The sequence below is a fragment of the Pseudomonas flexibilis genome (assembly GCF_000802425.1).
In the GTDB taxonomy this organism is placed as follows: Bacteria; Pseudomonadota; Gammaproteobacteria; order Pseudomonadales; family Pseudomonadaceae; genus Serpens; species Serpens flexibilis.
Map to the genome: position 1 here is coordinate 170,916 of NZ_JRUD01000014.1, position 57,671 is coordinate 228,586.

Genomic DNA, 57,671 nt, shown 5'->3' on the forward strand with positions numbered 1-57,671 from the left:
ATCCAGCGCCAGGCGGCTTCCACCTCGTCGCGCCGCATGAACAGCGTCGAGTCGCCCTCGATCACGTCCAGCAGCAGCCGCTCGTAGGCATCCCAGCGCCGACGCTGGCGGAAGGCATCAGCCAGGTTGAGGTCCAGCTCCACCGGCTCCAGGCTCATGCCCTTGCCCGGCTGCTTGGCCATCAGTTGCAGGCTGATGCGCTCCTCCGGCTGCAGGCGGATGATCAGCCGGTTGGCCTCGCTGCCATTGAACAGGCGGTGCGGCACCGGCTTGAACTGGATGACGATCTCCGAGGTCTTGCGCGCCATGCGCTTGCCGGTGCGCAGGTAGAACGGCACACCGGCCCAGCGCCAGTTGTCGATCTCCGCCTGCACGGCGACGAAGGTTTCGGTGTCGCTGTCGTTGTCGACGTTCTTCTCGAAGTAGTAGGCCGGCACGTCATGCCCGCCGATGCGCCCGGCCACGTACTGGCCACGCACCGTCTTGTCCTGCACATCCAGGCCGGTGATCGGCTTGAGGGCCTCGAGCACCTTGACCTTCTCGCTGCGCACCGAATCGGCGTCGAAACGCACCGGTGCCTCCATGGCCACCAGGCACAAGAGCTGCAGCAGGTGGTTCTGCAGCATGTCGCGCATCGCGCCAGCGTTGTCGTAGTAGGCGCCGCGGTTTTCCACGCCGAGGGTCTCGCACACGCTGATCTGCACGTGGTCGATGTGCCCGGAACGCCACACCGGCTCGAACAGGGCGTTGGCGAAGCGCAGCGCCATGAGGTTCTGCACCGTTTCCTTGCCCAGGTAGTGGTCGATGCGGAAGATCTGCGGCTCATCGAACGCCTGGCCAATGCCGGCGTTGATCGCCTGGGCCGAGGCCAGCGAGCGGCCGATGGGCTTTTCCAGCACGATGCGGGTGTGCTCGCCGGTCAGCCGGGCCGTGGCCAGCGAGGCGGCGATGTCCTGGAACAGGTCCGGCGCGGTGGCCATGTAATAGATGCGCCCGCGCCGGCAAGCGCCCTGCTCCAGGTAGCGGGCCAGGCGGCCGTAGTCGGCGCTCTGGCTGGCGTCCATGGCCAGGTAGTCCAGGCGCGCGGCGAAGCCCTGCCAGGCCTCGTTGTCGAAGGTGGCGCGCGGGATGTGTGCGCGGCAGTGGCGCTCGGCCAGGGCCTGATAGGCGGCCCGCTGCAATGGCGTGCGCGCCAGCGCCAGGATGCGCATGTCCGCGGGCAGGCGGCCATCGCGATGCAGGTGATACAGGGCCGGCAGCAACTTGTGCAACGCCAGGTCGCCTGTGCCGCCGAAAACCAGCATGTCGCAGGGAAGTGTCACCGGTCACGCTCCAGAGTTGGCCTCGTGCTGGCGGTGTCATGTAGTATCACTACAAAACCCACTACAGCCCCGGCCGCCGATCATACCCGAGTCCTGCCCTTGAATCTGTTGCAACACATCGCCCAGTCCCGCCACCTGCTCCGCAAGTCGGAGCTCAAGGTCGCCGACCATCTCCTGCTCGATCCCGCGGCAGTCATCCACAGCTCCATGGCGGATCTGGCGCACAGCGTTGGAGTCAGTGAGCCCACCATCGTGCGCTTCTGCCGCGCCATCGGCTGCACCGGTTTCCAGGATCTCAAGCTCAAGCTGGCGCAGAGCCTGGCCGCAGGCGCCAGCTTCGGCCAGTTCGCCATTCGCGAGGATGATTCGGTCACCGACTTCAGCCTGAAGATCTTCGACACCACCCTGCACACGCTGATGGAGGTGCGCGAGCGGCTGAACGTGCAGTCGCTCGAGAAGGCCATCGCCGCCATCGCCAAGGCGCAGCGCGTGGAGTTCTACGGCTTCGGCGCCTCCGGCGCGGTGGCCACCGACGCGCAGCACAAGTTCTTCCGCCTGCTGCTCACCGCCGCCGCCTATTCCGACCCGCACATGCAGGCCATGTCGGCGGTGACCCTCAAGCCGGGCGACGTAGCCATCTGCATCTCGCAGTCAGGCCGCTCCAAGGACCTGCTGACCACTGCGCACCTGGTACGCGAAACCGGCGCCACGCTGATCACCCTCTGCCCGGGGCAGACGCCACTGGCCGAGCTGTCGGACGTGAACCTGGCCATCGACGTGCAGGAAGACACCGAGATCTACACACCGCTCACCTCGCGCATCGCCCACCTGGTGGTGATCGACGTGCTGGCCATGGGTGTGGCCATGTCCCGCGGCCCGGACCTGGTCGAGCACCTCAAGAGCGTGAAGCGCAGCCTGCGCAGCCTGCGGCTGTCGCCCAAGTCGGTGAAGAACCTGGAAGAGTGAGACGCACGGTTCGTAGGGCGGTCAGCGCTTTCCTGGCCGCCGGCCGGCATCCACACCGGCGGACAAGAACAACGTTGTCCGCCCTACGGATTCGATGCGGCTCCGCAGCCGCCTGTCACCCTTAACCCGCCTGTCAGCGAACCGTCCCGCAACCGTCATGTCCTTTCGCAAGGCTGAAGCTCCCACATACTCGGGAGACTTCGCCATGCGCCGTCACGTCGATACCTACCCCCAGGATGATGCCAAGGCCCGCCGCAAGCAGGAGGAAATCCGCCGCATGCGCTACCGCCGGGCCATCGAGCGCTACTGGGAGGAGCGCCAGCTGCGCGCCACGCTGACGCCCTACTGAACCCGCTGCGCGAAGCGCTCGGCCAGCGCGGTGAGGCTGCCGCGCTCGCGGCGCACGAAGTCGAAGAACGCCTGCGCTACCGGCGACAGCTGCTTGTCGCGCGCATGCACCACGCACCAACTGCGCCGCAGAGGCAGCTCGGCCACCGGCAACTCGACCAGCTCGCCATCGGCCAGCTCGCGGCGCACCGCGTGGCGCGGCAGCAGCGCCAGGCCCAATCCGGCGATCACGCCTTCGCGCTGCGCTTCCAGCGAACCGAGCTCCAGCGTCTGCGGGAAATGCGCGCGCTTCTGGTGGCAGTACTCCTCCGTCACCGCGCGCGTGGCCGAGCCCTGCTCGCGCACCAGCAGCAGGTGGCTGGTCAGGTCCTGCAGCTGCAGTCCGGAGCGTTGTGCCAGCGGATGGTCCGAACGCGCCACGGCGATGATCGGGTTGTCCAGGAACGGCAGGAACTCCAGCCCCATGTCGGCCGGGACCATGGTCATGATCAACAGGTCGTCACGGTGCACCGACAGGCGCTTGAGCGCCTGAGCATGGTTGACCACGGCCATCTGCAGGCTGACCTCCGGGTGGCGCGCCCGAAACGCCGCAAACAGGTGCGGCACGAAGTACTGGGCGCTGGTCTCCACCGCCAGGCGCAGCTGGCCCTGCAGTGAGCCGCGCAGGTCGGACAGCTGCATGTCGAGGTTTTCCAGCCGACCGAGGACATCCAGGCAGGCACGCTGCAGCGCCTCGGCAGCTTCGGTCAGGTGCAGCTTGCGCCCCACGTACTCGAACAACGGCTGGCCGACCAGCTCTTCCAGCTGGCGCATCTGCAGGCTGATGGCCGGCTGGGTGAGTGCCATGGCCTCGGCGGCGCGACTGTAGGAGCGGTGGTCACAGACGGCCAGGAACACCTGCATCTGGCGCAGCGTCAGGCGGTTCAGCGATTTGCGCATGGGCCTCGTTGCCTTTAGTGGGGTGCGGTTTCCAGACGGATATAAGTAATTACTTATTCACTGGCAAATAAATATTGATTTTTCTTAATCGCGGCACTGGGCGTAGGGTAAACGCCATCGAATCCGCTGCGGCGGATCGCGTTTCTGAGGCGAGGACTACAACAGTGATCAAGAAAATCCTCATCGCCAACCGCGGCGAGATTGCCGTGCGCATCGTGCGTGCCTGTGCCGAGATGGGCATCCGTTCGGTGGCTGTGTACGCCGAGGCCGATCGCCATGCGCTGCACGTCAAGCGCGCCGACGAAGCCTACAACCTCGGCGATGACCCGCTGGCCGGCTACCTGAACCCGCGCAAACTGGTGAACCTGGCGGTGGAAACCGGCTGCGACGCGCTGCATCCCGGCTATGGCTTCCTGTCCGAGAACCCTGAACTGGCGGAGATCTGCGCCGCGCGCGGGATCACCTTCATCGGACCGTCCGCCGAGGTCATTCGCCGCATGGGCGACAAGACCGAGGCGCGCCGCTCGATGATTGCCGCCGGCGTGCCGGTCACTCCGGGCACCGAAGGCAACGTCGCCGACCTGGCCGATGCACTGCGCGAGGCCGAGCGGCTCGGCTACCCGGTGATGCTCAAGGCCACCTCCGGCGGCGGCGGACGCGGTATCCGCCGTTGCAACGACCGCGCCGAACTGGAATACGCCTGGCCGCGCGTGATCTCGGAGGCCACCAAGGCCTTCGGCAACGCCGAGGTGTTCCTGGAGAAGTGCATCGTCAACCCGAAGCACATCGAGGCGCAGATCCTTGCCGACCGCTTCGGCAACACCGTGCACCTGTTCGAGCGCGACTGCTCGATCCAGCGCCGCAACCAGAAGCTCATCGAGATCGCCCCCAGCCCGCAGCTGACCCCCGAGCAGCGCGCTTACATCGGCGAACTGGCGGTACGCGCCGCCAAGGCGGTGGGCTACGAGAACGCCGGCACCGTGGAGTTCCTGCTCGCCGAGGGCGAGGTGTACTTCATGGAGATGAATACCCGCGTGCAGGTGGAGCACACCATCACCGAGGAAATCACCGGCATCGACATCGTTCGCGAGCAGATCCGCATCGCCTCGGGCCTGCCGCTGTCCGTGCAGCAGGACGACATCCAGCATCGCGGCTTCGCCCTGCAGTTCCGCATCAACGCCGAGGACCCGCGCAACAACTTCCTGCCCTGCTTCGGCAAGATCACCCGCTACTACGCCCCCGGCGGCCCGGGCGTGCGTACCGACACGGCGATCTACACCGGCTACACCATTCCGCCGTATTACGACTCGATGTGCCTGAAGCTGATCGTCTGGGCGCTGACCTGGGAAGAAGCCGTCGCCCGCGGCTCGCGCGCGCTGGACGACATGCGCCTGCAGGGGGTGAAGACCACCGCCACCTATTACCAGCAGATCCTGGCCAATCCGGATTTTCGCAGCGGCCGCTTCAACACCAGCTTCGTCGACGAGCACCCGGAACTGCTGAACTACTCGATCAAACGCAAGCCGGGCGAACTGGCCCTGGCCATTGCCGCGGCGATCGCCGCCCACGCCGGCCTGTGAGGGACTGAACCATGACCAAGAAGATCACCGTTACCGACACCATCCTGCGTGATGCGCACCAGTCGCTGCTGGCCACCCGCATGCGCACCGAGGACATGCTGCCGATCTGCGACAAGCTGGATCGCGTGGGTTACTGGTCGCTGGAAGTCTGGGGCGGCGCCACCTTCGACGCCTGCGTTCGCTTCCTCAAGGAAGACCCGTGGGAACGCCTGCGCCAGCTGCGCGCCGCGCTGCCCAACACCCGTCTGCAGATGCTCTTGCGCGGCCAGAACCTGCTCGGCTATCGCCACTACAGCGACGACGTGGTGGAAGCCTTCGTCGCCAAGGCGGCCGAGAACGGCATCGACGTGTTCCGCATCTTCGACGCCATGAACGACGTGCGGAACCTGGAAACCGCCATCCGCGCGGTGAAGAAGGCCGGCAAGCACGCCCAGGGCACTCTCGCCTACACCACCAGCCCGGTGCACACCATCGACGCCTTCGTCGAGCAGGCCCGGCAGATGGCCGCCATGGGCGTGGACTCCATCGCCATCAAGGACATGGCCGGCCTGCTGACGCCCTACGCCACCGGCGCGCTGGTCAAGGCCCTCAAGCAGGCGCTGCCGCAGCTGGAGGTGGTGGTGCACTCCCACGACACCGCCGGCGTGGCCAGCATGTGCCAGCTGAAGGCCATCGAGAACGGCGCCGACCGCATCGATACCGCCATCTCCAGCCTGGCCTGGGGCACCAGCCACCCAGGCACCGAGTCGATGGTCGCCGCCCTGCGTGGCAGCGAGTACGACACCGGCCTCGACCTGGAGCTGCTGCAGGAGATCGGCCTGTATTTCTACGGGGTGCGCAAGAAGTACCACCAGTTCGAAAGCGAATTCACCGGCGTGGACACCCGCGTGCAGGTCAACCAGGTGCCGGGGGGGATGATTTCCAACCTGGCCAACCAGCTCAAGGAGCAGGGCGCCCTGCACCGCATGGACGAGGTACTCGCGGAAATTCCGCGGGTGCGCAAGGACCTTGGCTACCCGCCGCTGGTCACCCCGACTTCGCAGATCGTCGGTACCCAGGCGTTCTTCAACGTGCTGGCCGGCGAGCGCTACAAGACCATCACCAACGAGGTGAAGCTGTACCTGCAGGGCCGCTACGGCAAGGCGCCGGGCGAGGTAAACGAACACCTGCGCTTCCAGGCCATCGGCCATGAGGAGGTGATCGTCTGCCGTCCGGCCGACCTGCTCAAGCCGGAAATGGACCGTCTGCGCGCGGAGATCGGCGGGCTGGCAACGTCCGAGGAGGACGTGCTGACCTTCGCCATGTTCCCGGACATCGGCCGCAAGTTCCTGGAAGAGCGCGCCGCCGGCACCCTGACCCCGGAACCGCTGCTGCCGATGTCCAACGGCACCGGCGCCAGTCCGGCCGACGAGGGCGTGCCCACCGAGTTCATCATCGATGTGCACGGCGAGACTTACCGCGTGGACATCACCGGCGTGGGCGTGAAAGGCGGCGGCAAGCGCCACTTCTTCCTGTCCATCGACGGCATGCCCGAGGAGGTGGTGTTCGAGCCGCTCAACACCTTCGTGGCCGGCGGAGCGGGCAACCGCAAGCAGGTCAGCGCCCCCGGGGATGTCAGCACCCACATGCCGGGCAACATCGTCGATGTGCTGGTCAAGGAAGGCGATGTGGTCAAGGCCGGCCAACCCGTGCTGATCGCCGAGGCGATGAAGATGGAAACCGAGGTACAGGCGCCGATCGCCGGCACGGTAAAGGCCGTGCATGTGGCCAAGGGGGACCGCGTCACGCCGGGCGAAGTGCTGATCGAAATCGCCGGCTGATTCCCAACACAGTTTCCTCATCGGGGAGCAGGATGCTCCCCTTTTTTATGGAGGGCTTTTTGTGGGAGCGGACGCGTCCGCGAGCCTTCCGGCGACCGTCCAGACTGTCGAGCCCAACAGCTCGCGAATGAATTCGCTCCTACAAAAAGGACTGGGCAGCCCTGCTGCGCAGCCTGCCGCCATCCGCCGCGCAGCTTGTTGCGCAATTTCCCGTGACACGCCGCACACCGCGCCTGCAACAGGCTTCCAACCCATTGATGCAAAAGACTTTTATGCTTCAGGCACGCCGCTTGCCATGGGATCGGGGCAACCCTACCCATCTACAAGGAGCGTACCCATGCCAACTCCCGCCTACCTGACCATCGAGGGCAGCAAGCAGGGCCTGATCACCGCCGGCACCTTCACCGAGGATTCGGTCGGCAACATCTTCCAGGAAGGCCATGAGGACCAGATCCTCGTCCAGGCCTTCAGCCATCAGGTGATCATTCCCCGCGACCCGCAGTCCGGCCAGCCGACCGGCCAGCGCGTGCACAAGCCTCTGATGGTCAGCAAGGTGTTCGACAAGTCGTCGCCGCTGATCTTCAACGCCCTGACCTCCGGCGAGCGCCTGAACAAGTGCCGCCTGGAATGGTTCCGCACCTCCTCCACCGGCACCCAGGAGCACTACTTCACCATCGAGCTGGAGGACGCGGTGATCGTCGACGTGCAGTCGCGCATGCCCAACTGCCAGGACCCGGACATGACCCACTTCACCCACCTGGAAGACGTCTATTTCACTTACCGCAAGATCATCTGGACCCATGAAGTCGCCGGCACCTCCGGCTCGGACGACTGGCGCGCGCCGAACGTGTAAGCCTGGAAGGGCGCTCCGCAACCGGGGCGCCCTCGCCGACAAGGAATGTCTATGTCGAGCCCCCGCTTCAACCTGTCGCTGGCTGACCTGGAGCTGCAGGTGCTGGCCTTCGAGGCCGTGGAAATCATCGGCCAGCCCTACTCCATCGACCTGCACCTGGTCAGCCGGCAGCCGGACCTCGACCTGGCGGCCCTGCTGCGTCAGCCGGCCTGGCTCGATCTCGGCCAGGGCCGCGGCCTGCATGGCCTGGTCTGGCGCGTCGAGCAGACCCAGTGCACCGTACATCTCAGCCATTACCGCATCGAGCTGCGCCCCGCACTTGCCTGGCTGGAGCAGCGGCGCAACTGCCGCATCTACCAGCAGAAGAGCGTGCCGCAGATCCTCCGGCAGCTGCTGGCCGAGCATGGCATCCAGGGCGACGCCTGCCAGTTCCCGGAAACGGAGTATCCCGCCCGCGAGTACTGCGTGCAGTACGCGGAAAGCGACCTGCACTTCCTGCGGCGGCTGTGCGAAGAGGAAGGCCTGCACTACCACTTCCGCCACAGCGCGAAACAGGGTCATGTGCTGGTTTTCGGCGATGATCAGACGGTCTTTCCCCGGCTGTCCGCGCTCCAGCCGTTCCGGCCCGACAGCGGCCAGCCGCAGGAAACTCCGGCCATTCAGCGCTTCACCGTGCGCCTGGAAAGCCGCAGCGACACCGTGACCGCGGGATCATGACGAGCGCCAGCCCCGCCTGCAGATGCAGAGCAGTGCCTCGCAGGCCGACACGCCTTCCAGCACCGGTGAGCAATACCACTACCCGGGCCGCTTCACCGATCGCAGCCGCGGCACCCAGCTCGCCCGTCGCGCACTGGAAGGTCTTCAGCATGATGCCCTGCGCGCCGAAGGCAGCAGCAGCCAGCCCTTGCTTGCCAGCGGCCACTTCCTGGAGCTGCAAGGGCATCCCCGCGACGACTTCAACCAGCTATGGCTGCTCACCGAGGTTCACCACCAGGGCTACCAGCCGCAAGTGCTCGAAGCCTTTGCCGGCCACCGCGAATCCGCGCCCGCGGACCCGCCCGGCTACCGCAACCGCTTCGTCGCCATCCCCTGGCAAGCGCCCTACCGCCTGCCCTGCCTGCAGGCCAGACCCAGCCTGCTCTCTGCCCAGACGGCGGTGGTCACCGGACCGGACGACGAGGACATCCACTGCGACGAGCATGGCCGCGTCCAGGTGCGCTTCCACTGGGAGCGCGAAGCCGCTGCCGCTACGCACAGCCGCGCCTGGCTGCGCGTGGCCAGTGGCTGGGCCGGTGACCAGTACGGCGCCCTGCTCATCCCACGTGTCGGCATGGAGGTGCTGGTCAGCTTCCTGGATGGCGACCCTGACCGCCCGCTGGTCACCGGTTGCCTCTACCACGCCGAACATGACCCCCCCTGCCCGCTGCCGGACCAGCGCGCCTGCAGTGTGTTCCGGACCCGCAGCTCGCCCGGCGGCCAAGGCTTCCACGAACTGCGCATCGAAGACCGCCAGGGCGCCGAACGCATCCACGTACACGCCCAGCGCGACTGGGAACAGCACATCAACCATGACCATCGCCTGTGGATCGGCAACCAACGCCACTGTACCGTCGCGGGCGACAGCCACAGCGCGCTCAAGGGCGAGGAACACCGCATCACCCACGGCAACCGCCTGGCGGAGCTCAGGGCCGACGACCACCTCACCGTGCAGGGCAGCCAGCACCTGAAGCTGGGGGCCGGGCAGTTCATCGAGGCCGGTCAGGAAATCCATCTCGCCAGCGGCGAGAAGATCGTCCTGCAAGCCGGCAGCGAACTGACCCTCAAGGTCGGCGGCAGCTTCGTGAAGCTGGACGCCAGCGGCGTGACACTGGTGGGGGCGCAGGTGAGGCTGAATTCGGGCGGAAGCGCGGGGAAAGGCGCCGGGGCGCAGCCATTGCTGCCGCAGGTGAGTGAAACCGACACGCCACCAGCGGCGAGCGAACGTTCGGCATCCCACCAGGCCGCTGGGCAGCACAGCGATCTCGACGCTGCTGAGCCGGGTGAACGAACCCTGATCGTCGATGTCTGGGGCGATCCCGCGCTCGGCAGCCAACTGCAACTGCTTGATCCCAAGGACCAGGGTCATGAGTGAACTGAAGGACCAGACCATCGAGCAGGGCGTACGCAAGCGCACCGAGTATGACGACGCACGCCAGGCACGCCTGGTGTTGAACATCGCGCGCAGCGACGGCGGCACCCTGACCATCCCGTTGCTGGACGACGCGCGCAGCACGACAGAACAACCGGATCTTCAGAAAAACACCCTGCTCGCCGTCCTGCCGCTGGCCCGCCTGCCGGGGTACGACAGGCAGAACGAAGCGCCCAAGGGGGCACTGCCCCGGCCGGGTCGCATCTATGTCTTCTGGGGGAACCGGCTGTGGCGCGAGCTGGAGGCTGATGGCACGGGACAGCTGTTCGAAGTAGACCTGGCCCATTGGCGCAAGCAGGCCGAACAGAGGCTGGACGCCGACGAACGCCCACCCGTCGGCGCCCGCCAGTACCTGATCCTGCTGCCCATGCTGCTGCAGGGCCGGGCGATCGCCGGCGAACTGCACATGGCCTACAGCGAGCTGCCGTGGACCTGGGAGTACATCGCGTGGTTGGAGCAGGACATGGCGCGCATTCAGCGGCGCTGCAGAAACCTGGCTCCCGCTTGGGCCGCCGCCGTTGTGGGCCCTGAACATTGGCGGGCGACCCAGGCCATGCCAGCACTGGCCATCGACACACTAAGCGAAGGGATGCGGGCGCGGGATTTTGCGGTGGAGAGTAACCTGGCTGACCCGGCAACCTTTACACCCGGCTTCACCGGCTTCGCTGAAACCGAATGGGTGATGCGATTGCAACGTGCCAAGGAAGAACTGGCCGAACACCAAGGCGACCCGCAGCCCGAGCCCTTGCCTGCACTGGAGTCCGGCGTCGATGTATTGGTCGAATTCAACCTGCGCGGCTATCCCCGACTGATTGGCTTCATACTCGACGACCCATTGTTCAGCCTTCGGCATGCCACCGCCCAGCTACGCCTGACGGGCGCATATTTACTCACCCAGAACGCCTTGGTCGCCCAGCATCCCCATGGCGCCTATGTCCAGGCGCTCTACAGCCTGGTCATGCGCCCCGGCGACAACCCCCTGGCGCACCTGCAGGCGTATCTGGATACGCCGGGTGTGCGCGAGGCCGCGCGTGAAACGCAGCGCAACGCCGCGCGCGCCCACATGGAGGCGATCCTGGCACGACTGATCGCACTGACAGACCAGCTGGCGCCTTTCATCCAGGATTGGCTCTTCAGCAACGACGAGCGATTGCTGGAGCCCTACGCGTTGATGAGCGAACTCCTCGAAGTCCTCAAGCACCCAGCCCATCGCGATGCCCTGTGCCTGACGTCCGCCGACGATGACCTGGAGAAGGCCATCAACCGGCTAACGGTACAACTGCTCGAAGCCACGCATGCTATTACTCGACCGCTCCTCAGCGACACGGGGCAAGCGGTTATCCGTTTACAAACCCTGGCCGGGGTTAGCCGCGAAGCCAACCCCCAGCGAATGGGCCTCAGTACTCTGCTGCAAACGGTGGACGCGGACGCTTCGGCAATCGATACCTTGGCGCTGAACAAGAACACCACGGCCTTGGTAGGGGACCTGATGGACATCGTCTCCACGGCAATCTGCACGCAGGTCAGTCGCCTGAGCGATGCAGTGGTCGCGGTGGAGCTGCCGCGTTTGTTTGCCCCGAGTTTCGGTGTATTCAAGACATTGTCGCCTTCATGGCGCGGCCTCGAGCTGATGCCGCGCGGACAGGCGCTGGCACAACGGCTGGTGATTCTGGGGGTTGAAGGGGGCGGCCTGAGCTATGGCCTGACTCCGGAAGAACGGACGACCCTGACCACCAAGAATTACAGCCACGCCGTCGTGCACGACCAGGCGGGCAATCCCCTCGCCTCCAACAGCCCGCGAAGGATGCCGGGCCAACCGAATCTCGGTCGCAGCACGGTTATCGCTGCGCCTGCGGACCACCCACATGTACGGAGTCTTAGTGCCTGGAAGTTGCAGGCCAACCGCAAGATACAGGGCGTTCTGGAGACACCAGCCATTCCATTGGTGGCGGTGGTTTGCGCGGTGTTCAACTTGCAGGCGCAGATCGCAGAAATGAAGGGTCTGCAGAAAGAGGGCTGGGAAGGTGAGTTACGCTCATTTGCGGGTCTTTTTTCGGCACAGATTGATCTGACCGCTGCCCTATCGAACTTAAGCAAACCTATTCTGGGATCAAACAATTCCCTTGTTCAGATGCTTGAAAAGCCGCGTTTGAATGTCGCGAAAATCTCCGATAAATGGGCAAAAAACCTCGAAGCACTGACAGGCCATTCAAGGCTCACACTGCTCAGAGCCATATCGGGCGCAGCAATGGTCGTTACAAGTTTGCTGAGCGCATGGGATGCCTCCCGTGCCTGGCGTCAGGGAGACCGCGATGCGGCGCTTGCCTATGGTGTACTGGGCACCTCCGGCTCCGCCTTATGGACAGCTGCCACGCTGGGTATGGCGATAAATCCTATGGTGCTGCTGATCGGCGGGTTGATATTCATAGGCGGCAGCCTGCTGGCTAACTGGCTCACCGACACGGATCTCGAAGCGCTCGCGAAACATGGCCCCTTTGGCAAGGAGCATCCAAAGTCCGACGATGAGCGTTTCGGCCACTTGCGCGACCCCTGGAACGCCTACACGCAACTGCTCGGCGTTCTGGGCAAGCCCATCATTCAGGTGGCGCCCTTATCCGAATGGCGAAAAAACGCCCCATTAAGGCATCGTGCGGCACTACGCCAAGTCGCCTCCAAACGCTCGCCAATGCCGCTGGGCTGCCAGCCCACGCAGATGCAACCACTGGAAGACGGCGACTGGATAATGACCCTTCAATCGCCCCTGCTCCCAATGTTCCAGGGGGGACGAAACTTTGTAGTGCTAGCCGAAGAACAGGTCCAGGCCCTACCTCGTAGCGATGCCGCCAGGATGCAGCCGCTTCATCGAAAAGCCATCAATGAATTCAAACTGAATGCGTTTCCATTGGACGACGGCACGTTGCTTTACGTACTACCCCGGCAATTCCCTCCGGTACAACTGACTCCGCGAGAGCGATATCACTATACGATTGTCCAGCGAGTCGTTCTTCGCGCCCAATTCCATCTGAGCCAGCCCGGGAAACTGGGAGACAAAGGTGGTCCGGCACAAACGCTGGTCCTACCCCAGCCGAGCCCGAAACGCTGGCAAGACTGGCAAGAGGCATTCAGAAGACTGCCGGCTCCAACGATCCTCTCGAACGACGCCCCTTATTGGCTGATCGAAACCACGGAATTCAAGGCATGAGCGCACAAGAACACCGCATTCCCTACGGCCCCGGCGCCTATCGCAGTAATGCGCTTCCCGATCTACCCCCGTCCCGCCAACAGCAAGGGGGACTGTTTGATACGCCGCTGCGCTGGGGGCGTTACGCCGGACTGGACTCGCCCGTGGAGATTGAGTCGCAACTGGAAAGCAAAGCCTATAAAGCATATGAACAGCAGCTTGCCGAAGGGCAAAAGCCACTCATTTTCTGCGATGCGCAACGCTGGCGATTTGAAAACTCAAGCATAATCCCATACTTGATTTTCATATCTAAACTCTTGAGCTTTTTCTTTCCATGGTTTTTCTTCACAGCTGAGATCTATTTTGTATTTGACTCAAATTTATTACTTTCCTTGCCGGCTGTATTTCTCACAATCTTAACGTTAGGGCTATCCGGAGGCCCAAAGCAAAAATATGCAGACCTTTCATTGATAACTGGCGCCGTTGTCGCTTTTTTATTTATTGCATGGGATAAGGGTGCGCTCTGGGGCTATTGGTCCGAGCATCCTCCGCTTATTTGGATAGGCATCTTTCTCTCCTTCCACGCCATCATCGGCGCCGACCTTCTACTCGCCCTCTACGCCCGCTTCTACAAACACGACGGCAGCGAATTCAATCGCCAGAACGGTACCCTGACCATTGCCCGTCGCTTCCGTAAACCCTTTGTGGCGCCCTTCTATGAGTTCGATCCCGCCATGCAGTTGTTGCCTACCGGCTACGGCGGCCATGACTACGCCCTCTGGCTTCACCACCGCTATGACGGCATCAAGGTCTGCCTGGCCCGCAAGGTCCATACCCTGGGGCTGGACAAGCACAACCTGCACGCCTTCTGGGACACGTTGCAGCGCTACATGGACGTCAGCCAGCCCCTGCCGGATCTACCGGTGCTGGAGCAGAGCCGCCACCTGGACCCGGTTACCGCCGCTCACGACGCCGCCACCGGACGCAACCCGCGTAAATGGCGTGACCTGAACGTCGAGGCGTGGAAACGCAAGGAAGGAAAAAAGCTGCGTGAAAAAGTTGCCGCCTACCCCTGGCAGACAAAGCCCTGCACGCTCCAGACCCGGATCGACCCCAACCTCACCATCGAAGCCTATTACCGCTGCCAGGAAGCCAAGGGCATTCAGGCCACACCCCAGGCCGAGGATTTCACCTTCAGCCGATGCTGATCTCGGGACCCAACCCGAGCATCCGCCCACCAGGCCCTGCAGTCTCGGCAGGTGCAGCCGCCTTGGACCGGGCGCGCCGGCGCTAATGCATATATCCCCTTATGGAATATAAAAATTCTTAAAAGATATTTTTAAGAATAAGAAAGCCTCTCTATAGTCCGCTCCACCCTCCCCCGGGGAGGGGAATCCGATGGAGCACTTCCCATGAGCACAACGCCCCGCAGCCTCGACGTGCCGGCCGAAGACGCTTCCTTGCTGCGCGAGATTCATGCCGCCCTGCGCAATCTGCGCTACGGCTCGGTGGAGATCACCGTGCACGACAGCCGCGTCGTGCAGATCGAGCGCAAGGAAAAGTACCGGCTGAGCGAGCCGCGCAAGTAATCGCCGAAGAACAACGACACGGCCCGACTGGACAACCGGAGGGCGCGCCCAGACGCACCACTGCCGCAATCCGAATCCGTCATTTCAGGAGCTTCACATGTCCATTCGCCGTTTCGCGTTCGCCGCCCTCGCCGGCGCGCTGTTTACCACCCAGGCCCTGGCGGCCGACACGCTGCTCAACGTGTCCTACGACCCGACCCGCGAGCTGTACCAGGAATTCAACTCCGCCTTTGCCCAGCACTGGAAAGCCCAGGGCAAGGGGGACGTCACCATCCAGCAATCCCACGGCGGTTCGGGCAAGCAGGCCCGCTCGGTGATCGACGGCCTGCGCGCCGATGTGGTGACCCTGGCGCTGGCCGGCGACATCGATGAACTGCACCGCCTCGGCAAGCTGATCCCCGCCGACTGGCAGTCGCGCCTGCCGGACGCCAGCACGCCCTACACCTCGACCATCGTGTTCCTTGTGCGCAAGGGCAACCCCAAGGGACTGAAGGACTGGGGCGACCTGGTAAAACCGGGCGTGGAAGTCATTACCCCAAACCCGAAGACCTCCGGTGGCGCGCGCTGGAACTTCCTGGCCGCCTGGGCGTGGGCCAAGAAGCAGTACGGCAGCGATGAGAAAGCCCAGGAATACGTGACCCAGCTGTACAAGCAGGTGCCCGTGCTGGATACCGGGGCCCGCGGCTCGACCATCACCTTCGTGAACAACCGGATCGGCGACGTGCTGCTGGCCTGGGAGAACGAGGCGTTCCTGGCGCTGAAGGAGGAAGGTGGCGACGCGCTGGAAATCGTCGTGCCGTCTCTATCGATCCTCGCCGAGCCGCCGGTCGCCGTGGTGGACCGCAATGTCGAGCGCAAGGGCACGCGCGAACTGGCCACCGCATACCTGAACCACCTGTACAGCGAAGAGGGCCAGCGCATCGCCGCCAAGAACTTCTACCGGCCGCGCAATGCCAAGGTGGCCGCCGAGTTCGCCGAGCAGTTCCCGCAACTGGAACTGGTGACCATCGATGGCGCCTTCAATGGCTGGAAGGAGGCGCAACCGAAGTTCTTCAGCGATGGCGGCGTGTTCGACCAGATCTACCAGGCCCACTGACGGTAGGGGTATTCCATGTTGCGCCGCACCTCACCCGTCATCCCCGGCTTCGGACTGACCCTCGGCTACACGCTGTGCTACCTCAGCTTCCTGGTGCTGATTCCACTGGCCGCGCTGTTCGTGAAGACTGCCGAGCTGACCTGGGAGCAGTTCGTGGCCATCACCACCTCGGCGCGCGTACTGGCCGCGCTGAAGCTCAGTTTCGCCACCGCGTTTGGCGCCGCGTTGCTCAACGGGGTGATCGGTACGCTGCTGGCCTGGGTGCTGGTGCGCTATCGCTTCCCCGGCCGCAAGCTGATCGACGCGCTGATCGACCTGCCGTTCGCCCTGCCGACCGCCGTGGCCGGCATCGCGCTCACCGCGCTGTACGCGCCCAACGGCCTGATCGGCCAGTTCGCCAGCGCCGTGGGCCTGAAAATCGCCTATAGCCCGCTGGGCATCACCCTGGCACTGACCTTCGTCACCCTGCCCTTCGTGGTGCGCACCCTGCAGCCGGTGCTGGCCGACATCCCCCGGGAGGTCGAGGAAGCCGCCAGTTGCCTGGGCGCCAAGCCGCTGCAGGTGTTCCGCCACGTGTTGGTGCCGGCGCTGCTGCCGGCCTGGCTCACCGGTTTCGCCCTGGCCTTCGCGCGGGGCGTGGGCGAATACGGCTCGGTGATCTTCATCGCCGGCAACATGCCGGGCAAGACCGAGATCCTGCCGCTGCTGATCATGGTCAAGCTCGACCAGTACGACTACGCCGGCGCTACCGCCATCGGTGTGCTGATGCTGGTGGTCGCCTTCATCCTGCTGCTGCTGATCAACCTGCTGCAGCGCTACATCCGGACCCGTTGAGGAGCATGCCCATGAGCAGTCTTTCCGTGGCGGCGCCGCTTCCCACCGTTGCCCGCCAAGCCCCGAAACAGTGGGGACGCCTGACGCTGATCGGCGCCGCCTGGAGCGTGTTCGCCTTCTTCCTGCTGCTGCCGCTGGTGATCGTGCTGACCGAAGCCCTGCAGGCCGGCGTCGGCACCTTCTTCAGCGCCATTTTCGAGCCCGATGCCCTCGCCGCCCTGCGGCTGACCCTGCTGGCCGTGGCCATTTCCGTGCCGCTCAATGTGCTGTTCGGCGTGGCCGCCGCCTGGTGCGTGAGCAAGTACGAGTTTCGCGGCAAGAGCATTCTGGTGACCCTGATCGACCTGCCCTTCTCGGTGTCGCCGGTAATTGCCGGTCTGGTCTATGTGCTGCTGTTCGGCGCCCAGGGCCTGTTCGGCGAATGGCTGCTGGAGCACGACATCCAGATCATCTTCGCGGTGCCGGGCATCGTGCTGGCCACGCTGTTCGTCACCGTGCCGTTCGTGGCCCGCGAACTGATCCCGCTGATGCAGGAACAGGGCACCCAGGAAGAGGAAGCCGCTCGCCTGCTGGGCGCCAGCGGCTGGCAGATGTTCTGGCACGTCACCGTGCCGAACATCCGCTGGGGGCTGATTTATGGCGTGGTACTCTGCACCGCTCGCGCCATGGGTGAATTCGGCGCCGTGTCGGTGGTGTCCGGGCACATTCGCGGCCTGACCAACACCCTGCCGCTGCATGTCGAAATTCTCTACAACGAATACAACCACGTCGCCGCGTTCAGCGTCGCCAGCCTGCTGCTGGCACTGGCCCTGGTCATCCTGCTGCTCAAGCAATGGAGCGAATCGCGCATCAACCGCCTACGCCACAGTGGCGCGGAGGAATAAACCTGTGAGTATCGAAGTCCGTAACGTGAACAAGCAGTTCGGCGCCTTCCGCGCGCTGAACGACATCAACCTGGATATCCACAGCGGCGAGCTGGTCGCCCTGCTCGGCCCGTCCGGCTGCGGCAAGACCACCCTGCTGCGCATCATCGCCGGCCTGGAAACCCCGGACAGCGGCTCGATCGTGTTCCACGGCGAGGACGTCTCGACCCGCGACGTGCGCGACCGCAACGTCGGTTTCGTGTTCCAGCACTACGCGCTGTTCCGCCACATGACCATCTTCGACAACGTCGCCTTCGGCCTGCGCATGAAGCCCAAGTCCGAGCGCCCGGACGAAGCCACCATCGCCCGCCGCGTCAAGGAACTGCTGGAGATGGTCCAGCTCGACTGGCTGGGCGACCGCTACCCCGAGCAGCTGTCCGGCGGCCAGCGCCAGCGCATCGCCCTGGCCCGCGCCCTGGCGGTGGAACCCAAGATCCTGCTGCTCGACGAGCCCTTCGGCGCCCTGGACGCCAAGGTGCGCAAGGAGCTGCGCCGCTGGCTGGCGCGCCTGCACGAGGAGATCAACCTCACCTCCGTGTTCGTCACCCATGACCAGGAGGAAGCCATGGAGGTGGCCGACCGCATCGTGGTGATGAACAAGGGCGTGATCGAGCAGATCGGTTCGCCCGCCGAGGTCTACGAGCACCCGGCCAACCCGTTCGTCTACCACTTCCTCGGCGATGCCAACCGCCTGTACATGGGCGAGGAACACCACATCCTGTTCCGTCCCCACGAGATCTCGCTGTCGCGCAACGCCGCGGACGAGCATCGCCCCGCCGAGGTCCGCGACATCCGCCCGCTGGGCGCCATCACCCGGGTGACGCTGAAGGTGGACGGCCAGGAAGAGCCCATCGAGGCCGAAGTGGCCAAGGACGACGCCAGCCTGGTCGACCTGGCACGCGGCCAGACGCTCTACTTCAAGCCCAAGGCCGGCGTGCCGGCCCATCTGTCCTGAGGACGAGGCAGCGCTCACAAAACCGGCGTCAGGGATGACGTTGCGCTATCACGGGGGTTAGGCTGTCACCGACTGCCGTCACCTGCTCACTACAACAATTACAGGAGCACCCCCATGCATCGCTTCGCCCCGTTGCGCCGAGGGCTCGGCGCTATCCTGATGCTGCTGGCCACCCTGCCCGCACATACCTTTGCCGCCCCCACCCCCGTCGAGCGCGCGCAGATCCAGGCCACGCGCGCCACCAGCAGTCTGATGCTGGTACGCGGCGAAGGCTTCCAGAAGGCGCATCTGCAGCGCCTGGAAGAAGACCTGCAGGCACTCGGCCAGGCCATGCAGGCCCTGGTTCCGGACGAAACCCTGCGCCGCCGCCATCAGGCGCTGGTCGACCAGTTGCGACAAGGCGTCGACTTCGGCCCTGGCGAGGAAAACATGCCCTGGCGCTACCCCGAGGCGCTGAGCCAGGCGCTGCGGGATTTCCTTACCGGCCTGCGCGCGCACCCGGACGCCACGCCCGCCGAACTGGCCGCCAAGATCGAGTACCTGTCGGTGCAGTACCTGAGCCGCGCCTATTTCGGCAACTTCGAGATCGCCCGCGAGCAGCCGAACGCCTACCTGGGTCAGGACGAGCGCACCCTGGTGCCGGCGATCGACAAGGAAGTGGAAACCCTGGCGGGTCAGAACCCAGAACTGGGCGACAAGCTCAAGACCCGCTGGAATTACCTGCGTAACGCCTTCATGGACATGAACAGCCAGAGCACGGCCATGGTCAGCCTCTCCGGCCGCCCCTTCGCGCCACTGGCCGTGGACCGCCACACCCGCAACCTCAGCGAGCAGTGGATGGCGCTGGAGTAGGCGTCGCCCCGGCGTTGTCCGCCTTACACCGAAACTACCCGTAGGGTGGACAGCGCTTTTCCTGTCCACCAACCGGTGTGCACCGCCCTGGCGGACGAGCATCAGGCCAGCTCGGCGAAGCACTCCGCCAGAATCGCCAGGCCACGCTGCAGCTGCTCGTCCGGCACCGTCAGCGGCACTAGGATGCGGATAACGTTGCCGTAGCTGCCGCACGACAACAGGATCAAGCCCTTCTCCCGCGCGCGCGCCACGATCTTTCCGGTCAGCTCGGCCGCAGGCTTATGCGGGTCGCCGCCCTCGCACAGCTCCATCGCCACCATGGCGCCCAGCCCGCGCACTTCGGCGATCACCGGATGCTTGCCCTGCAACTGCCGCAGGCGGGCGGTCATCATCTCGCCCAGCGCACGGCTGCGCGCCAGCAGCTGTTCCTCTTCGAACACCTCCAGCACCGCCAGCGCCGCCGCGCAGGCAATCGGGCTGCCGGCGTAGGTGCCGCCCAGCCCGCCGGGGGCGATCACATCCATGACCTCCGCCTTGCCGCACACCCCCGAGAGCGGGAAGCCACCGGCGATGGACTTGGCGAAGGTAGTAAGGTCCGGCACCACGCCCAGCTGCTCCATGGCGAAAAAGCTGCCGGTGCGCCCGGCGCCGGTCTGCACCTCGTCGGCGATCAGCAGGATGCCGTGCTGGTCGCACAGCGCGCGCAGCCGCTGCAGGAAGTCCTTGGGCGCCACATGGAAACCGCCCTCGCCCTGCACCGGCTCGATGACGATGGCGGCGATGTCGCGCGGCTCGGCGTCGTTCTTGAAGATGCGCTCGATGCTGGCGATGGCGTCATCCACGCTCACCCCGTGCAGCGCGCAGGGGTACTGGGCGCGGAACACGCCGCCGGGCATCAGGCCCATGCCGGCGGCATAGGGCACCTTCTTGCCGGTCAGCGCCAGGGTCATCATGGTGCGACCGTGGTAGCCGCTGGTGAAGGCGATCACCCCGGCGCGGCCGGTGGCGGCGCGGGCGATCTTCACGGCGTTTTCCACCGCCTCGGAGCCGGAGGTCACCAGCAGGGTCTTCTTGGCGAAGTCGCCGGGCACGCGGGCGGCGATCTTCTCGCAGAGCTCCACGTAGGGCTCGTAGGCCAGCACCTGGAAACAGGTGTGCGACAGCTTGCCCAGCTGCGCTTGCACGGCGGCCACCACCTTCGGGTGCAGGTGGCCGGTATTGAGCACGGCGATGCCGCCGGCGAAGTCGATGTACTCGCGGCCTTCCACGTCCCAGACGGTGGCGTTCTCCGCCCGCTCGGCGAAGATCGGATGAATCTGCCCCACCCCGCGCGGCACGGCGGCCATGCGGCGTTGCATCAGCGTTTCGTTGCTCTTGCTCATGATCGTCCTCACAGCCCCAGACACAGGTATTTGAGTTCCAGGTATTCCTCGATGCCGTACTTGCTGCCCTCGCGGCCCAGGCCCGAGGCCTTGACGCCACCGAACGGCGCCACCTCGTTGGAGATGATTCCGGTGTTGATGCCAACCATGCCGTACTCCAGCGCCTCGGCGACGCGGAACACCCGGGACAGGTCGCGGGCATAGAAATAGGCGGCCAGGCCGAACTCGGTGTCGTTGGCCATGGCGATGACTTCGTCCTCGCCCTTGAAGCGGAACAGCGGCGCCAGCGGGCCGAAGGTTTCCTCGCGGGACACCCGGGCGTTGCGCGGCACGTTGACCAGGATGGTGGGCTCGAAATAGCTGCCGCCCAGCGCGTGGGGCTGGCCGCCCAGCACCACTTTGGCGCCCTTGCCCAGGGCGTCGTCGATATGCTCGCGGACCTTGGCCACTGCCTTGTCGTCGATCAGCGGGCCGGTGGTCACGCCGGCCTCCAGGCCGTTGCCGACCTTCAACTTGCTCACCGCCGCCTTGAGCTTCTCGACGAAGGCGTCGTAGACGCCTTCCTGCACGTACAGGCGGTTGGCGCATACGCAGGTCTGCCCGGCATTGCGGTACTTGGAGGCCATGGCGCCTTCCACCGCCTTGTCCAGGTCGGCGTCGTCGAAGACGATGAAGGGCGCGTTACCGCCCAGTTCCAGGGACAGCTTCTTGATGTCCGGCGCACATTGGGCCATCAGCTGGCGGCCAATCTCGGTGGAGCCGGTGAAGGACAGCTTGCGCACGATGGGGTTGCCGGTCAGCTCATTGCCGATCTCGCTGGCCGAGCCGGTCACTACGCTGAGCACGCCGGCGGGAATGCCGGCGCGCTCGGCCAGGGCCACCAGCGCCAGCGCGGAAAAGGGGGTTTGCGACGCGGGCTTGACCACCATGGTGCAGCCGGCGGCCAGCGCCGGGCCGGCCTTGCGGGTGATCATCGCGGCCGGGAAGTTCCACGGGGTGATCGCGGCGGTCACACCGATCGGCTGCTTGATGACGATCAGGCGCTTGTCGGCCTGGTGGCCGGGAATGGTGTCGCCATAGACGCGCTTGGCCTCTTCAGCGAACCACTCGATGAAGGACGCGGCATAGGCGATCTCGCCCTTGGCCTCGGCCAGCGGCTTGCCCTGCTCCAGGGTCATCAGCCGCGCCAGGTCATCCTGGTTTTCCATCAGCAGCTCGAACCAGCGGCGCAGCTTCTGCGCACGCTCCTTGGCCGTCAGTGCGCGCCAGGCCGGCAGCGCCCGGTTGGCGGCCTCGATGGCGCGGCGGGTTTCTGCAGCGCCCAGCTTCGGCACCGTGCCCAGCACTTCCCCCGTGGCGGGGTTGTTCACGACGATGGTCTGGCCGCCGTCGGCGTCGACCCAGGCGCCGTCAATGTAGGCCTGCTGACGGAACAGCGTGGAATCGTTGAGTTGCATGGCAGTCTCCCAGCGCCGCTGCGCTTCAGGAATGTTTGAAATTTCAAACGCAATCCTAGGATTGGCCACTGGGAAGGGCAATAGACGTTTGAAAAATTCTACGGCAACGACCCTCTCTCCGCCGTTTGAACCCCGCCGCACCGGCGCCGTGGACGCCCGTGGGCGAGATGAGTATCATGGCGGCCCTCAACGCATCCGTAGCTCAGCTGGATAGAGTACTGCCCTCCGAAGGCAGGGGTCGTGGGTTCGAATCCCGCCGGATGCGCCAGATACACGAAAAGGCCCCAGGAGAAATCCTGGGGCCTTTGTATTTCGGGCATGGAATACGCCCCGACATAATGGCCATACGCCGCCGACCTTGGTTAAGCTCCGCCGCGACTCACGGAGTTCTCACCAAGGATCGAGCATGGCCCCCAGCAGTAACTTCGCCTTCCTCCAGGAACACGACCCCGTCTTCCTGCAGCTCGCCAGTACGGCTGAACAGGTCTTCTCCAGCGATCCCAACACCACGCTCATCAAGCTGCGCCAGCTCGGCGAGGCCCTGGCCCAGGACCTGGCCAGCCGCGCCGGCATCGAATTCGACGCCACGACCACCCAGGCCGATCTGCTCTACAAGCTCGGCCGCGAGATCCAGCTTGATCGCAACATCGTCAGCCTGTTCCATACCCTGCGCATCGAGGGCAACAAGGCCACCCACCAGTTCCGCACCCAGCACCGCGAGGCGCTGGACGGGCTGAAAGTCGCCCGTGAACTCTGCGTCTGGTACCACAAGGCGCTGGGCAAGGCGGGCAGCGGCTTCAAGGCCGGCGCCTTTGTCATGCCCAGCGACCCGAGCGCGCCGCTGCGCGAACTGCACGGCGAGATCGAGCAGCTCCGAGCGCGCCTGCTCGAATCGAACGAACAGCTGGAGTCCAATCAGCAGCTCGCCGAGCTGCTCAGGCGCGAGGCCGAGGAATACGCCGTACTGGCCGAGCAGATGGATGCCGAAGCCCGTCGCTATAAACAGCAGGCCGCCGCTCACGAAGCGGAGCTGGCCCGATTGCGCGCCGAGCATGAACACAGCCTGAAAGCCCTGCGCCAGGAGCTGGAAGCCCAGCCCCAGGCCAGCCAGCAGGTGCTGCACAAGACCCAGCAGGCCAGCAGCAGCTTCGATCTGTCGGAAGACCTCACCCGCATCCTCATCGACCAGCAGCTGATCGACGCCGGCTGGGAAGCCGATTCGCTCGACCTCACCTACAGCAAGGGCGCGCGCCCGGAAAAGGGCAAGAACAAGGCCATCGCCGAATGGCCGACCAGCAGTCCGAAGGCCTGCGCCGACTACGTGCTATTCATCGGCCTCACCCCGGTGGCCATCGTCGAAGCCAAGCGCAAGCGCATCAACATCGCCGACCGCATTCCCCAGGCCGAGCGCTATGCCCGCGACTACCGCGTCAGCGCCGACCAGCACGCGGCCTGGCAATTGGCCGGTCAGGGCCAGCCCTGGGCCGACGGCCAGGGCGGCGGTTTCCAGGTGCCCTTCGCCTTCGCCTGCAACGGCCGCCCCTACATCAAGCAGTTGGCTGAACAGTCCGGCACCTGGTTCCGCGACCTGCGCAGCCCGGCCAACATTCGTCGCCCGCTGCCCAGCTTCCATACTCCGCAAGGCCTGCTCGATCTGCTCAAGCGCAGCCGCAAAGACGCCGAAATCCGCCTCCAGCAAGAAGGCTTCGCCTACCTGAAACTGCGCCCCTATCAGGAAAAGGCCATCCAGGCCGTGGAACAGGCCCTCGCCAACCAGCGGCGCGAGTGCCTGCTGGCCATGGCCACCGGCACCGGCAAGACGCGCACCGTCATCGGCCTGCTCTACCGCTTCCTGAAAGCCGAGCGCTTCAAGCGCATCCTGTTTCTGGTCGACCGCACCGCCCTCGGCCAGCAGGCGCTGGAAGCCTTCAACGACATGCCCCTGGAGCAGAACCAGACGCTGGCGCAGATCTACGACATCAAGACGCTCGGCGACATGGCCGCCGAAGCCGCCACCCGCGTGCAGGTGGCCACCGTGCAGGCGATGGTCAAGCGCATCTTCCAGTCCGACAATCCGCCGCCCATCGACCAGTTCGACTGCATCATCGTCGACGAGGCCCACCGCGGTTACACCCTCGATCAGGAAATGACCGAGGGCGAACTGGCGGTGCGCGATGTCAGCCAGTACCTCTCGCAATACCGCCGCGTGCTCGACTATTTCGACGCCTGCCGCATCGGCCTCACCGCCACCCCGGCCAAGCACACCAGCGAGATCTTCGGCCGCCCGGTGTTCACCTACAGCTACCGCGAAGCCGTGGCGGACGACTGGCTGATCGACCACGAACCACCGATCCGCTACGTCACCCAACTGGCCAAGAACGGCATCCACTTTGCCCAGGGCGAAACCGTCAACCTGCTCGACGCCCAGACGGGGGAAATCGAAACCGCCGAGCTGGAGGACGAGCTCAATTTCCACATCGAGTCGTTCAACCGCAGCGTGATCAACGAATCCTTCGACCGGGTGATCTGCGCGGAGCTGGCCAAGGACCTCGACCCGTTCGGCGAAGAGAAGACCATGGTCTTCTGCGTCAGCCAGAAGCACGCCGAGCGCGTGAAGAACCTGCTCGACGAAGCCTTTTCCGAGCTGTACGAGGCGCAGTACAACCAGGCCGCCGTGCAGATCATCACCGGCCAGAGCGACCGTGTGGAACAGCTCATCCGCTGCTACAAGAACGAGCGCTTTCCCAACATCGCCATCACCGTCGACCTGCTCACCACCGGCATCGACGTGCCGCGCATCGGCAACCTGGTGTTCATGCGCCGCGTGCGCTCGCGCATCCTCTACGAGCAGATGAAGGGCCGCGCCACCCGGCGCTGCGACGAGATCGGCAAGACCGTCTTCCGTATCTTCGACCCGGTGGACCTGTACGCCGCGCTGGAGCCGGTGGACACCATGAAGCCGCTGGTGAAGAACCCGGACATTCCGCTGGAGCAGCTGGTGACGGAGCTGACCGACAGCGCCAGCCTGGAGGCTCCCGGCAGCCAGGAAGGCAGCAGCCATGCCCATGACGTGCTCGACCAGCTCAGCCAGCGCATCATGCGCATCCTGCGCAAGGCGCAGCACAAGGCCGAACACAAGCCGACGCTCAGGCAGCGGCTCGGCGAACTTGAGGAACTGTGGGGCGTCCCGCCCGCCGAGCTGCACAAGCACCTGCATGAACTGGGTCCTCAAGAGGCCGCACGGTTCGTGCGCACCCACACGCGCCTGCTGGAACAACTGGCCAACGTGCAGGCCCTGCTGGCCTCGGAGAATTACCCGGTCATCTCCACTCACGAAGACGAACTGCTGTCCCGCGAGCAGAACTACGGCCAGCATCAGAAGCCGGCGGACTACCTGGAAGACTTCAACGCCTTCATCCGCAACAAGCTCAACCAGTCCGCGGCGCTGGGCGTGGTGGTCAACCGTCCCCGCGACCTGACCCGCGAGCAGCTGCGCGAAGTGCGCCTGCTGCTGGACGACGCCGGCTTCAGCGAAGCCAGCCTGAAGAGCGCCTGGCGCAACGCCACCAACCAGGACATCGCCGCCAGCATCATCGGCTACATCCGCCAGGCCGCCATCGGAGAGGCGCTGATGCCCTTCGAGCAGCGCGTGCAGCAGGCCATGCAGCGCATCTACGCCCTGCACGCCTGGACCCAGCCCCAGCGCAAGTGGCTGGAACGCCTGGCCACGCAGCTGGTGCATGAAGTAGTGCTCGACCGCGACCAGCTCAACGAAGCCTTCGCCACCCACGGCGGCCTGCGCCTGGTGAACAAGCACCTGGATGACCGGCTGGATACCGTGCTGGAGGTGCTGAATGAGCACCTGTGGCCGCAGGTGAGCTAAATGCTTAGTAACGTGCTCGAAGCCCCTTCATCCACGTCGAAGCGCGCATGCACCAATGCGAGCGGACTGGGATTCCGGGGCATTCAGCCAAAGCGGCAAAAGGTATTTCCAGCCATCACCGCTGTACCAAACACCTTGCAAAACGATGCGCTGGTGCATAACCTTGCGCGCAACACACCCGCCATGCCTATGGTTGCCTCGGCAGCTACGCACAAATTGAGCGGGTTTTTTATGCCCGGTAGTTTTCTCGCATGAAGCCCTTCGGCAAGCCCGCCATCGATATTCCTGCGCAGCTAGAACTGCTTAAGCATCGCGGGCTCATCATCCAAGACGAAGACAGAGCGCGCTGTTTCCTGGAGGCCGTCAGCTTCTTTCGTCTCACCCCCTATATGCGCCCATTCCAGCAAACGGACGATGCCGACCACCGTTTCAAACCAAGCACTCGGCTGCATGCCCTTACCCGCCTCTATGACTTCGACCGTCGGCTACGCCTGTTGGTGATGGATGCCATCGAGCGCATTGAGGTCGCCGCTAGAGCGGTTATCAGCAACCACATGGGGCCGAAATATGGCGCGCACTGGTACCTTCAACCCCGCAACTTTCAGCGCGACTATCGTCACCAAGCGCTACTCGACAGCATTCGCGCCAAGCAAGAAAAGGCATTGCAGGATTATCAGCGCGAGTGCAGCCGCATAGATGCCTCCCTCGCGTCAGAGGACCGCAAGTCGCAGCTCAAAAGCCTGCGTGCCAAGGAAAGCTATGCACGCCATTACGCCCTCACCTACAACGATCCCGACCTGATGCCTGGCTGGGCCGCCATGGAAGAGATCACCCTGGGCGAGCTCTCGCATCTATTTAAGGGGCTGGCGCGCGACGCCGACAAAAAGGCCATCGCCAGACGCCTGAATCTGCCAGGTCCTCTGCTGCAATCCTGGCTACATACCCTGACCACCATCCGCAATATCTGCGCGCATCACGCCCGGCTGTGGAATCGCGAGCTGGGCATCCGCCCAGAACTACCTAAAACGGTCAATTTCCCCTGGCCGCAACACCTGCAAAAACCTGGGCAGCACGCCCGTCTGTTCACCGTACTGTGCATCCTTAACCTACTGATGCGCCAAGTCAGCCCACATACCAGCTGGGACAGGCGTTTGCGTGAACTGTTGAGCGAGTTCACCGAAATCAATTTACCGGCAATGGGCTTCCCGCTCGATTGGCAGAACGATCCCTTCTGGCAAGCACCCGGTTAAAAATCCCCACTCAACCCCGTGAGCCGAATAGGCGACTTATTCGGCTCACGTTATGAGCCGATTAGAGAGCGTTGCCATGACCCAATCCGACATCGTCCAGAAGCTCTGGAACCTCTGCGATATCCTGCGTGACGACGGCATCAACTACAGCGACTACGTCACCGAGCTGGTGCTGCTGCTGTTCATCAAGATGGAATACGAGCAGACCCAGAGCGACAGCCGCTTCGCCCACCGCCTGCCCGAAGGCGCGCGCTGGCCGGACCTGACCGGCAAGTCCGGGCTGGTGCTGCTCAACCACTACCGCAAGATGCTGCTGGAGCTGGGCCAGAGCCACGACCCGCTGATCGCCGCCATCTACGCCGACGCGCAGACCCGCCTCAAGGAACCGCGCCACCTGGAGCAACTGGTCAGGAACCTGGACGAACTGGACTGGTTCAGCGCCAAGCAGGACGGCCTGGGCGACCTCTACGAAGGCCTGCTGGAAAAGAACGCCGGGGAAACCAAGTCCGGCGCCGGCCAGTACTTCACCCCGCGCCCGCTGATCGACAGCATCATCCGCTGCATCCAGCCGCAACCGGGGGAAACCGTGCAGGACCCGGCCGCCGGCACGGCGGGCTTCCTGATCGCCGCCGACGCCTACATCAAGCAGCACACCGACGAGCTGTTCGAGCTGCCGCTGGAGAAGCAGCTGTTCCAGCGCCGCAAGGCCTTCATCGGCATCGAACTGGTGCCCGGCACCCGCCGCCTGGCGCTGATGAACTGCCTGCTGCACGGCATGGAAGGCGACGAGGAAGGTGTGGTGCGCCTGGGCAACGCCCTGGGCCAGACCGGCGCCAGCCTGCCCAAGGTGGACGTGATCCTCTCCAACCCGCCGTTCGGCACCGCCAAGGGCGGCGGCGGCCCGACCCGCGACGACCTCACCTACAAGACCAGCAACAAGCAGCTGGCCTTCCTGCAGCACATCTACAGAGGCCTGAAACCCGGCGGGCGCGCCGCCGTGGTACTGCCCGACAACGTGTTGTTCGAAGCCGGCGTGGGCACCGACGTGCGCCGCGACCTGCTGGACAAGTGCAACCTGCACACCCTGCTGCGCCTGCCCACCGGCATCTTCTACGCCCAGGGCGTGAAGACCAACGTGCTGTTCTTCCAGAAGGGCAGCCCTGACGATCCCTACCAGAGCGAAGGCTGCACGAAGCGGGTATGGATCTATGACCTGCGCACCAACATGCCGAGCTTCGGCAAGCGCACCCCGTTCGGCGCCCAGCACCTGAAGCCCTTCGAGGACGCCTACGGCAGCGACCCCAACGGCAACAGCCCGCGCACGGAGAACGTGGAAGGTGCCGGCGAAACCAGCCGCTTCCGCTGTTTCACCCGCGAGCAGATCCGCGAACGTGGCGATTCGCTGGATATCAGCTGGCTCAAGGACGCCGACAGCCTGGACGCCGCCGACCTGCCCGCCCCGGAAGTGCTGGCCGGCGAGGCCATGGCCGAACTGACCGAAGCGCTGCGCGAGCTGGATCAACTGATGCAGGCGCTGGGGGCCGGGGATGAGGCGGAGCAGCAGAAGCGGATGCTGGCGGAGGTGATGGGGTTTGAAGTGGGGACTGGTGCATGAGTAGCGAACTGCCCAGCGGCTGGGTAAGGACAACCATTGGAGAAATCAACGTTTACTCCAGTAGCAACATTGACCCACTGAAAGAGCCAGATCAGGTTTTTGAACTGTACAGCGTTCCAATTTATTCAACGGGGAGGCCGGAGTATCAGCTTGGCCAGGACATTGGGTCGACCAAGCAGGCAGTTGAGCCGGACGATGTGTTGCTGTGCAAAATCAATCCGCGCATCAATCGGGTTTGGATCGTCGGACCGAAATCTGAGTCGCCCCAGATTGGCTCATCTGAATGGGTCGTAATTCGTCAGCCATTGATTCACGCCGGATTTCTGCGCTACCAGCTGAGCGGGCATAGTTTTCGCGAAAAGCTGTGTTCCGAGGTATCCGGGGTTGGTGGCTCTTTGACAAGAGCACAACCAAAGAAGGTAGCAACGTATTCCGTTGTGCTGCCACCGCTCGCCGAACAAACCCGCATCGCCCAAAAACTCGATGAACTACTGGCCCAGGTCGATACCCTCAAGGCCCGCATCGACGCCATCCCCGCGCTGCTCAAACGCTTCCGCCAATCAGTCCTCGCTGCGGCGGTTTCCGGGCGGTTGACGGAGAATTGGCGCAAAGGTGAGCCTGCCAATTGGACCGCGCTTACCATAGCAGACCTTATTGACGGAAAACCAAGAAATGGATATTCGCCCAAAGCTGTTGAGTATGATACAGGAGTAAAAAGCCTGAGTTTGTCAGCCACGACATCGGGCATCTTCAAAGGCGAATATTTCAAATACGTAGACCAAGAAATATCTAAGGAGTCTTATCTATGGCTTCAGCCAGGTGACATTCTTATTCAGCGGGCCAACACCCTAGAATATGTTGGCGTAAGTGCTATTTATGAAGGCGACCCACTGGAATACATTTATCCAGACCTAATGATGAAATGCAGGGCGAAGGATAGAGTTCTAACGAAATTTCTCTATTTCTGCTTATCTAGCCAAAAGGTACGCAAGCACTTCCGAGATCATGCCACCGGGACCGCTGGAAACATGCCGAAAATAAATCAGCACACGGTAATGAATGCTCCAGCTCTTTTACCGCCACTGGCTGAACAAACCGAAATCGTCCGCCGCGTCGAACAGCTCTTCGCCTTCGCCGACCAGCTGGAAGCCAAGGTCGCCACCGCACAGGCCCGCATCGACCGCCTGACCCAGAGCATCCTGGCCAAGGCCTTCCGCGGCGAGCTGGTGCCCCAGGACCCGAACGACGAACCGGCCAGCGTGCTGCTGGAGCGCATCCAGGCCCAGCGCGCCGCCGCGCCCAAGGCCAGGCGCGGCCGCAAGGCCACGGCCTGATGTAGGGCGGTCAAGGCTCGCCGTGGCCGCCGAGCACGGCGGCCAGCCTCATCCACCGCCACTACTCACCCGGCCATCCGCATGCTCAACCTGTGCGTGTCCCGGGCAACGAACGCGGACGGCCCGAGGCTGCATGGCTCCCTTGGCCCCGCATATCTCGCAAACGGACCGGCTTTGCTCGGTAACCCTGTCCAGCAGTTGCCAGTGCTCCGGCCGGACGCTCACCTTGCCGAAGCGCAGCTCTCCAAACTTTTCCTTGAAAAGGCGGATGCTGGAATACGGGCCAGGCCCGCTCGACAACTCCGCACCCAGCCGATCGAGGAGCGAATACCAGCCATTGCCTGCCTCTGCGCGCGTCAGCTCACCAAACACCTGCGGGTAACGTTCCCTTAACGACTCAACCAGCGATACGTCCATGACTCCTTTGCTCCTTCAGACACCTACGCCAGTCGTATAATGCCGAAACGCCATTAAGGAGTCGTTGTGTGTGAATACATCAAACTGGATCGGCCTTTTTAACCGCGCGTTCAAGGCCATGGATTACCGCCTGGAGCAGGTACTGCAACTGCAAAGCTGCCGTGAGCACTGGATTCAGGCCGAACTCAGCCTCTACGCCTATTTCTACGACAATCTGGAAATCTGGACCGACGCCGATATCGGCAACGGCAAAAAGGCCGATCTGTACGCTGTCGATGAGCAGGGAAGAAATACGATGGTTGCCGAGATCAAATGCCTGGGTGACTACTCACAGTCCAAGTGTCTGGAAGGCGACTGGTCCATCCGCAACGATATCGAGCGCTTGCAGCAGGTTGACTGCTCGACCCGTCTTTTCATCCTGGTGATCCCGCATCTGGATGAAGGCCACGCCGAAACCCGTGTGGGAGCGCGGCTCAGAGCGGAAAACTGGGCTGGCCAGGAGGGGCAGGCCGTAGACGTCGCCCTGTCTTCCGCCAGCGTGCGCATCTGGGCTGTCTGAACCTCGTATCGCCGATGGCACACCCTGTCCCACCGTCAGCCGGCGGAACAGGGTTCGGCCCTGACGCTGTTGCGCACCGGGAACAGGCGCACAGCCTCCTCGTCCAGGCGCTCTTAAGATGCCAGGCGCCATCCATGGGACCGAGGCAACGTTCAGGTCCTTCACGCAGCAGGGACCGCCATGATCACCCACGCCATTCTTCAACCCTTGATCAGCGCCATGATCTGGCTGATTCCCATGATGCTGCTGGTGGTGCTGCTGAAAAGCCCGTGGTTCAAGGGCTGGATCGGTGAGCAACTGGTGCGGCTGTCCGCCCATTACCAACTCGACCGCCAGGCTTATCGGCGCCTGCATGACGTAACCCTGTCCACGCCGGATGGCACGACCCAGATCGACCATGTCTTCGTTTCGCCCTTCGGCATCTTCGTGGTGGAAACCAAGAACATGAGCGGCTGGATCTTCGGCGGCGACAAGCAAGCGCAGTGGACCCAGCAAATCTACAAGCGGCGCTTCAGGTTCCAGAACCCGCTGCGGCAGAACTACAAGCACCTCAAGGCGCTGGAAGCAGCGCTAGGCGTCGCACCCGAGCATATTCATTCCGTGATCGTGTTTGTCGGTGGCAGCAGCTTCAAAACGCCAATGCCAGCCAACGTGACGGAAGGAATCGGCTTCATTCGCTACATCCGCGCCTTCCAGCAGCCGGTGTTTTCCGACGCGCAGGTCGAGGCCATGGTTCATGCGCTGCAAGGCGGCCGCCTGGCTCCGACGCTGGCGACGCGGCGCGAGCATGTCGAACGGCTCCGGCAGCGCAGTGATCCGACCGCGACCCGCCAATGCCCGCGCTGCGGCAGCGCGCTGGTCATTCGCAACATCAAGCGCGGTCCGAAGGCCGGTCAGCAATTCTGGGGTTGCAGCACCTTTCCGAAGTGCCGCGCCCAGCAGCCGTTGGGGTAAGGCTTTCAGTTCAGCCTGACCATCGGGCTTTCGTGCAGGCACCGACCGGAAGCTCGCGACTGAAGTCGCTCCTACGGGTCCGGTGTGGATCGGCCTCGTAGGGTGGAAAACTCGCGCAGCGATTGTCCACCGCTCCCCCCAGCGCGGTGCCTTGGTGGAAAAGCCTGCGGCGTTTTCCACCCTACGGTGCCGCTCAGCCAATGGTCATCAGGCTCGCATTGCCCCCCGCCGCCGCGGTGTTCACGCTCAGGGTTCGTTCGATCAGCAAGCGCTCCAGCGGGATGTCCGTGTCGCCGGCAGGCAGGCCGATCACGGCGACCAGCGGACCGTCGCGGCGGGCGAGTTGCTGGCTGATGCCGCGTAGCTGGTCGGCGTCGCCGTGGTGCATCACCGCGTCGAAGGCGACGGCTTCGCCGTTCCAGTCACGAATCAGGCTGATCCGGTCCTGCACGACCCGGGGCAACGCGCCACGCAGCGCGCGGTTGGCTTCGTCGTCGGGCCAGAACAGGTGGTTGCCCACCGCCAGGCCGGCGGCCAGTTGGCAGAGGCGGTCGCCTTCGTCGTTGGCCAGGCTGAGCACGCTCTCCCGGGGCAGCAGCAGGTAACTGTTGCGCTCTCCGGTCGGGCCGTTGAGCACCCGGCTCAGGCCGCTCTGCGAGTCGGCGGCGTAGCGGTCGCACAGCTCCACCAGGGGGCCGCGTTCATGCTGCATCGCCCAGTCGCGCAGGGCGGCCAGCGGTCGGCCGAGCTGGGCGTCCAGTTGCTCGCGCAGGCCGGGGTCGGCGGGGCTCGGTTCGTCGTGGCGGGCGAAGGTTCTGCGCAGGGCGTCCTCGGGTCGGCTGGACAGCAAACGGTACAGGTACAGCGGCCCGCCGGCCTTGGGCCCGGTGCCGGACAGCCCTTCCCCGCCGAACGGCTGCACGCCGACCACCGCGCCGATCATGTTGCGGTTCACGTACAGGTTGCCGGCCTGCACCTGGTCCACCGCCTGGGCGATGGTTTCGTCGATGCGCGTGTGGATGCCGAAGGTCAGCCCGTAACCGGTGCCGTTGATTTGTTCGATCAGCCGGTCCAGGTTCTCGCGTTGATAGCGCACCACGTGGAGGACCGGACCGAACACCTCGCGGCCCAGCTCCTGGATGCTGTCCAGCTCGATCAGCGTGGGCAGCACGAAGGTGCCGTACTGCAGGTTGGCGCCCACGGTGCGCGCCGCCTGGTGGACGCTGTGGCGCCGCTCGCGCATGGCCTGGATATGCCGTTCCAGGCCGGCCTTGGCTTCGGCGTCGATCACCGGGCCGATGTCCACCGCCAGTTGGTCCGGGTTGCCGAGCCGGTATTCGGCCATGGCGCCCTTGAGCATGGTGAGGATTCGGTCGGCCACGTCCTCCTGCAGGCACAGCACGCGCAGCGCCGAGCAGCGCTGACCGGCGCTGTCGAAGGCCGAGGCGACCACGTCGGTGACCACCTGCTCGGCCAGCGCCGAGGAGTCGACGATCATGGCGTTCTGCCCGCCGGTTTCGGCGATCAGCGGCACCGGCCGGCCGCGGGCATCCAGACGGCCGGCGAGGTTGGCGGCGATCAGCCGCGCCACTTCGGTGGAGCCGGTGAAGATCACGCCCTTGACCCGCTCGTCGCGCACCAGCGCATCGCCCACGTCCTCGCCCCGCCCGGGCAGCAGTTGCAGCGCGCCGCGCGGCACGCCGGCCTGGTGCAGCAGGTGCACGGCCTGGGCGGCGATCAGCGGGGTCTGTTCCGCCGGTTTGGCCAGCACCGTGTTGCCGGCGGCCAGCGCGGCGGCCACTTGGCCGGTGAAGATCGCCAGCGGGAAGTTCCACGGGCTGATGCAGACCACCGGGCCGAGCGGCCGGTGGGTGTCGTTGGCGAAGTCGGCGCGCACCTGGGCGGCGTAGTAGCGCAGGAAGTCCACCGCCTCACGCACTTCGCCGATGGCGTTGGCGAAGGTCTTGCCGGCCTCGCGCACGGTGATGCCGACCAGCGCCTGCAGGTCGCCCTCGAACAGGTCGGCGGCCCGTTCGAGGATCTGCGCGCGCTGCTCGGGCGGCGTGGCCTGCCAGCCGGCGCCGGCGCGCTCGGCGGCGGCGACGGCATTGCCCACATCCGCCAGGCTGGCCAGCTTCACCTCGCCGACCTGGTCACGCTGGTCCGCCGGGTTGCGCACCGGCAGCGTCTGGCTGCCGTCGACCGGGCCATCCAGCAGTGGCTCGGCGCGCCAGTCCACATGGGCGCCAGCCAGTAACGCGCCGGACAGCGAACCCAGGCGATGCTCGTTGGACAGGTCGAGGCCGAAGGAATTGAGCCGCGCCTCGCCGTACAGCTGGCGCGGCAGCGGGATGCGCGGGTGCGGCAGGCCCAGAGTGCCCTCCCGGGCCGCCAGGCTTTCCGCCTTGGCCACCGGGTCTTCGACCAGCTCGCGCAGGTTGACGTCCGGGTCGGCGATCAGGTTGACGAACGAGGTGTTGGCGCCGTTTTCCAACAGGCGGCGCACCAGGTAGGCCAGCAGCGTTTCATGGGTGCCGACCGGCGCGTAGATGCGGCACGGGCGGTTCAGCTTGCCGTCGGCCACCTTGCCGACCACCTGTTCATAGAGCGGCTCGCCCATGCCGTGCAGGCACTGGAACTCGTACTGGCCGAGGTAGTAGTTGTTGCCGGCCAGGTGATAGATCGTCGCCATGGTATGGGCGTTGTGGGTGGCGAACTGCGGGAAGATGGCGTCCGGCACGGCCAGCAGCTTGCGCGCACAGGCGATGTAGGACACGTCCGTGTACACCTTGCGGGTGAACACCGGGTAACCCTCCAGGCCGTCCATTTGGGCACGTTTGATCTCGCTGTCCCAGTAAGCGCCCTTGACCAGGCGGATCATCAGGCGGTGTCCGCTGCGCCGCGCCAGGTCGATCAGGTGGTCGACCACGTGGAAGCAGCGCTTCTGGTAGCCCTGGATGACGAAGCCGATCCCGTTCCAGCCGCGCAGCGACGGCTCGAAGCACAGGCGTTCCAGCAGGTCGAGGGAGATTTCCAGGCGGTCGGCTTCCTCGGCGTCGATGTTCAGGCCGATGTCGTACTGGCGCGCCAATTGGGTCAGGCCGAGCACGCGCGGGTACAGCTCGTTGATCACCCGCTCGAACTGCGCGCGGCTGTAGCGCGGGTGCAGCGCGGAGAGCTTGATGGAGATGCCCGGGCCTTCGTAGATGCCGCGTCCGTGGGAGGCCTTGCCGATGGCGTGGATGGCCTGCTCGTAGGAGGCCAGGTAGCGCAGCGCGTCGTCCTCGGTGAGGGCCGCCTCGCCGAGCATGTCGTAGGAGTAGCGGAAGCCCTTGGCCTCCATCTTGCCGGCGTTGGCCAGCGCCTCACCGATGGTTTCGCCGGTGACGAACTGCTCGCCCATCATGCGCATGGCCATGTCCACGCCCTTGCGGATCACCGGCTCGCCGCCCTTGCCGATCAGGCGGTTCAGGGCGCTGGAGAGTCCGGTTTCGGTGTGCGTGGCGACCAGCCGACCGGTGAGCAGCAGTCCCCAGGAGGCGGCGTTGACGAACAGGGAGGGGCTCTGGCCGAGGTGCTGCTGCCAGTTGCCGGCGCTGATCTTGTCGCGGATCAGCGCATCGCGGGTGCCCTTGTCGGGGATGCGCAGCAGGGCCTCGGCCAGGCACATCAGCGCCACGCCTTCCTGGGAGGACAGGGAAAATTCCTGCAGCAGCCCCTGCACCAGCCCGGCGCGGCCCATGCCGGCCTTCTGATTGCGCAGGGTTTCCGCCAGCCGGTAGGCCAGGCTGCTGGCCTTGGTGCTCAGCTCGGCGGGCAGGCGCGCCTGCTCGACCAGCACCGGCACCACTTCCGGTTCGGGTCTCCGGTAGGCCGCCGTGATGGCTTCACGCAGTACGGATTGTGGGTGCACGCTTTCGGCGAAGGCCAGGAAGGGCTGGTAACGGACGTCCTCCCGGGGTTCTTCCTCGAGTTCGTCCGGCAGGCTGTCCTCGGGGGTGTCCGGAACGTCGCCGCGCTCGATCTGTTCCATGTACAGGTGGATGGCCTGCCGGATCAGCCAGTTCGGTGTGCGGTCGATCCGTTGCGCGGCGGCTTCAAGCCGCGCGCGAGTGGTGTCGTCGAGTTTCACGCCAAACGTGCTGCTCATGCTCTGCCCTCCGAACCCTGTTGTCGGTACCCCGGCGCTGGATGGCCTGGCGGCCCGGCTGCTCAACCCTCAACCAGTGTAGCTTTCGAAAAAGCGCAGGGGCGGAGGGCGCGCAGGCCTTGTGGGAGCTCAACCGGCGCGGCGGAAGGTCAGGTTGATGCGTTGCGCGCCCAGCAGTGGATGCTGGCCGTCCTTGAGGGCCAGCACGCCGTGATAGCGCAGCCGATCCTCGCCGCCCCATACCAGCACATCGCCATGCAGCAGCGACACACGCTCCGGTTTGTCGGCGCGGCGCATGCCACCGAACTGGAAGACCGCCGGCAGGCCCAGGGAGACCGAGACGATCGGGGCGGTGAAGTCGCGTTCGTCCTTGTCCTGATGCAGCGACATGCGGGTGCCGGGCAGGTAGCGGTTGATCAGGCAGGCGTCGGGCAGGAAGCCGGGAAAACCGGCTGTGGCAGCGGCCTGTTCGGCCAGTTGGCGGAACGCCGGCGGCAGGGGCGGCCAGGGTTGGCCGGTGTCGGGATCGGTCGGGCTGTAGCGGTAGCCGTGACGGTCGCTGATCCAGCCGAGCGGACCGCAGTTGCTCTGCGCCACGGACATGCGCAGGCCGCCGGGAGTGTGCATGTGGCGAAAGGGGGCGGCGGCTTCGATCAGGCGCAGCTCGGCCAGCAGGGTATCGATCCAGGGCTGGGCGAAGCCGCGCAGCAGCCAGGTGGCGGGGCCCAGCTGAAGGCGATCGGACTGGATGGGCTCGGCGAACAGATCGGTGGTCGGGAACATCGGCATAGCCAGCCTCCCGGAGCGGGATATGAGCCAAGTGTACGCCCGGGACCAAGGCGCAGCGTAGGGCGGACATCGCCGTTTTTGTCCGCCGCAGCATGCATACCGGACGGTGGACAATGAACAACGATGCCCACCCTACGGCTCGTGAATCAGCGCGCGTCGGCAGCCTGCTTGGCTTCCGGCAGGAACCAGTTCATGACCAGCGCGCAGATGCCGCCGGTGGCCACGCCGGATTCCAGCACGCTGCGCAGGCCGGCCGGCAGGTGGGCGAGGAATTCCGGCACCTGGGAGAAGCCCAGGCCCAGGGCCAGCGACACGGAGATGATCAGCAGCGCGCGGCGGTCCAGGTCGATGCCGGCGAGGATGTTGATGCCCGCCGCCGCCACGGCGCCGAACATCACCAGCGCGGCGCCGCCAAGCACCGGCTCCGGCACCGCCTGCAGCACGCCGGCCACCGCCGGGAACAGGCCGAGGATCACCAGCATGGCGGCCAGCCACATGCCGATGTAGCGGCTGGCGATGCCGGTGAGCTGGATGATGCCGTTGTTCTGGGCGAACACCGAGCTGGGGAAGGTGTTGAAGAAACCGGCCAGCAGCGAGTTGGCGCCGTTGACCAGCACGCCGCCCTTGATGCGCTGCATCCACAGCGGGCCTTCCACCGGCTGGCGGGAGATCTTGCTGGTGGCGGTCACGTCGCCGATGGCTTCCAGCGAGGTCACCAGGTAGATCACCACCATGGGGATGAACAGGCTCCACGACCAACCCAGGCCGAAGTGCAGCGGCATCGGCACCTGGAACAGGTCGGCCTCGCGCATGCCGGTGAAGTCCAGGCGGCCCAGGTAGGCGGCCAGCGCATAGCCGGCGGCCAGGGCGATGATGATGGCGCAGCTGCGCAGCCAGACCACCGGGATGCGGTTGAGGATGACGATCAGCGCCAGCACCACGCCGGAGAGCAGCAGGTTCTCGCCGTTGGCGAAGGTGCCGTTGCCCATGGCCGCGTAGCCGCCGCCCATGCTGATCAGGCCGACCTTGATCAGCGTCAGACCGATCATCAGCACCACGATGCCGGTCACCAGCGGGGTGATCAGCCGCTTCACGAACGGCAGCACGCGCGACACGCCCATTTCGATGAAGGAACCGGCGATGACCACGCCGAAGATGGCGGCCATCACGGCTTCCACCGGCATGCCGTCCTTGACCATCAGCACACCGCCGGCGATCAGCGGGCCGACGAAGTTGAAACTGGTGCCCTGCACGATCAGCAGGCCCGCACCGAACGGCCCGAAGCGCCGGCACTGCACGAAGGTGGCGATGCCGGAGATCACCAGCGACATGGAGACGATGATGTTGGTGTCGCGCGGCGACACGCCGATGGCCTGGCAGATCAGCAGGCCCGGGGTGACGATCGGCACGATGATCGCCAGCAGGTGCTGCAGCGCGGCGAGGAAGGCGATCCAGGGGCGCGGACGGTCGTTCAGGCCATAGACCAGATCATGGCGCGGTTCGGCGGAGGTAGGGGAAGTCATGGCAGAGAGCCCGGCTGTAAAAAGCGGCGGATTCTACTCGTGGCGGGCGGCGAGGGACAGAGTGGACGCGTTCGGACGGCCCATCCGGGAGCCGCTGCCTGGTGGACAAGGAAAACGTTGTCCACCCTACGGCAAGTTTTGTCCCGCCCAATGAAAACGCCGCTTCCGGGGAAGCGGCGTTCGGGCGAAGCCAGGGTCGATCAGCGGGTGGCTTCGATCAGCTCCTGCTGGGCCTTGGCGGCGCGGAATTCCTCGTAGAGGATCTCTTCGTTCTGCGGCGACAGCTTGCGCTTGCTCTGGCGCATGATGCTGTCGAACAGGCCCTTGGTGGCCTCCGGCTGCATGGCGACCATCACGCACAGGTTGCGCTGGCCGTTGATGTTCACGAAATCCACCTTGGCCGGACGCGAGCCGACGATGTACTCGTTGGCGACCTGGCGCGAAACGGATTCGAAGGTGCTGCCGGTTTCGTTCTGGCCGCCGCCGGTGGAGCTGCGCTGGTATTCCTTGTCCATGGCCTGGACCTTGATGCCGATTTCCTTGGTCAGGCTGGCACGGGCACTGGCGGTGGCCTGGGCGCGGTCCAGGCTGAAGTTGCCGGTGTCACGCACGCAGCTGGTGGAGGCGATGCCGCCATCGACCATCGGCGCCATGACCCAGTCCGGCAGGCTGGCGCTGGTTTCAACGGGCTTTGTACCGCAACCGGTCAGCACGGCGGCGGTAAGAGCGGTCAGGCAAAACAGCGAAGAGAAACGCTTCATTCGGGAACTCCCTGGGATTTCAGCGGTAAGTCGACGGCACAACGCCGCCAACCGAGGTTGTTATCGACACAGTTACAGCGACCGATAGCCCGGCAGGCGCGAGGCGACCCGCTGGAGGTAGTTGCGGGTTTCCTCGTAGGGCAGCCGGGCGCGCATGTGCTCGAAGTTGGCCTTGGGCGACAGGCGATTGATCTGCTCCGCCGCCTTGTTGATGTTGGTGGTGCCGGTGTAGCTGCGCGCCACATTGCCGGCGCCGGTGTTGTAGGCGGCGATGGCGCAGTACAGGCGGCTTTCCGGATGGGTGATGGCGCGCAGATAGCGCTCCTGCAACAGATGCAGGTAGGCCACGCCCAGTTGGATGTTGCGCTCGGCGTCGTACAGGTACGACGGCGTCACCACACGTGCCGTGCCGTAGACCAGCTCAGTCGCATCCTTGCCCGCCGAGCCGGGCACGATCTGCATCAGGCCGTAGGCCGGAACCGGCGAACGGGCCAGCGGATTGAACGCGCTTTCGGTATGCATCACCGCCAGCACCAGCGCCGGCTCCACGCGCCATTTCTGCGCGAACGGCCGGACCCTCGCCGCATAGTCCTGCGCCTTTTGCGCCGGACGCGAGGCTGGCAGCGGCACGCTGACCGTGACCACACCGTTATCGCTTGTCGTCGTGGCGCTGCCGGCCAGCCGCTCGGCGACTTCCTGGATCTGGCGGCCACTCGGCGCCTGCTGGCCAAACAGCTCGCCCAGGACCAGCCGGTGCTCGCCTTCGCCCTCCAGCGCGGAGTGGGGCGCCGCATTGCGTACCGCTTTCTCCACCGCCACGGATACCGGGTCGTTGCTCGCCGCCTGGGCGACCTCGGTGCCCAGCAGAGTGGCCAGTTCGCGGCGGACCAGCCGGGCGTCAGCGCCACCGGCTTCGGGGGGCAGGCGCAGGGTGATGCGGTTGGTCTCGAAGTCGACGGTCCGCTGGATCGCCTTGTCCTCGCTGTATTCCACCCAGCGGGTCTGGCTGCTCAGCTCGGCGTCACGCCAGTAGACGGACAGCTCGCGCTGACGGGCCTGCACCGCATTGGCATAGCTGTCGCGGTAAGCCTGGAAAGCAGTCTGGAGTTCCCGTTGGTAGGTCGAGAATTCGCTGCCTTGCGTGTCATTGAACGCGGCACGCTCCTGTTCCCGGGCTCGGCGGAAGGACTCGAATTCCATTGCCCAGGCAGGCGCAAATGGCAGGCTCGCCGCAGCTGCCAGGAAATGACGTCTGTTCATGTGTCCCCTTCGCGGCAAAGGCTGCGGAGCCGCGCCCGCTGCCTCAGGCTGATCAGATATCAGCCAGGTGCTTCATCTGGTCCATGAAGCTCTTCTTGTACTGCACGCGAACGGGCTGGCCCAGGCGGATTTTGTCGATCACCTCTTCATCGATGACCACCCAGGCATTGTCGGCGCCGATCTTGTCCGACACAAACGCACTGCCCACGACGAAGCTGTCGACGCTGGCTTCGTTGGTCAGCGGATTGACCGAACGGGTAACGCTCAGCAGCTCCAGCTTCATCCCCTGCTTAAGGCCATGCTTGGTGCCCAGGGTGACCCGCAGGGCATGCTGGCCCTCGCCGGAACGCTGTTCGATCACGTAACCGCGCGGGGCGAAAATGTTGAGGAGATCGGTGCGAATGCTGCCGACGCCACGGGTTGCCGCGGCGCGGACCATCTGCTCGGCGCCGGAGCGCGTCAGGCCACAGTTGCTGCTGCGGGCATCCTCGCTGGTACTGGAACTTCCCTTCAGCTCCACGGAAGTTGCCTCGCGCATGGAAGGCATCTGGTAAATGCGAATGCTGCCGCTCACCGAGCCCGAGTAGTTGCATTTGGCGGGCGTGGTTTGCCAGCGGCCCTTGCTGTCCTGCCAGCTGGAGCTTTCGGTGAAAGAAGAACCGGAGGACGCATCAGATATCACACCGACAATCGCAATATCTGCGATTTCCGGACCCTGGTACTCCAGCTTGCCCCTCATCTCGGCCAGGCGCAGTTCATCCTGGAGCTTGCTTGCGAGCTTGCGGTCGACCAGTTCCACGTGGGTGGCACCCAAGTGTTTCTCGATCTCGCGGGCGATCGTCCCACCGACCTGTGAACTCTTGGCCAGATCGCTGGTGCCATGATCCGCATCGAAAACCACCACACGCGGCGCCTTGCCCGCCAGGGCGGTTTTGCTAGGCATGATGTCGCTGGGTTGCAGGCTCACGGGCTGCATGGCGTCGAGGTTCTTGATGGTGGTTGACGAACACCCGGCCATCGCCAGTGCCATCGTGAGCAGAGCAATCCTCTTCATCGTCCCCTCCCCCGGGGTCATGAGTAATGACATCCCTGAACAGGCAGGGCTTTTACTGAAGGCGTAGGTCGGACAGCACCCTGTCGACCCCGCCGGAAGCCAGGAACTTGCGCAGGGCGTCTTGCAGCGCCCCTTCGTAACTGAGCATGGACAGGCCATTGAGCCGGTAGCTCTGGCGAGCAACCACGCTGTTGCGGTCGTCGACCAGCGCCACCGAAAGATCGACCACGGCGTTCAGGCTGCCAAACATCTCCTGGTTGACCACCGAGCCCTGGATGTCCAGTCGGCCGTCGGCACGGCCCGCGCTGACGGTACGCACCGCCAGCGCCTGACCGATGGCCTCGGCCAGTGGCTTGAACGCCGGTGCGGCTTTCAATTGCAGCGTGAGGTTCTGCAGGCTCTGGTCGCAACCGCGCTGGTAGGCGTCATAGCGCTGCATGGCGGGCGCGGCCTCGAAGGCGCTGTCCGCCGTGGACAGCACCCGGCTCAGCAGGCGGGCCTGATCAATCAGCGCAGGGGCAGATTGGCAGGCCAGGAAGCGGTCGAACGGCCGGGACGTGAGCGTGCCATCCAGCCGCCGGCGCAGGTCTGCCTCAACGGTTTCCAGCTGCAGTTGGGTATCGCGGACGAAATCCTCGCGAGACATTTCCACCAGGACAAAATAGCGGCCACCGACCAGTTCGGCCTGGCGAACGTTGTAGGCGGAGAGCTTGATGTCCTGGATATAGGCTTCGATCGTTTCCTGATAGCTGCGGGTGACGGTATTGCCGGAAATGCCGCCGTGGGAAACGGCGTCGCTGCGGATGCGCGTGCTCAGCTTGCCGGCGATGGAACGCAGCGCCTGTTGCGTGGCCTCGTTCAGGTTCGGGCCTTCGCCGACACCGTAAAAGGCGATGAGGTTGTCCTGGGGCGGGGCGCTGACCCATGCGGGAAGCGCCGCAGCCTGGGCCACATGCGACAGGCTTGCCAGCACCAGCATGGCCGAAAGACCCCAGACCAGGCGCTGCAGCCGCGTGGCCAATTCCATGTGCATCTCCCCGCGCCATGATGCCGCATTGATATTGATGGCGGATTATCATCACAGCGGTCTTCGCTGTCCAGAAAAGTGACCTGCGTCACACTTAGACGAAAAGACGGAAGCAGGGCTTGGACATGGCAATGCACCACGCCCAGGCGCGCATTGCAGTGGACCCATTGGTTGACAGGGATGGCCCGGGGCGGTTGGCGCAGGAGAAACCATGGCCGGCGCTCCGGCCATGCAAGGGCATCAGGCCAGCAGGCTGACCACGTTGTAGCGGTTCAGGTTGGCCTGGCTGACGATGATCTGCGATTGCGCGATATAGCTGTTGGCGCCTGAGCGCAGCACCTTGAGCAGCGAGCCCAGGTAGTTCTGCGCCCACTGCTGCTCGTCACCGTCCAGCTGCTCTCGCAGGAACTGGCGGATGTCCGCTTCACGCTCGCGAATCTGCTCGCGCAGGGCGGCGATGCGGTCCAGGGCGGCGATCACGTTGTCGAGGATGCTGCGCATCTCGCTGGTGGACTCCAGCTGCGAGTCGCTGGGCAGGCCCAGCAAGCCGTCTTCGGCGCTTTCCACACGGGCAAAGCTGTCCTTGGCGAACAGCTTGCCTTCGCCGCGCACGGCCAACTGGTCGCGCAGCGCCGCCCAATCGCTTTCCCGGGCGGAGAACTTCAGCAGACCCTCGTTATCCAGTTCGGCGCGCAGACCGGCCTGGCCCAGGCTGACGTTGAAGCGGCGCAGTACCTGCTCGTCGCTCAGGCCCTCGTCCAGCACCACCGCCAGTGGCTCCGGCAGTTGACGGCCGGCGGTGAACACCAGGGTCTCCTGGCCGGCCTGATGGATCTGGTCGATGGACTCCAGGCCTTGCAGGCTGAAGCGCACACGCACCGGCTCGGTCAACTTGAGCTGGTAACCCGGGTCGATGACGTTGTCATCCAGACGGATGCGCTGCTGCAAGATGGCATTGACCTTCTGCAGCGCCTCGCGGGCGCCGTCCATCTCCGCCGCGCTGGCGGAGGGCGCGCTCAGTTGGCGGCCGAGCTTGAGCTTCAGCTGGCTGAGCCGGGCCTGCACCTGGTTCAGGTAGCTGCTGGCCGACTGCATGGCCGACAGCTGCTGATTGAGCTGCAGACCGTAGGTGCTGCTTTGGCGCGGCGCCGACTCGTTGCGCGGCGTTTCCCGTTCGGTGGCCTGGGTGGCGCCGCTGGCGCGTTGCAGGGCGACACCCTTGAGGTCGGACGTCTGCCGATCCAGCGCAAACGGCGTGACGGCCGGCAGTTGCTTGTCAACCTTCATGGTGTCCCCTTCCCTTACATCAGGTCGAACAGATTCAGACTATGCAGCTTCAGGTAGGACTTCTGGGTCGCCTGCAGCGCCACCTGGTAGTTGGCCAGGTCCAGCGAGGCCTTGGCGTAGTCCAGGGAGGACAGCTCGCCTTCGATCTTCTGGTTTACCAGCGACACGTCGGCCTGGCTGTCCTTGAGCAGCGACAGGGTGTTCTGGCGGCCGCCGAGCTCGGTAATCTGGCTGCTGAGCGAGCCGAGCACCCGGTCCAGGTTGTCGATCGCGTCGCCAATCTCGGTGGTAATGGTGGCAGGGCTGTTCACCATCTGGTCGACCAGCGCATGCAGATCGTTGAGGAAGCCGGGTGCTCCGCTCAGCACCTCGGCGGCCGTTACGTTGTCCTTGATCAGCACGGCATTGGAAACGGCCACTTCGCGATACTTGTCGTTGCCGGTCAGCGCGTAGGTACCGGCCGTCAGGGTGATGGCGGGCTGATCGGTCATGGTGCCGGAGAAGTAGTAACGGCCTTCCTCGTCACGTACGTTCAGGTAGCTGACAAAGGTCTCTTCGAGGCTGGACAGCTCGCTGGCCATGCTGCCCAGATCCTCGTCCGAGTTGCTGCCGCGGTTGGCTGCCCAGAGCAGCAGGTCACGGATTTCCAGCAGGGTATCGGAGCCGGCCTGCAGGTTGGTTTCGGCCGCCGACAGGCGCCCGGACAGCGCCTTGATGTTGGTCTGGTACTGGTTCAGGCTGGCCTCTTCCCGCGCGATGCGCAGCAGGCGCACGCTGGCGATCGGGTCGTCCGATGGCACGATGATTCGATCGCCGGTGGCCATCTGTTGCATCAGCTTGCCGGTGGCGGCCGCGTTGATGCCCAGCGAGCTGTTCATGATGGCGTTGATCTGGGCGTTGGTGATACGCATGGGGCGGTCTCGCTGGCGGATCAGAACATGCCCAGCACGCTGTCGAACAGCGCACCGGCGGTGGTGATGACCTTCAGGTTGGCCTGGTAGGCCTGCTGGTAGTTCATCAGGTTGACGCCTTCCTCATCGAGGTTCACGGCGCTGATGCTGTCGCGCTGGGCCTGGGCCTGATTCAACACCGAGGTGGCTGTTTCCACGTCGGCCTGACCCTGGCGGCTCTTGCTGGCGACACCGCCAAGCAACGTGGCGTAGGCGTCGTTGAGCGTCGTGGTGGCACCATCCACGACAACGGGTGCGCTCTTGAGTCCGATCAGGGTCAACAGGTTGTCGTTGTTGCCCTTCTCGGTAGCGACACCGGCAAAGGCCAGTTCTTCCGGCTGGAGATCGTTGACGGTCAGCACCTGGGAGATACTGGTGGGGTCATAGGTAAACAGCGGTTGACCCGCAGCGCCGTTGAGATCGAACCCCGCGGCAAGTGCAGTGTTGAACGTGGTGGCCAACTGGCTGGCAATTTCACTGATGGTCTGCTGGCTAGACCGCAGCGAGTTGTATTCGGCTTCGTACAGGCCACCCAGCTGGCCACCCCAGACATCCCGGCTCAACGGGAACTGGGTTCCGGCGAATTCAAGAGAGAAATCCTGATGATTGTTCGCCAGTGTGGTCAACTCCACCGAGGCGGCAGTCGGGCCCGCCACCAGCGGCTGTCCGTTCGCCAGCGACACGCTGAAGCTACCGTCGGCGGCCTCCTGAACGCGGATATCAGCCAGCTCGGCCAGGTCCTGGACCAGCTTGTCTCGCTGATCGCGCAGCGCCTTGGCGTCGCCATTGGACGCCTCGACGTGGGTGATGCGCTTGTTCAGCGCAGCCAGGTTGCTAGTCAGGCCGTTGAGCTCGACGACGATCGCCTCGCGCTGGCCGCGCAGGCCGTTGAGCTGGGTCTCGATGTTGTTGCTCAGGCCGTTGACGCGCTGGGCCAGGTTGCGCGCCTCGTTGAGAATCTGCTGGCGCAGGGCGATGGAGTCCGGCGTGGACGTGGCCTCGCTAAGCGCAGCGTAGAAATTGTCGAGGCCGCCGCTGATGTTGGAGCCCTCGCTGGCCATCAGGGTTTCCAGCGCACTGACGTACTTCTGCTGGCTCTCGGTGAAGCTCTCCTGGGAGGTCGCGCGCCACAGCTGCCGATTGACGAAGTCGTCGGCGATGCGGCGAATGTTGTTGACCTGCACGCCACGACCGCTGCTCAGGGCGGTATGCCCGCTCAGCGAGCCCATTTCCACGCCCAAACGGCTGTAGCCGGGGGTCTTGACGTTGGCGACGTTCTGGCCGGTGGCGGTCAGCGCCACCTGCATGGCGCGAACGCCGCTATAGCCGATCTGGCTCAAGAGACTCACGAGCGATTCTCCTTGGTGTCAGGGCGAATCGGCAGGGCAAAGGCCGCCGATGCGTGCGTGGACGCACCGCTGGGTGGGTCTATCCCGACCGGGTCCGTCATCTGTTGATCCTGAAAGGCGACCGCATCGTCCGCGGACTTAAATGCCCCCGTTTGCGACCAGCTGCCGCCAATCGGCGCCTGCATGGCCTGGCTGGGTCGTGGCTCGCCTCCCATCTGTTCGACGATCATGCTGGCGATGCCGGTCTGGCGCTGGCCGGCCAGGTGCTCGGCCAGTACTTCGTCATAGAAGTCACGCATGGTGTCCAGCTCGCGACTGCGCATCAGGCTGTCCTCGGACAGCACATCGCCGGCCTTGCGCATCTGCTTGAGGATCTGCTGCAGGAACATCGCCTCGAACTGCTCGGCGGCCGCCTGCAACTGGTCATTGCGCGAGATGCCGGTCACCTCGGGATTGTTGCGCCAGCTCTGCAGGCTGCCCGGAAGGGAAAGAATGCTCATGGTCAGATCACGATCAGTTCGGCGTTGAGCGCCCCGGCGCGTTCCAGCGCCTGGAGGATGCTCATCACATCATCCGGGGTGGCGCCCAGGCTGTTCACGGTGTTGATGATGCTGTCCAGGCTGGCCCCGTCAGGCCACTTGAACATGGCGTTGCGATCCTGGGCGACTTCCACCTGCGAGCGCGGCACCACGGCCGTCTGGCCCTCGCTGAAGGGAGCCGGCTGGCTGACCTGCGGGGTTTCGCTGATGGTGACGGTGAGGTTGCCATGGGCAACGGCGGCAGCCTTGACGCGCACACCCTCGCCCATGACCACCGTGCCGGTGCGGCTGTTGAATACCACCTTGGGACGTTCGCGGCCTTCGTCGACATCGATCATTTCCAGCAGCGCCATGAAGCTCATGCGCTGGGTACTGGTGACTGGGGCACGCACCGAAACCTTGGTAGCGTTCAGGGCGCTGGCCACGTTGCCGCCGATCTGGTCGTTGATCGCCCGCACGATGTTGGTGACCGTCTGGAAACCGGGATTGCGCAGGTTGAGCATGACCTCCGGGCGGTCGGCGAAGTCGCTGTCGATGCTCCGCTCGATGGTGGCGCCGTTGGGCACCCGGCCGGTGGTGGCGCTGTTGATCGCCACGCTGGAGCCGCTGTTGCCTTCGGCCTTCAGGCCGCCGACCACCAGGTTGCCCTGGGCCAGCGCGTAGACCTCGCCATCAACGCCGCGCAGCGGAGTGAGCAGCAACTGGCCGCCACGCAGGCTCTTCGCATCGCCCAGCGAAGAAACCGTCACATCAATGGTCTGCCCCGGGCCGTAGGACGGCGGCACGCTGGCGGTGACCGTGACCGCGGCGACGTTCTTCAGCTTGGGGTCGACGTTGGGCGGCAGGTTGACGCCGAACTGCTGGATCAGGTTGGTCACCGACTGGCTGGTGAACTTCACCTGGTTCTTGTCACCGGTGCCGTCCAGACCGACCACCAGGCCGTAACCGATGAGCTGGTTCTCGCGAATGCCTTCGACATCCACCAGATCCATCAGCGGCACCGCCCGCACGGCGGCGGGCAGCATCAGCAGGAACAGGAGGGGAAACAGCTTGCGCATGGCATACACCGTCAGAAGGGGAACCAGGGGCTGGTGAAGAAGCGCGTCAGCCAGCCGGCAGAGTTGCTGTCGTTGAGCACGCCCTTGCCGGCGTAGGAAATGCGCGCATCGGCGATGCTCTGGGAGGACACCTGGTTGTAGCGGTTGATGTCCTCGGGTCGCACCAGGCCGCTGAGGCGGATGAACTCGTCACCCTGGTTCAGGCGCAGGCTCTTCTCGCCACGCACCAGCAGCACACCGTTGGGCAGCACTTGATGCACGGTCACCGCAATGGCGCCAGCCAGGCTGTTCTGTTGCGAACTGCGCGCCGAGCCGGTGAAGTCACGCTCGCCGCTGGCCGAACTTTCCAGACGCTCGTAGGTGTTTCCGAACAAGGTGGGGATACCAATGCCGACCGAGGCCTCCTTGCCGAAGCTGGTGCCGGCGCTCTTGCTCGACTGGGTCTGCTCGTTGAGCACCACGGTCAGGATGTCGCCCACCTGGAAGGCGCGCTTGTCGTACATCAGCGCGCTGCCGTTGCCGCGATAGAGGCCGCCGGCAACCGGCTTGGGCTGCTGGTAGTCCAGGGCCGGCGGCTGGTAGAGGCTGGCGTCCTCGGTCTCTTCGCGCAGCTCGTGAAAGCTGGCGCAACCGCCGAGCAGCAGCGCAAGGGTGAGCGTCAGGGTGCGTTTCATGGCCATCACACGGACTGGTTGAGGTACTGCATCATGCCCGAGCTGGCATCCAGCACCTTGGCGTTGGCCTCGTAGGCGCGCTGGATGGCGATCATCTGCACCATGGCTTCCACCACCTGGACGTTGGAGCCTTCCAGGGCGTACTGCTTGAGCTGGCCGAGGCCGTCGGTGCCGGCCACGCCTTCCACCGCCTCGCCGCTGGCGGCGGTTTCGCGGTAGAGGTTGCCGCCCAGGGCTTCCAGGCCGGCCGGATTGACGAAATTGACCAACAGGATCTGGCCCAGCTCTTCCTGCTGTCCCTGGGCATTGGTGATGGTCACGGTGCCGTCACTGCCCACGTTGAAATTGGTGCTGCCTTCGGGCACCACGATCTGATCGACCAGCGGCAGGCCCTGGGAATTGACCAGCAGACCCTCGGCATTCAGATGCAGTTGACCATTTTCGGTGTAGTAGGTCTCGCCATCAGCGCCTTCGACGCGGAAGAAGCCTCGACCGATGATGGCCAGGTCCATCGGCTGGCCAGTGGTCTGGATGTTGCCTTCGGTGAAGATCTTCTGGGTACCGACCACGCGTACGCCGTTGCCCAGCTGCAGGCCGGACGGCACGGTGTTGATCTGGTCCGCCTGGGCACCCGGCTGGACCTCGATGGAATAGAACAGGTCCTCGAAGACCGCGCGGTCGCTCTTGAAGCCCGTGGTGTTCACGTTGGCCAGGTTGTTGGCCACGGTGGTCATCGCCGTGTCCTGGGCGATCAGGCCGGTCTTGCTGACCCAGAGTGCTGAACTCATCTGTCGATCCTCTCTTCAAAGCCGCCCCGGCGTTACCGAAGCGGGGAAATCCGCTGCTCGTCCCCCTCTCCCATCAAGGGGAGAGAGGGGTTGCCGCTTAGCCGCGTAGCAACCGGTTGCCGGCCTCGGCCAGCGTGGTGGCGGCCTTCATCATCTTCACCTGGGTCTCGAACAGGCGGCTCAGGCTCATGGTGGAGACCAGTTCGTTGATCGCCGAGACGTTGCTGGACTCCAGGTAGCCGCTGGCCAGGGCCACGGTTTCACTGGCTTCCAGAGGCTCGTTGTCACGCGCCATCAGCAGGCCCTCGGGAGTCTTCACCAGGTCGACGCCCTGGCTGTCGACGCGCTTGAGGCGTCCAACCTCGACCATCAGGAAGTCGCCGCGCGGCAGCACGGAAACGGTGCCATCGCTGCCGATGTGCAGCTGGTCGTATTCGGGCAGCACCAACGGGCCACCCTCACCGAGCAGCACGCGGCCGCCAACGGTGAGCTGCATGTCGGCATCCACCTGCAGACTGCCCTGGCGGGTGTAGGCCTCGCCGGCACCGTGCTGCACCGCCAGCAGGCCCTGGCCCTGGATGGCCACGTCCAGTGCCCGGCCGGTGAAGTTCAGCGGGCCGGGGCTCAGGTCGACGCCGTTGTTCTCGACCCTGGCCATATGGCGGCTGTCGTAACCGTAGCCTTCCACCTGCACGGCGGCGGCGCGCTCCATGTCGGCGCGAAAGCCGGCGGTGTTGACGTTGGCCAGGTTGTTGGCGTGGATCTGCAGCGCCTGCATGCTGCGGTTGGCCGCAGTCATCGCCGTGTATCCGAGACGATCCATGGGTCAGCCGCCTTACATCGCGCTGAACAGGATCTGGTCGAGATCCTTCTGGGTGGAAATGACCTTGGTGTTGGCCTGGTAGTTGCGCTGGCCCTGCATCAGGCTCACCAGCTCCTCGGTCAGGTCGACGTTGGAGTTCTCCAGCGTGCCGGCATTCACCGTACCAAACTGGGCCACGCCAGGCGCGCCGGTCAGCGCGTCACCCGAATCGGTGGTGGCGGTCCAGGCGGTGCCACTGACGTTCTTCAGCCCTTCCGGGTTGATGAAGCTGGCCAGCACCACCTGCCCCTGCAGCTGGCTCTGGCCGTTGCTGTAGTTGACGAACACATTGCCCTTGCTGTCGATGCCGATGCCGGTCTGCTCGCCAGAGGTGTAGCCATTCGCCAGGTTGGTGGACACGCCGAAGTTGGTGCCGTACTGGGTGGTGCCGGTGTAGTCGATGGCGATGGTCTGAGCACTCGCCCCCGGCAGCACCGCCCCCGGAACGACGACGCTGGCGCCGGTCGCGCCGTTCAACATGCCATTCGTATCGAACGACAGGGCTTGCGTGCCTGCAGCCGCGCCGTCGACGTAGTAGTAGGCATCCCAGCCATTCGCACCATCGGTGACGAAGTACTGGGTCAGGGTGTGCTCCTTGCCCAGCGAGTCGTAGACCTTGGTGGTGTAAGTGGAGTTGTAGCTGTTGACGTTCGTCGGATCGAAGGGGATGGGCACACCAGCACCATCCACCGGCTGTTTCATGTTGGCATCCAGGTTCGCCACGAACTCCAGGCCAGTGGTTGCGCTGGCTGGCAAGGTTGCGGCCTTGATACGCAGGTCGCCCAGGCTACCGGTCATCAGGTTGCCGTCGGCGTCAGTCGGATAGCCCTGCAGCTTCTGGCCGGCCTTGTTGACGATGAAGTTGGCCGAGTCGGTGCCGAACACGCCGGCGCGGGTGTACTGGGTCTCGCCATTGGTGCCCTTGACGATGAAGAAACCGCCGCCGGAGATGGCCAGGTCCAGGGTGCGGCTGGTGTTGATCAGCGCGCCGCCCAGGCTGATGCTCTGGGTATTGCCCAGCACTTCCACCCCCATGGCCTGGGTGTCGGCGTACACGCTGCCGAACTCGGTGCGCGAGGACTTGAAGCCGGTGGTGCTGGAGTTGGCGATGTTGTTGCTGACGGTGTTCAGCTGTTCGGAGACGGCGTTCAGGCCGGTCAGGGCGATGTTGAAGCTCATGGTCTTCCCTCGATGATCAACAGGCTCAGCCGCGCTGGCCGAACTGGACGATTTGGTAGAACGGCACGCTGCCGATGCCGGCAATGTTCAGCACCGGGCCGCTGTCGCTGACGCGCACGTCGCTGACCTTGCCGGCCACCTGCAGGCGGGGCTCCTCACCGGTGGCGGTCTCGATGCGCACCTTGTAGGTGCCGGGCTTGAGGCCCAGGGCGGCGGGATCCAGCGCCACGTCGACGCGACCGGCATCCTGGCGACCCAGCGCCACCGAGGTCTCCACGCCGTTGGCGTCGGTCAGCCAGAGCACGGTATTGGTGGACGTGTGCTGCAGGTCGAACTGGGCGTCGACCTTGCCATCCAGCTCCAGGCTGTCGGTGTGCACGGTAACGTTCTGGCCGACCAGGCTGGCGGCGGTGAGCATCTGCAGGTTGTCGGCCAGCACCAGGCTACTCTGCTGCAGCTTGGTCATGTTCTCCAGGCTCTGCACCTGGGAGATGGTCGCGTACTGCTCGACGAACTGGGTGCTGTCCATCGGGTTGGTGGGATCCTGGTTCTGGATCTGCGCCACCATCAGCGTGATGAACTGATTGCTCAGTTGGCCGGCCTCGCTGACGCTGATGGTGTCATCCGGCAGCGCATACGGGTTCGAGTTATTGGTTACGCCACTGACACTCATCAGATTTCTCCCAGGCGCAGCAGGCTCTGCTGCATGCTTTTCAGGCGATTCAACACTTCGACGTTGGTTTCGAAGCTGCGGGTGGCCGACATCATGTCGGTCATTTCCTCGATCTGGTTGAGCGCCGGATAGAACACGTAACCATCGGCACCCGCCAGCGGATTGCCCGGTTCGTAGCGCTTGATGGGCTCGCGGCCGGTGGTCACCACGTCCAGCACCTGCACATGGGCGCCGCCCATGCCGACGCCGCGGGTCAGCTGATCGTTGTTGTAGATCGCGGCGAATACCGGACGCCGGGCGGCATAGACATCCTCGGGCGAGGCTGCAGCGGAGTCGATGTTGGCCAGGTTGCTGGCCACGGTATTCAGGCGCACGGTCTGTGCGTTCATGGCCGAACCGGCGATGCGGTAGATGGATTCAAATGCCATGATCAACGTCCCTCGATGGCTTGCTTGAGGCCGCTGAACTTCTGCGTCAGGAAGGTCAGGCTGGTCTGGAAGTCCATGGAGTTGCGCGAGAATTCGGCCTGCTCGACGCTCAGCTCCACCGTGTTGCCGTCCAGGGAGGCCTGGTAGGGCACGCGATACTTGAGGGGCGAATCGATTGTCAGGGCGCTGAATTCTTCACCGGCGTCCAGGCGGCGCATGGCACTGGCGAAATCGATATCGCGAGCCTGGAAACCAGGCGTATCCACGTTGGCCAGGTTGGCGGCGAGAATCTCGCTGCGCTGCATGCGCACCTGCAAGGCATGGGCATGCACACCGACCACGTCATCAATCCGTATACTCATGGGCAACCCCAAAAAACTGTCACTCCGCACGGAGTAGCAGCTTTTATGCCACTTAGCCATTACAGCATAGGTCTTTGATTTTGAAGGGTTTTTACGAAGTCAACGGAACAGCGAGAGGCGAATCGGCAGATGCCGCGACAGTAAAACGCCAGAGGGGAGGAAAGGCTTTTTCCGCCTGTGCCGGACTGCTGATGGCGCTCCAGGCGGGTACTGCGCAGGCCGCCACGGCCAGTTCACAAATCGATCAGGCCCTGCGCCAGCACCTGCAACCCCTGATGGAGCGCGAGGCCCGGCAGCTTGGCTGGCAGCAACCTCGCCTGAGCCTGGACATGAGCCTGCCGGCCCCGGTCGAGCGACTGCCGGCCTGCTCGCGGGAGCTGCAGGTGCAGAACCTATCCGGGCGCCAGGAGCTGCTCGCCCGGCAGCGCTTCCGCCTGAGCTGCCCACAGCCGCAATGGAGCCAGGATGTCACCGCCCAGGCCAACGTCAGCGTGCTGCTGCTGGTGGCAAGGCACATCCTGGACCGCGACCAGGCATTGTCCGCCGAGGATGTGAAGATCGAGCGCCAGCAGGTGGCCCGCCATGACCGCGGCTTCTTCAGCAAGGTCGAGCAGGTGACGGGAAAGACCGCCAAGCGCCGCATTCGCGCCGGCCAGATGCTCACCGCCGACCTGCTGGACGCGCCCCTGTGGGTGCGCCGCGGCCAGTCGGTGACCATCGTCGCTCGCCACGACGGCATCGAAGCCAGCACCCTGGGCGAAGCGCTGGCCAACGGCCGCGAAGGCGAGATCGTCCGGGTACGCAACCGCAGCAGCGAGAAGATCATCGACACCCAGGTGATCGGTGATGGGGTGGTGACCAGCACCTGGCGGTGAGGGCGCAACCCCGTGTCCGCCACCCATCAAGCGGCTAGCCTTTGCGCACCTGCTCCAGCAGCGCCTCACGCCAGCTCGCCTCGGCCGGCAGCGCCAGGAAATGCGGATTGAGGAACGCTTCGCGTGCCGGATAACGCAGCGGCTCGCCGCGCACATCCAGCACCGCGCCGCCGGCGCCTTCCAGCACGCCCTGGGCAGCGGCGGTGTCCCACTGCGAGGTGGGCGCCAGGCGCGGGTAGCAGTCGGCAGCACCCTCGGCGAGCAGGCAGAACTTCAGCGAACTGCCGACACTCGCCAATTCCAGCGTGCCGAAGTGCTGGCCGAGGGTGCCGAGCAAACGCTCCTGCTCCGGACTGGAATGCCGCCGGCTGGCCACCACGGTGAACCCCTCGAGCGGCGCATGTCGCACCCGAATCGCCTCGACCTGGCCGTTGCGCTGACGCCAGGCACCCAGGCAGGCGCCGCCGTAATAGCAGCGACCGTCCGCCGGCACGCCGACCACGCCGAACAGCACCTGCCCCCGCTCCACCAGCGCCACGTTGACGGTGAACTCGGTGCTGCCGGCAATGAATTCCTTGGTGCCATCCAGCGGGTCCACCAGCCACCAGCGATCCCAGCCGGCGCGCTCGGCCAGCGGAATCGCGCAGCTCTCTTCAGACAGGACTGGGATCTCGGCAGACAGCGCGGACAGCCCCTCGATCAGCACCCGGTTGGCAGCCAGGTCAGCGGCGGTCACCGGCGAATCGTCGGCCTTCTGCTCCACGGCCAGCTCCTGGCGCCAGAACGGCAGGATGGCCGCGCCGGCGCGCTCGACCAGCGCGATAACCGCTGGCAACAGGGCATGAATATTCAATTCGCTCACAGCACCAGCTCTCCGCGCTGGACCAGCAGATCGCGGGTCAGGTAGAGCGCCGCCAGGGCACGACCCTCGCTGAACTGCGGGTGCGCCACCAGGCTCGACAATTCACGCAGATTGACCCGGCTCACCGCCATCGGCTCGGGCTCGTCGCCGGGCAGGCGTTCCTCGTAAAGGTCGCGGGCCAACACCACGCGGATGCGCTGGTTCATGTAACCGGGTGACAGCGACAGGTCGGTGAGGTACTCCAGGCGCTCGGCACCGAAGCCAGCTTCTTCCTTGAGCTCGCGATTGGCGGCGTCGAGCACTTCCTCGCCGGGTTCGATCAGCCCCTTGGGCAGCGACAGCTGGTAGTCGTCGGTGCCGGCGCAGTATTCCTCCACCAGCAGCGCATGCTCGGCGTCGGCCATCGCTACCACCATGACTGCGCCATAGCCGGCCTTGCCCACCAGACGCTCGTACGTACGCTCCACCCCGTTGCTGAAGCGCAGCTGCAATTCCTCGACGGCAAACAACCGGCTGCGAGCGACAATCTCGCGGGCCAGCACGGCGGGTTTCTCTCGCATGGCATTCTCCGGAACGGGCATGCAGGTATCATAACCGCCTTTTTCCGCCGTACCGCGCCACAGATCGTGGCTGCCCGGAGTCTGCAATGTCCCTCCTGCCCTGGAACACCATCGATACCGTGCTGCTGGACATGGACGGCACCCTGCTGGACCTGCATTTCGACAATCATTTCTGGCTGGAACACCTGCCGCAGCGCTATGCCGAACGCCACGGCATCAGCCGCGCCATGGCGGACATGGAGCTGCAGCCGCTGTTCGCCCGCCACGCCGGCCAGTTGACGTGGTACTGCCTGGATTTCTGGAGTCGCGAGCTGGACCTGCCGATCGTCGAACTCAAGCGCGAGGTGGCGCACCTGATCAGCCTGCGCACCGACGCCGATACCTTCCTCGCCGCCCTGCGCCGTGCCGGCAAACGCGTGGCACTGATCACCAATGCGCACCGCGATTCGCTGTCGCTGAAACTGGAGCGCGTGGCGCTGGCACCCTACTTCGACCGGCTGATCAGCTCCCATGACTACGGCTTCCCCAAGGAAGACGCCCAGTTCTGGTACGCCCTGCAGGCGGATTTCGGCTTCGACCCGGCGCGCAGCCTGTTCATCGACGACAGCCTGGCGATCCTGCGCAGCGCCCGCGCCTACGGCATCGCCCACCTGCTGGCGGTGCGCCAGCCGGACAGCCGTCAGGGGGAACGGGACACCGCGGAGTTCGCCGCGCAGGAGGATTACCGGGCGCTGCTGGAAGGATTGACCATGTAGGGTGGTCAACGCTGCACGTTGGCCACCACGGCGGCCGGAAAGAACGCCGACCGCCCTCCGGCTCTGAACAGCCCGCGGACACCTCCGCCCCCACCGAGCGGCAGCGCGCACCCTGTGGAGCGAATTCATTCGCGGGCTATTGGGGCGCCCGGCTAGGGGCGCCCGGCGAAGGGCGCCCAATATGCCGCCTGAAAAACAAAGCCCCTGCGAGGCAGGGGCTTTTGTTCGAACTCAGCGGTTGCGGGTCAGCAACGCCGGCTTTTCACCGCGCGGCCGGCTGTCGGGCAACTCGTCCAGCTGTTCCAGGCTCGGCAGGCGCTCGCGGTGTTTGTGGATGATCACCGGTTGGCGCTCGGAACGGCGCGGCGTGGCCGACAACGGCGAGTCACTGCTGCCGCTGCTGCCATTGGGCGTCAACACGCGGCCGCTGCCCTGGGGCTTGCCGCGTCCGCCGGCGCCGCCTTTCTTGCGATTCTGGCCGCCGGCCGGCTTGCCGCCTGCGTTCGCACCCGCACCGCCGCGCGCCGGACGGGGGTTCCCCCCCGCATTGGCCTGACCGCCACGCCGGCCACGGCCGTTCTGCGCCTGGTTGGCCGGGGGCACGTAGTCAACGCGGTTGCCGAAGTTGTCGATCTCGTCGTCGAGGAACTCCTCCGGATCACGTTCCGGCGGCAATGCCGGGCGAATGGCCGCGCCGGCCGCCTGCTGGGGCTTGCCGCGGCCCTGACCGCCACGGGTACGACGGCCCTTGCCTGCGCCTTCGGTGGACGACCGCTGTTCGCCGCCGCGCCCCTCCGCAGGCTTCTTGCCGCCAGCCGCGCGGGCCGGTTTCTTCTCGCCACGACCGCCGGATTTCTGCTCGTCGTTGCGGCGGCCACGGCCCTGTGGCTGGCGGGGTTCGCGCACTTCCGGCGCTTCCGCTTCCAGGCTGGCCAGGTCGAAGCCCATCAGATCGCCGTCGGGGATGCGCTGCTTGGTCATGCGCTCGATGCTCTTGAGCAGCTTTTCCTCGTCCGGCGCCACCAGCGAAATGGCTTCACCGCTGCGCCCGGCCCGGCCGGTGCGGCCGATGCGGTGCACATAGTCTTCCTCGACGTTGGGCAGCTCGTAGTTGACCACGTGGGGCAACTGATCGATGTCCAGGCCGCGGGCGGCGATGTCGGTGGCCACCATCACGCGAATGGTGTTGGCCTTGAAGTCGGCCAGCGCCTTGGTGCGCGCGTTCTGGCTCTTGTTGCCGTGGATCGCGGCGGCGGAAAGGCCGTGCTTTTCCAGGTACTCGGCCAGGCGGTTGGCGCCGTGCTTGGTGCGGGTGAACACCAGCACCTGCTCCCAGGCGCCCAGGGTGATCAGGTGCGCCAGCAGTGCGCGCTTGTGGGTCGCTGGCACGCGGTAGACACGCTGCTCGATGCGCTCAACGGTGGTGTTCGGCGGGGTGACCTCGATGCGCTCGGGATCGTGCAGCAGCTTGCCGGCCAGGTTGATGATGTCCTGGGAGAAGGTCGCCGAGAACAGCAGGTTCTGGCGCTTGGCCGGCAGGCGGGCGAGGACCTTCTTCACGTCATGGATGAAGCCCATGTCGAGCATGCGGTCGGCCTCGTCGAGGACG

At 64.9% G+C, this 57,671-nt stretch carries 48 protein-coding genes, 1 tRNA gene and 2 pseudogenes (2 of these 51 cut by a window edge); 24 read left to right on the forward strand and 27 right to left on the reverse strand.

All coding sequences use genetic code 11. The features are described from left to right. Positions 1-1,304, reverse strand: partial view of a glucose-6-phosphate dehydrogenase gene (gene zwf / locus SF06_RS10155; protein ID WP_162172908.1) — the 5' portion only. It extends 124 nt beyond the left edge of the window; 1,304 of the gene's 1,428 nt are visible here — the first part of the coding sequence; its start codon is at positions 1,302-1,304; its stop codon lies beyond the left edge, outside the window. Positions 1,305-1,421: 117 nt separating this feature from the next. On the opposite strand from zwf, the gene hexR reads away from it, so the two are divergent. After that, complete coding sequence (gene hexR, locus SF06_RS10160) at positions 1,422-2,288, forward strand: transcriptional regulator HexR (RefSeq protein WP_027588826.1); 867 nt, start codon at positions 1,422-1,424, stop codon at positions 2,286-2,288. 205 nt (positions 2,289-2,493) lie between these two features. Then, positions 2,494-2,637, forward strand: a complete 144-nt coding sequence (locus SF06_RS18510) for a PA3496 family putative envelope integrity protein (protein ID WP_169745302.1) — start codon at positions 2,494-2,496, stop codon at positions 2,635-2,637. On the opposite strand, the gene SF06_RS10165 is transcribed toward SF06_RS18510, so the two are convergent. After that, entirely contained in the window at positions 2,631-3,575 is a 945-nt protein-coding gene (locus SF06_RS10165) for a LysR family transcriptional regulator (protein ID WP_027588827.1), read from the reverse strand. The two genes, SF06_RS18510 and SF06_RS10165, sit on opposite strands and share 7 nt — an antisense overlap. A gap of 164 nt (positions 3,576-3,739) precedes the next feature. On the opposite strand from SF06_RS10165, the gene SF06_RS10170 reads away from it, so the two are divergent. The 12 genes and pseudogenes from SF06_RS10170 to SF06_RS10220 all read left to right on the forward strand — a co-directional run bounded on the left by SF06_RS10170 (position 3,740) and on the right by SF06_RS10220 (position 19,446). Then, positions 3,740-5,155: an acetyl-CoA carboxylase biotin carboxylase subunit gene (locus SF06_RS10170; protein WP_039561176.1), complete on the forward strand. Its 1,416-nt coding sequence runs from the start codon at positions 3,740-3,742 to the stop codon at positions 5,153-5,155. A gap of 11 nt (positions 5,156-5,166) precedes the next feature. Next, positions 5,167-6,975 carry a sodium-extruding oxaloacetate decarboxylase subunit alpha gene (gene oadA, locus SF06_RS10175; RefSeq protein WP_039561178.1) on the forward strand — a complete coding sequence of 603 codons (1,809 nt, stop codon included), beginning with the start codon at positions 5,167-5,169 and terminating at the stop codon, positions 6,973-6,975. 337 nt (positions 6,976-7,312) lie between these two features. Beyond that, complete coding sequence (locus SF06_RS10180; protein WP_027588830.1) at positions 7,313-7,828, forward strand: Hcp family type VI secretion system effector; 516 nt, start codon at positions 7,313-7,315, stop codon at positions 7,826-7,828. Positions 7,829-7,873: 45 nt separating this feature from the next. Continuing rightward, a pseudogene (gene tssI, locus SF06_RS10185) lies at positions 7,874-9,959 on the forward strand (type VI secretion system tip protein TssI/VgrG). Beyond that, entirely contained in the window at positions 9,952-13,218 is a 3,267-nt protein-coding gene (locus SF06_RS10190; protein ID WP_039561180.1) for a hypothetical protein, read from the forward strand. The pseudogene tssI and the gene SF06_RS10190 overlap by 8 nt, the downstream one beginning before the upstream one ends. Positions 13,219-13,757: 539 nt before the next feature. Beyond that, positions 13,758-14,405, forward strand: coding sequence for a hypothetical protein (locus SF06_RS10195; RefSeq protein ID WP_234703319.1), 648 nt, complete (start codon positions 13,758-13,760; stop codon positions 14,403-14,405). A 204-nt stretch (positions 14,406-14,609) separates the two neighbouring features. Next, positions 14,610-14,786 (forward strand): sulfur starvation response protein OscA, encoded by a 177-nt coding sequence (gene oscA, locus SF06_RS17830; protein ID WP_065365679.1) that lies wholly within the window; start codon positions 14,610-14,612, stop codon positions 14,784-14,786. A gap of 97 nt (positions 14,787-14,883) precedes the next feature. Continuing rightward, positions 14,884-15,882, forward strand: a complete 999-nt coding sequence (locus SF06_RS10200; RefSeq protein WP_039561181.1) for a sulfate ABC transporter substrate-binding protein — start codon at positions 14,884-14,886, stop codon at positions 15,880-15,882. Positions 15,883-15,897: 15 nt separating this feature from the next. After that, positions 15,898-16,716 (forward strand): sulfate ABC transporter permease subunit CysT, encoded by an 819-nt coding sequence (gene cysT, locus SF06_RS10205; protein WP_039561183.1) that lies wholly within the window; start codon positions 15,898-15,900, stop codon positions 16,714-16,716. An 11-nt stretch (positions 16,717-16,727) separates the two neighbouring features. After that, positions 16,728-17,600: a sulfate ABC transporter permease subunit CysW gene (cysW, locus tag SF06_RS10210; protein ID WP_039561184.1), complete on the forward strand. Its 873-nt coding sequence runs from the start codon at positions 16,728-16,730 to the stop codon at positions 17,598-17,600. 4 nt (positions 17,601-17,604) lie between these two features. Next, entirely contained in the window at positions 17,605-18,594 is a 990-nt protein-coding gene (locus SF06_RS10215) for a sulfate/molybdate ABC transporter ATP-binding protein (protein ID WP_039561187.1), read from the forward strand. A gap of 114 nt (positions 18,595-18,708) precedes the next feature. Continuing rightward, positions 18,709-19,446, forward strand: coding sequence for a hypothetical protein (locus SF06_RS10220; protein WP_052199777.1), 738 nt, complete (start codon positions 18,709-18,711; stop codon positions 19,444-19,446). Positions 19,447-19,547: 101 nt separating this feature from the next. On the opposite strand, the gene gabT is transcribed toward SF06_RS10220, so the two are convergent. Both gabT and gabD read right to left on the reverse strand, forming a co-directional pair. Then, complete coding sequence (gene gabT, locus SF06_RS10225; RefSeq protein WP_039561188.1) at positions 19,548-20,828, reverse strand: 4-aminobutyrate--2-oxoglutarate transaminase; 1,281 nt, start codon at positions 20,826-20,828, stop codon at positions 19,548-19,550. A gap of 8 nt (positions 20,829-20,836) precedes the next feature. Beyond that, on the reverse strand, positions 20,837-22,285 hold the full coding sequence (gene gabD, locus SF06_RS10230) for an NADP-dependent succinate-semialdehyde dehydrogenase (protein ID WP_039561190.1): 1,449 nt from the start codon (positions 22,283-22,285) through the stop codon (positions 20,837-20,839). Between the two features lie 191 nt (positions 22,286-22,476). Between gabD and SF06_RS10235 the strand changes: the two genes are divergently transcribed. The 6 genes from SF06_RS10235 (at position 22,477) to SF06_RS18000 (ending at position 30,367) form a co-directional block, all read left to right on the forward strand. After that, a tRNA-Arg gene (locus SF06_RS10235) sits at positions 22,477-22,553 on the forward strand. Positions 22,554-22,691: 138 nt separating this feature from the next. Then, complete coding sequence (gene hsdR, locus SF06_RS10240; RefSeq protein ID WP_039561191.1) at positions 22,692-26,168, forward strand: type I restriction-modification system endonuclease; 3,477 nt, start codon at positions 22,692-22,694, stop codon at positions 26,166-26,168. Beyond that, entirely contained in the window at positions 26,169-26,423 is a 255-nt protein-coding gene (locus SF06_RS18305) for a hypothetical protein (RefSeq protein WP_139326690.1), read from the forward strand. Next, positions 26,420-27,418 (forward strand): Abi family protein, encoded by a 999-nt coding sequence (locus SF06_RS10245; RefSeq protein ID WP_039561192.1) that lies wholly within the window; start codon positions 26,420-26,422, stop codon positions 27,416-27,418. The genes SF06_RS18305 and SF06_RS10245 overlap by 4 nt, the downstream gene beginning before the upstream one ends. 76 nt (positions 27,419-27,494) lie before the next feature. After that, positions 27,495-29,033 carry a class I SAM-dependent DNA methyltransferase gene (locus SF06_RS10250; RefSeq protein ID WP_039561195.1) on the forward strand — a complete coding sequence of 513 codons (1,539 nt, stop codon included), beginning with the start codon at positions 27,495-27,497 and terminating at the stop codon, positions 29,031-29,033. After that, positions 29,030-30,367 carry a restriction endonuclease subunit S gene (locus tag SF06_RS18000; RefSeq protein ID WP_076380821.1) on the forward strand — a complete coding sequence of 446 codons (1,338 nt, stop codon included), beginning with the start codon at positions 29,030-29,032 and terminating at the stop codon, positions 30,365-30,367. The genes SF06_RS10250 and SF06_RS18000 overlap by 4 nt, the downstream gene beginning before the upstream one ends. A gap of 48 nt (positions 30,368-30,415) precedes the next feature. On the opposite strand, the gene SF06_RS10260 is transcribed toward SF06_RS18000, so the two are convergent. Further along, a complete protein-coding gene (locus SF06_RS10260; RefSeq protein ID WP_027588852.1) occupies positions 30,416-30,784 on the reverse strand; it encodes a hypothetical protein in 369 nt (122 codons plus the stop codon). A gap of 70 nt (positions 30,785-30,854) precedes the next feature. Here SF06_RS10260 and SF06_RS10265 point away from each other — a divergent pair, with 70 nt between their 5' ends. Together SF06_RS10265 and SF06_RS10270 are read left to right on the forward strand one after the other, a co-directional pair. Then, the gene (locus SF06_RS10265; RefSeq protein WP_027588853.1) at positions 30,855-31,343 is read left to right on the forward strand and encodes a hypothetical protein; all 489 of its coding nucleotides are present in this window, start codon (positions 30,855-30,857) and stop codon (positions 31,341-31,343) included. Positions 31,344-31,523: 180 nt separating this feature from the next. Continuing rightward, positions 31,524-32,297, forward strand: a complete 774-nt coding sequence (locus SF06_RS10270; RefSeq protein WP_039561198.1) for a nuclease-related domain-containing protein — start codon at positions 31,524-31,526, stop codon at positions 32,295-32,297. A 193-nt stretch (positions 32,298-32,490) separates the two neighbouring features. Here SF06_RS10270 and putA read toward each other — a convergent pair whose 3' ends face one another. The 19 genes and pseudogenes from putA to flgB form a co-directional block, all read right to left on the reverse strand. Further along, complete coding sequence (putA, locus tag SF06_RS10275; RefSeq protein ID WP_039561199.1) at positions 32,491-36,447, reverse strand: trifunctional transcriptional regulator/proline dehydrogenase/L-glutamate gamma-semialdehyde dehydrogenase; 3,957 nt, start codon at positions 36,445-36,447, stop codon at positions 32,491-32,493. Between the two features lie 129 nt (positions 36,448-36,576). Further along, positions 36,577-37,236, reverse strand: a complete 660-nt coding sequence (gene alkB, locus SF06_RS10280) for a DNA oxidative demethylase AlkB (protein WP_039561201.1) — start codon at positions 37,234-37,236, stop codon at positions 36,577-36,579. A gap of 146 nt (positions 37,237-37,382) precedes the next feature. Further along, the gene (locus SF06_RS10285; RefSeq protein WP_027588857.1) at positions 37,383-38,759 is read right to left on the reverse strand and encodes a nucleobase:cation symporter-2 family protein; all 1,377 of its coding nucleotides are present in this window, start codon (positions 38,757-38,759) and stop codon (positions 37,383-37,385) included. 200 nt (positions 38,760-38,959) lie between these two features. Continuing rightward, complete coding sequence (locus SF06_RS10290; RefSeq protein WP_039561203.1) at positions 38,960-39,520, reverse strand: hypothetical protein; 561 nt, start codon at positions 39,518-39,520, stop codon at positions 38,960-38,962. Positions 39,521-39,592: 72 nt separating this feature from the next. Beyond that, the gene (locus SF06_RS10295; RefSeq protein ID WP_081993419.1) at positions 39,593-40,780 is read right to left on the reverse strand and encodes a transglycosylase SLT domain-containing protein; all 1,188 of its coding nucleotides are present in this window, start codon (positions 40,778-40,780) and stop codon (positions 39,593-39,595) included. Positions 40,781-40,832: 52 nt separating this feature from the next. After that, complete coding sequence (locus SF06_RS10300) at positions 40,833-41,834, reverse strand: hypothetical protein (protein WP_139182013.1); 1,002 nt, start codon at positions 41,832-41,834, stop codon at positions 40,833-40,835. Between the two features lie 52 nt (positions 41,835-41,886). Then, a complete protein-coding gene (locus SF06_RS10305; RefSeq protein WP_039561209.1) occupies positions 41,887-42,861 on the reverse strand; it encodes an LPP20 family lipoprotein in 975 nt (324 codons plus the stop codon). Positions 42,862-43,101: 240 nt separating this feature from the next. Continuing rightward, a complete protein-coding gene (locus SF06_RS10310) occupies positions 43,102-44,148 on the reverse strand; it encodes a hypothetical protein (RefSeq protein ID WP_039561211.1) in 1,047 nt (348 codons plus the stop codon). 14 nt (positions 44,149-44,162) lie between these two features. Next, a complete protein-coding gene (gene flgL, locus SF06_RS10315; protein ID WP_039561212.1) occupies positions 44,163-45,059 on the reverse strand; it encodes a flagellar hook-associated protein FlgL in 897 nt (298 codons plus the stop codon). A gap of 20 nt (positions 45,060-45,079) precedes the next feature. Then, on the reverse strand, positions 45,080-46,447 hold the full coding sequence (gene flgK / locus SF06_RS10320; RefSeq protein WP_039561214.1) for a flagellar hook-associated protein FlgK: 1,368 nt from the start codon (positions 46,445-46,447) through the stop codon (positions 45,080-45,082). A gap of 203 nt (positions 46,448-46,650) precedes the next feature. After that, a pseudogene (locus SF06_RS18310) lies at positions 46,651-46,947 on the reverse strand (rod-binding protein); the annotation flags it as partial. A 2-nt stretch (positions 46,948-46,949) separates the two neighbouring features. Beyond that, a complete protein-coding gene (locus SF06_RS10330; protein ID WP_027588865.1) occupies positions 46,950-48,044 on the reverse strand; it encodes a flagellar basal body P-ring protein FlgI in 1,095 nt (364 codons plus the stop codon). A gap of 11 nt (positions 48,045-48,055) precedes the next feature. Beyond that, entirely contained in the window at positions 48,056-48,718 is a 663-nt protein-coding gene (gene flgH, locus SF06_RS10335; RefSeq protein WP_027588866.1) for a flagellar basal body L-ring protein FlgH, read from the reverse strand. Between the two features lie 5 nt (positions 48,719-48,723). Next, complete coding sequence (gene flgG, locus SF06_RS10340) at positions 48,724-49,506, reverse strand: flagellar basal-body rod protein FlgG (protein WP_027588867.1); 783 nt, start codon at positions 49,504-49,506, stop codon at positions 48,724-48,726. Between the two features lie 97 nt (positions 49,507-49,603). Next, positions 49,604-50,329, reverse strand: coding sequence for a flagellar basal body rod protein FlgF (locus tag SF06_RS10345; protein WP_039561217.1), 726 nt, complete (start codon positions 50,327-50,329; stop codon positions 49,604-49,606). A gap of 12 nt (positions 50,330-50,341) precedes the next feature. After that, entirely contained in the window at positions 50,342-51,547 is a 1,206-nt protein-coding gene (gene flgE / locus SF06_RS10350) for a flagellar hook protein FlgE (protein ID WP_039561218.1), read from the reverse strand. A gap of 25 nt (positions 51,548-51,572) precedes the next feature. Further along, the gene (locus tag SF06_RS10355; RefSeq protein WP_039561219.1) at positions 51,573-52,220 is read right to left on the reverse strand and encodes a flagellar hook capping FlgD N-terminal domain-containing protein; all 648 of its coding nucleotides are present in this window, start codon (positions 52,218-52,220) and stop codon (positions 51,573-51,575) included. Continuing rightward, the gene (flgC, locus tag SF06_RS10360) at positions 52,220-52,648 is read right to left on the reverse strand and encodes a flagellar basal body rod protein FlgC (RefSeq protein ID WP_027588871.1); all 429 of its coding nucleotides are present in this window, start codon (positions 52,646-52,648) and stop codon (positions 52,220-52,222) included. The genes SF06_RS10355 and flgC overlap by 1 nt, the downstream gene beginning before the upstream one ends. Before the next feature lie 2 nt (positions 52,649-52,650). Next, entirely contained in the window at positions 52,651-53,010 is a 360-nt protein-coding gene (gene flgB / locus SF06_RS10365; protein ID WP_027588872.1) for a flagellar basal body rod protein FlgB, read from the reverse strand. A 191-nt stretch (positions 53,011-53,201) separates the two neighbouring features. On the opposite strand from flgB, the gene flgA reads away from it, so the two are divergent. Then, on the forward strand, positions 53,202-53,885 hold the full coding sequence (gene flgA, locus SF06_RS10370) for a flagellar basal body P-ring formation chaperone FlgA (protein ID WP_027588873.1): 684 nt from the start codon (positions 53,202-53,204) through the stop codon (positions 53,883-53,885). A gap of 34 nt (positions 53,886-53,919) precedes the next feature. Here the strand turns inward: flgA and cysQ are convergent, their stop codons facing one another. Next, positions 53,920-54,747 carry a 3'(2'),5'-bisphosphate nucleotidase CysQ gene (gene cysQ, locus SF06_RS10375; protein WP_437123594.1) on the reverse strand — a complete coding sequence of 276 codons (828 nt, stop codon included), beginning with the start codon at positions 54,745-54,747 and terminating at the stop codon, positions 53,920-53,922. Next, on the reverse strand, positions 54,744-55,307 hold the full coding sequence (nudE, locus tag SF06_RS10380) for an ADP compounds hydrolase NudE (protein ID WP_027588875.1): 564 nt from the start codon (positions 55,305-55,307) through the stop codon (positions 54,744-54,746). The genes cysQ and nudE overlap by 4 nt, the downstream gene beginning before the upstream one ends. 86 nt (positions 55,308-55,393) lie before the next feature. Here nudE and yrfG point away from each other — a divergent pair, with 86 nt between their 5' ends. Beyond that, positions 55,394-56,062 carry a GMP/IMP nucleotidase gene (yrfG, locus tag SF06_RS10385; RefSeq protein WP_039561220.1) on the forward strand — a complete coding sequence of 223 codons (669 nt, stop codon included), beginning with the start codon at positions 55,394-55,396 and terminating at the stop codon, positions 56,060-56,062. A gap of 231 nt (positions 56,063-56,293) precedes the next feature. On the opposite strand, the gene rhlE2 is transcribed toward yrfG, so the two are convergent. After that, positions 56,294-57,671, reverse strand: partial view of an RNA helicase RhlE2 gene (rhlE2, locus tag SF06_RS10390; protein WP_039561222.1) — the 3' portion only. The gene runs 470 nt beyond the window's last position; only the last 1,378 of its 1,848 coding nucleotides appear in the window; the start codon falls outside the window, past its right edge; its stop codon occupies positions 56,294-56,296.

Bases quoted from the DNA above. Each gene is read 5' to 3' on its own strand.
- SF06_RS18510 (WP_169745302.1), top strand. From the start codon at position 2,494: ATGCGCCGTCACGTCGATACCTACCCCCAGGATGATGCCAAGGCCCGC.
- SF06_RS10165 (WP_027588827.1), bottom strand. From the start codon at position 3,575: ATGCGCAAATCGCTGAACCGCCTGACGCTGCGCCAGATGCAGGTGTTC.
- oadA (WP_039561178.1), top strand. From the start codon at position 5,167: ATGACCAAGAAGATCACCGTTACCGACACCATCCTGCGTGATGCGCAC.
- SF06_RS10180 (WP_027588830.1), top strand. From the start codon at position 7,313: ATGCCAACTCCCGCCTACCTGACCATCGAGGGCAGCAAGCAGGGCCTG.
- SF06_RS10190 (WP_039561180.1), top strand. From the start codon at position 9,952: ATGAGTGAACTGAAGGACCAGACCATCGAGCAGGGCGTACGCAAGCGC.
- oscA (WP_065365679.1), top strand. From the start codon at position 14,610: ATGAGCACAACGCCCCGCAGCCTCGACGTGCCGGCCGAAGACGCTTCC.
- SF06_RS10200 (WP_039561181.1), top strand. From the start codon at position 14,884: ATGTCCATTCGCCGTTTCGCGTTCGCCGCCCTCGCCGGCGCGCTGTTT.
- cysT (WP_039561183.1), top strand. From the start codon at position 15,898: ATGTTGCGCCGCACCTCACCCGTCATCCCCGGCTTCGGACTGACCCTC.
- cysW (WP_039561184.1), top strand. From the start codon at position 16,728: ATGAGCAGTCTTTCCGTGGCGGCGCCGCTTCCCACCGTTGCCCGCCAA.
- SF06_RS10220 (WP_052199777.1), top strand. From the start codon at position 18,709: ATGCATCGCTTCGCCCCGTTGCGCCGAGGGCTCGGCGCTATCCTGATG.
- gabT (WP_039561188.1), bottom strand. From the start codon at position 20,828: ATGAGCAAGAGCAACGAAACGCTGATGCAACGCCGCATGGCCGCCGTG.
- gabD (WP_039561190.1), bottom strand. From the start codon at position 22,285: ATGCAACTCAACGATTCCACGCTGTTCCGTCAGCAGGCCTACATTGAC.
- hsdR (WP_039561191.1), top strand. From the start codon at position 22,692: ATGGCCCCCAGCAGTAACTTCGCCTTCCTCCAGGAACACGACCCCGTC.
- SF06_RS18305 (WP_139326690.1), top strand. From the start codon at position 26,169: ATGCTTAGTAACGTGCTCGAAGCCCCTTCATCCACGTCGAAGCGCGCA.
- SF06_RS10245 (WP_039561192.1), top strand. From the start codon at position 26,420: ATGAAGCCCTTCGGCAAGCCCGCCATCGATATTCCTGCGCAGCTAGAA.
- SF06_RS10250 (WP_039561195.1), top strand. From the start codon at position 27,495: ATGACCCAATCCGACATCGTCCAGAAGCTCTGGAACCTCTGCGATATC.
- SF06_RS18000 (WP_076380821.1), top strand. From the start codon at position 29,030: ATGAGTAGCGAACTGCCCAGCGGCTGGGTAAGGACAACCATTGGAGAA.
- SF06_RS10260 (WP_027588852.1), bottom strand. From the start codon at position 30,784: ATGGACGTATCGCTGGTTGAGTCGTTAAGGGAACGTTACCCGCAGGTG.
- SF06_RS10270 (WP_039561198.1), top strand. From the start codon at position 31,524: ATGATCACCCACGCCATTCTTCAACCCTTGATCAGCGCCATGATCTGG.
- putA (WP_039561199.1), bottom strand. From the start codon at position 36,447: ATGAGCAGCACGTTTGGCGTGAAACTCGACGACACCACTCGCGCGCGG.
- alkB (WP_039561201.1), bottom strand. From the start codon at position 37,236: ATGCCGATGTTCCCGACCACCGATCTGTTCGCCGAGCCCATCCAGTCC.
- SF06_RS10285 (WP_027588857.1), bottom strand. From the start codon at position 38,759: ATGACTTCCCCTACCTCCGCCGAACCGCGCCATGATCTGGTCTATGGC.
- SF06_RS10290 (WP_039561203.1), bottom strand. From the start codon at position 39,520: ATGAAGCGTTTCTCTTCGCTGTTTTGCCTGACCGCTCTTACCGCCGCC.
- SF06_RS10295 (WP_081993419.1), bottom strand. From the start codon at position 40,780: ATGAACAGACGTCATTTCCTGGCAGCTGCGGCGAGCCTGCCATTTGCG.
- SF06_RS10300 (WP_139182013.1), bottom strand. From the start codon at position 41,834: ATGAAGAGGATTGCTCTGCTCACGATGGCACTGGCGATGGCCGGGTGT.
- SF06_RS10305 (WP_039561209.1), bottom strand. From the start codon at position 42,861: ATGGAATTGGCCACGCGGCTGCAGCGCCTGGTCTGGGGTCTTTCGGCC.
- SF06_RS10310 (WP_039561211.1), bottom strand. From the start codon at position 44,148: ATGAAGGTTGACAAGCAACTGCCGGCCGTCACGCCGTTTGCGCTGGAT.
- flgL (WP_039561212.1), bottom strand. From the start codon at position 45,059: ATGCGTATCACCAACGCCCAGATCAACGCCATCATGAACAGCTCGCTG.
- SF06_RS10330 (WP_027588865.1), bottom strand. From the start codon at position 48,044: ATGCGCAAGCTGTTTCCCCTCCTGTTCCTGCTGATGCTGCCCGCCGCC.
- flgH (WP_027588866.1), bottom strand. From the start codon at position 48,718: ATGAAACGCACCCTGACGCTCACCCTTGCGCTGCTGCTCGGCGGTTGC.
- flgG (WP_027588867.1), bottom strand. From the start codon at position 49,506: ATGAGTTCAGCACTCTGGGTCAGCAAGACCGGCCTGATCGCCCAGGAC.
- SF06_RS10345 (WP_039561217.1), bottom strand. From the start codon at position 50,329: ATGGATCGTCTCGGATACACGGCGATGACTGCGGCCAACCGCAGCATG.
- flgE (WP_039561218.1), bottom strand. From the start codon at position 51,547: ATGAGCTTCAACATCGCCCTGACCGGCCTGAACGCCGTCTCCGAACAG.
- SF06_RS10355 (WP_039561219.1), bottom strand. From the start codon at position 52,220: ATGAGTGTCAGTGGCGTAACCAATAACTCGAACCCGTATGCGCTGCCG.
- flgC (WP_027588871.1), bottom strand. From the start codon at position 52,648: ATGGCATTTGAATCCATCTACCGCATCGCCGGTTCGGCCATGAACGCA.
- flgB (WP_027588872.1), bottom strand. From the start codon at position 53,010: ATGAGTATACGGATTGATGACGTGGTCGGTGTGCATGCCCATGCCTTG.
- flgA (WP_027588873.1), top strand. From the start codon at position 53,202: ATGGCGCTCCAGGCGGGTACTGCGCAGGCCGCCACGGCCAGTTCACAA.
- nudE (WP_027588875.1), bottom strand. From the start codon at position 55,307: ATGCGAGAGAAACCCGCCGTGCTGGCCCGCGAGATTGTCGCTCGCAGC.
- yrfG (WP_039561220.1), top strand. From the start codon at position 55,394: ATGTCCCTCCTGCCCTGGAACACCATCGATACCGTGCTGCTGGACATG.